48 protein-coding genes (1 of these 48 running past the window's edge) are annotated in these 57671 nt (G+C 33.7%); 35 read left to right on the plus strand and 13 right to left on the minus strand.

The genetic code is table 11. From position 1 onward, the window contains the following. Positions 1 to 83 precede the first annotated feature (83 nt). The 8 genes from OIU83_RS08310 (at position 84) to proC (ending at position 7851) form a co-directional block, all read left to right on the plus strand. On the plus strand, positions 84 to 254 hold the full coding sequence (locus tag OIU83_RS08310; protein ID WP_264205786.1) for a hypothetical protein: 171 nt from the start codon (positions 84 to 86) through the stop codon (positions 252 to 254). A 69-nt stretch (positions 255 to 323) separates the two neighbouring features. Further along, entirely contained in the window at positions 324 to 863 is a 540-nt protein-coding gene (locus OIU83_RS08315) for a DMP19 family protein (RefSeq protein WP_264205787.1), read from the plus strand. A 264-nt stretch (positions 864 to 1127) separates the two neighbouring features. After that, complete coding sequence (gene serS / locus OIU83_RS08320; RefSeq protein WP_264205788.1) at positions 1128 to 2399, plus strand: serine--tRNA ligase; 1272 nt, start codon at positions 1128 to 1130, stop codon at positions 2397 to 2399. A gap of 121 nt (positions 2400 to 2520) precedes the next feature. Beyond that, on the plus strand, positions 2521 to 4299 hold the full coding sequence (locus OIU83_RS08325) for a tetratricopeptide repeat protein (protein WP_264205789.1): 1779 nt from the start codon (positions 2521 to 2523) through the stop codon (positions 4297 to 4299). A 52-nt stretch (positions 4300 to 4351) separates the two neighbouring features. Beyond that, on the plus strand, positions 4352 to 4663 hold the full coding sequence (locus tag OIU83_RS08330) for a DUF4286 family protein (RefSeq protein WP_264205790.1): 312 nt from the start codon (positions 4352 to 4354) through the stop codon (positions 4661 to 4663). Positions 4664 to 4785: 122 nt separating this feature from the next. Next, complete coding sequence (gene rsmA, locus OIU83_RS08335; protein ID WP_264205791.1) at positions 4786 to 5565, plus strand: 16S rRNA (adenine(1518)-N(6)/adenine(1519)-N(6))-dimethyltransferase RsmA; 780 nt, start codon at positions 4786 to 4788, stop codon at positions 5563 to 5565. Then, positions 5555 to 6961 carry a magnesium transporter gene (gene mgtE / locus OIU83_RS08340; protein ID WP_264205792.1) on the plus strand — a complete coding sequence of 469 codons (1407 nt, stop codon included), beginning with the start codon at positions 5555 to 5557 and terminating at the stop codon, positions 6959 to 6961. The genes rsmA and mgtE overlap by 11 nt, the downstream gene beginning before the upstream one ends. 113 nt (positions 6962 to 7074) lie before the next feature. Beyond that, a complete protein-coding gene (gene proC / locus OIU83_RS08345) occupies positions 7075 to 7851 on the plus strand; it encodes a pyrroline-5-carboxylate reductase (protein WP_264205793.1) in 777 nt (258 codons plus the stop codon). A 60-nt stretch (positions 7852 to 7911) separates the two neighbouring features. Here the strand turns inward: proC and nhaA are convergent, their stop codons facing one another. Further along, entirely contained in the window at positions 7912 to 9060 is a 1149-nt protein-coding gene (gene nhaA / locus OIU83_RS08350) for a Na+/H+ antiporter NhaA (RefSeq protein WP_264205794.1), read from the minus strand. An 18-nt stretch (positions 9061 to 9078) separates the two neighbouring features. Further along, a complete protein-coding gene (locus tag OIU83_RS08355) occupies positions 9079 to 9771 on the minus strand; it encodes an aspartate/glutamate racemase family protein (RefSeq protein WP_264205795.1) in 693 nt (230 codons plus the stop codon). 109 nt (positions 9772 to 9880) lie between these two features. Between OIU83_RS08355 and OIU83_RS08360 the strand changes: the two genes are divergently transcribed. The 6 genes from OIU83_RS08360 (at position 9881) to OIU83_RS08385 (ending at position 13344) form a co-directional block, all read left to right on the plus strand. Then, positions 9881 to 10825 (plus strand): 2-hydroxyacid dehydrogenase, encoded by a 945-nt coding sequence (locus OIU83_RS08360; RefSeq protein WP_264205796.1) that lies wholly within the window; start codon positions 9881 to 9883, stop codon positions 10823 to 10825. 80 nt (positions 10826 to 10905) lie between these two features. Beyond that, a complete protein-coding gene (locus OIU83_RS08365) occupies positions 10906 to 11184 on the plus strand; it encodes a TM2 domain-containing protein (RefSeq protein WP_264205797.1) in 279 nt (92 codons plus the stop codon). Positions 11185 to 11361: 177 nt separating this feature from the next. Then, the gene (locus OIU83_RS08370; protein WP_264205798.1) at positions 11362 to 11700 is read left to right on the plus strand and encodes a TM2 domain-containing protein; all 339 of its coding nucleotides are present in this window, start codon (positions 11362 to 11364) and stop codon (positions 11698 to 11700) included. Positions 11701 to 11703: 3 nt separating this feature from the next. Next, positions 11704 to 12117 carry a DUF2752 domain-containing protein gene (locus tag OIU83_RS08375; protein WP_264205799.1) on the plus strand — a complete coding sequence of 138 codons (414 nt, stop codon included), beginning with the start codon at positions 11704 to 11706 and terminating at the stop codon, positions 12115 to 12117. Continuing rightward, a complete protein-coding gene (locus tag OIU83_RS08380; protein WP_264205800.1) occupies positions 12114 to 12560 on the plus strand; it encodes a hypothetical protein in 447 nt (148 codons plus the stop codon). Before OIU83_RS08375 ends, OIU83_RS08380 begins: the two co-directional genes overlap by 4 nt. Next, a complete protein-coding gene (locus tag OIU83_RS08385; RefSeq protein WP_264205801.1) occupies positions 12544 to 13344 on the plus strand; it encodes a M48 family metallopeptidase in 801 nt (266 codons plus the stop codon). Before OIU83_RS08380 ends, OIU83_RS08385 begins: the two co-directional genes overlap by 17 nt. Before the next feature lie 99 nt (positions 13345 to 13443). On the opposite strand, the gene OIU83_RS08390 is transcribed toward OIU83_RS08385, so the two are convergent. Continuing rightward, positions 13444 to 15246: a lysophospholipid acyltransferase family protein gene (locus OIU83_RS08390; RefSeq protein WP_264205802.1), complete on the minus strand. Its 1803-nt coding sequence runs from the start codon at positions 15244 to 15246 to the stop codon at positions 13444 to 13446. A gap of 117 nt (positions 15247 to 15363) precedes the next feature. On the opposite strand from OIU83_RS08390, the gene OIU83_RS08395 reads away from it, so the two are divergent. From OIU83_RS08395 to OIU83_RS08415, 5 genes are all read left to right on the plus strand, one after another. Continuing rightward, on the plus strand, positions 15364 to 16128 hold the full coding sequence (locus OIU83_RS08395) for an exodeoxyribonuclease III (protein WP_264205803.1): 765 nt from the start codon (positions 15364 to 15366) through the stop codon (positions 16126 to 16128). Between the two features lie 208 nt (positions 16129 to 16336). Then, positions 16337 to 17278, plus strand: a complete 942-nt coding sequence (locus OIU83_RS08400; RefSeq protein WP_264205804.1) for an OmpA/MotB family protein — start codon at positions 16337 to 16339, stop codon at positions 17276 to 17278. A gap of 602 nt (positions 17279 to 17880) precedes the next feature. After that, positions 17881 to 18132 (plus strand): hypothetical protein, encoded by a 252-nt coding sequence (locus OIU83_RS08405; RefSeq protein WP_264205805.1) that lies wholly within the window; start codon positions 17881 to 17883, stop codon positions 18130 to 18132. After that, positions 18125 to 18424 carry a type II toxin-antitoxin system RelE/ParE family toxin gene (locus OIU83_RS08410; protein ID WP_264205806.1) on the plus strand — a complete coding sequence of 100 codons (300 nt, stop codon included), beginning with the start codon at positions 18125 to 18127 and terminating at the stop codon, positions 18422 to 18424. Before OIU83_RS08405 ends, OIU83_RS08410 begins: the two co-directional genes overlap by 8 nt. A gap of 161 nt (positions 18425 to 18585) precedes the next feature. Then, positions 18586 to 19623 carry an NADP(H)-dependent aldo-keto reductase gene (locus tag OIU83_RS08415; protein WP_264205807.1) on the plus strand — a complete coding sequence of 346 codons (1038 nt, stop codon included), beginning with the start codon at positions 18586 to 18588 and terminating at the stop codon, positions 19621 to 19623. Between the two features lie 143 nt (positions 19624 to 19766). On the opposite strand, the gene OIU83_RS08420 is transcribed toward OIU83_RS08415, so the two are convergent. The 3 genes from OIU83_RS08420 to OIU83_RS08430 all read right to left on the minus strand — a co-directional run bounded on the left by OIU83_RS08420 (position 19767) and on the right by OIU83_RS08430 (position 23279). Continuing rightward, positions 19767 to 21401 carry a DUF4139 domain-containing protein gene (locus OIU83_RS08420; protein WP_264205808.1) on the minus strand — a complete coding sequence of 545 codons (1635 nt, stop codon included), beginning with the start codon at positions 21399 to 21401 and terminating at the stop codon, positions 19767 to 19769. Positions 21402 to 21471: 70 nt separating this feature from the next. Further along, positions 21472 to 22086 carry a murein L,D-transpeptidase catalytic domain family protein gene (locus OIU83_RS08425; RefSeq protein WP_264205809.1) on the minus strand — a complete coding sequence of 205 codons (615 nt, stop codon included), beginning with the start codon at positions 22084 to 22086 and terminating at the stop codon, positions 21472 to 21474. A 32-nt stretch (positions 22087 to 22118) separates the two neighbouring features. Next, positions 22119 to 23279, minus strand: coding sequence for a vWA domain-containing protein (locus OIU83_RS08430; RefSeq protein ID WP_264205810.1), 1161 nt, complete (start codon positions 23277 to 23279; stop codon positions 22119 to 22121). 204 nt (positions 23280 to 23483) lie between these two features. Between OIU83_RS08430 and OIU83_RS08435 the strand changes: the two genes are divergently transcribed. Both OIU83_RS08435 and OIU83_RS08440 read left to right on the plus strand, forming a co-directional pair. Next, positions 23484 to 25298, plus strand: coding sequence for a tetratricopeptide repeat-containing sensor histidine kinase (locus tag OIU83_RS08435; RefSeq protein WP_264205811.1), 1815 nt, complete (start codon positions 23484 to 23486; stop codon positions 25296 to 25298). After that, positions 25295 to 26044 (plus strand): LytR/AlgR family response regulator transcription factor, encoded by a 750-nt coding sequence (locus OIU83_RS08440; RefSeq protein ID WP_264205812.1) that lies wholly within the window; start codon positions 25295 to 25297, stop codon positions 26042 to 26044. The genes OIU83_RS08435 and OIU83_RS08440 overlap by 4 nt, the downstream gene beginning before the upstream one ends. Before the next feature lie 67 nt (positions 26045 to 26111). On the opposite strand, the gene OIU83_RS08445 is transcribed toward OIU83_RS08440, so the two are convergent. From OIU83_RS08445 to panC, 5 genes are all read right to left on the minus strand, one after another. Next, positions 26112 to 28076, minus strand: coding sequence for a transglycosylase domain-containing protein (locus tag OIU83_RS08445; RefSeq protein ID WP_264205813.1), 1965 nt, complete (start codon positions 28074 to 28076; stop codon positions 26112 to 26114). Between the two features lie 24 nt (positions 28077 to 28100). Continuing rightward, on the minus strand, positions 28101 to 29462 hold the full coding sequence (gene radA / locus OIU83_RS08450; protein ID WP_264205814.1) for a DNA repair protein RadA: 1362 nt from the start codon (positions 29460 to 29462) through the stop codon (positions 28101 to 28103). Further along, a complete protein-coding gene (locus OIU83_RS08455) occupies positions 29462 to 30613 on the minus strand; it encodes an alpha/beta hydrolase (protein ID WP_264205815.1) in 1152 nt (383 codons plus the stop codon). The genes radA and OIU83_RS08455 overlap by 1 nt, the downstream gene beginning before the upstream one ends. A gap of 194 nt (positions 30614 to 30807) precedes the next feature. Then, a complete protein-coding gene (gene panD / locus OIU83_RS08460; RefSeq protein WP_035623468.1) occupies positions 30808 to 31158 on the minus strand; it encodes an aspartate 1-decarboxylase in 351 nt (116 codons plus the stop codon). A 14-nt stretch (positions 31159 to 31172) separates the two neighbouring features. Continuing rightward, entirely contained in the window at positions 31173 to 32051 is an 879-nt protein-coding gene (panC, locus tag OIU83_RS08465; RefSeq protein ID WP_264205816.1) for a pantoate--beta-alanine ligase, read from the minus strand. 78 nt (positions 32052 to 32129) lie between these two features. Between panC and OIU83_RS08470 the strand changes: the two genes are divergently transcribed. The 13 genes from OIU83_RS08470 (at position 32130) to OIU83_RS08530 (ending at position 49518) form a co-directional block, all read left to right on the plus strand. Next, complete coding sequence (locus OIU83_RS08470; RefSeq protein WP_264205817.1) at positions 32130 to 32936, plus strand: glycogen/starch synthase; 807 nt, start codon at positions 32130 to 32132, stop codon at positions 32934 to 32936. 21 nt (positions 32937 to 32957) lie between these two features. After that, entirely contained in the window at positions 32958 to 34622 is a 1665-nt protein-coding gene (locus tag OIU83_RS08475; RefSeq protein ID WP_264205818.1) for a DUF4270 domain-containing protein, read from the plus strand. 10 nt (positions 34623 to 34632) lie between these two features. After that, entirely contained in the window at positions 34633 to 36480 is a 1848-nt protein-coding gene (glmS, locus tag OIU83_RS08480; protein ID WP_264205819.1) for a glutamine--fructose-6-phosphate transaminase (isomerizing), read from the plus strand. Positions 36481 to 36645: 165 nt separating this feature from the next. Beyond that, a complete protein-coding gene (locus OIU83_RS08485; RefSeq protein ID WP_264205820.1) occupies positions 36646 to 37428 on the plus strand; it encodes a tail fiber protein in 783 nt (260 codons plus the stop codon). A gap of 304 nt (positions 37429 to 37732) precedes the next feature. Next, entirely contained in the window at positions 37733 to 40522 is a 2790-nt protein-coding gene (locus tag OIU83_RS08490; RefSeq protein ID WP_264205821.1) for a TonB-dependent receptor, read from the plus strand. A gap of 88 nt (positions 40523 to 40610) precedes the next feature. Next, complete coding sequence (locus OIU83_RS08495) at positions 40611 to 42080, plus strand: SGNH/GDSL hydrolase family protein (RefSeq protein WP_264205822.1); 1470 nt, start codon at positions 40611 to 40613, stop codon at positions 42078 to 42080. A 235-nt stretch (positions 42081 to 42315) separates the two neighbouring features. Continuing rightward, positions 42316 to 43827, plus strand: coding sequence for a F0F1 ATP synthase subunit beta (atpD, locus tag OIU83_RS08500; protein WP_072957076.1), 1512 nt, complete (start codon positions 42316 to 42318; stop codon positions 43825 to 43827). 52 nt (positions 43828 to 43879) lie between these two features. Continuing rightward, on the plus strand, positions 43880 to 44161 hold the full coding sequence (locus tag OIU83_RS08505; RefSeq protein WP_264205823.1) for a F0F1 ATP synthase subunit epsilon: 282 nt from the start codon (positions 43880 to 43882) through the stop codon (positions 44159 to 44161). 216 nt (positions 44162 to 44377) lie between these two features. Next, positions 44378 to 45016: an NAD(P)-dependent oxidoreductase gene (locus tag OIU83_RS08510; protein ID WP_264205824.1), complete on the plus strand. Its 639-nt coding sequence runs from the start codon at positions 44378 to 44380 to the stop codon at positions 45014 to 45016. A gap of 81 nt (positions 45017 to 45097) precedes the next feature. Continuing rightward, complete coding sequence (locus OIU83_RS08515) at positions 45098 to 46276, plus strand: aminotransferase class I/II-fold pyridoxal phosphate-dependent enzyme (protein WP_264205825.1); 1179 nt, start codon at positions 45098 to 45100, stop codon at positions 46274 to 46276. A gap of 39 nt (positions 46277 to 46315) precedes the next feature. After that, a complete protein-coding gene (gene bioD, locus OIU83_RS08520; RefSeq protein ID WP_264205826.1) occupies positions 46316 to 46960 on the plus strand; it encodes a dethiobiotin synthase in 645 nt (214 codons plus the stop codon). 27 nt (positions 46961 to 46987) lie between these two features. Continuing rightward, on the plus strand, positions 46988 to 48259 hold the full coding sequence (bioA, locus tag OIU83_RS08525; protein WP_264205827.1) for an adenosylmethionine--8-amino-7-oxononanoate transaminase: 1272 nt from the start codon (positions 46988 to 46990) through the stop codon (positions 48257 to 48259). 92 nt (positions 48260 to 48351) lie between these two features. Then, the gene (locus OIU83_RS08530) at positions 48352 to 49518 is read left to right on the plus strand and encodes a beta-ketoacyl synthase N-terminal-like domain-containing protein (RefSeq protein ID WP_264205828.1); all 1167 of its coding nucleotides are present in this window, start codon (positions 48352 to 48354) and stop codon (positions 49516 to 49518) included. 41 nt (positions 49519 to 49559) lie between these two features. On the opposite strand, the gene OIU83_RS08535 is transcribed toward OIU83_RS08530, so the two are convergent. Next, a complete protein-coding gene (locus OIU83_RS08535) occupies positions 49560 to 54116 on the minus strand; it encodes a T9SS sorting signal type C domain-containing protein (protein ID WP_264205829.1) in 4557 nt (1518 codons plus the stop codon). 323 nt (positions 54117 to 54439) lie between these two features. Continuing rightward, positions 54440 to 54916, minus strand: coding sequence for a regulatory protein RecX (locus OIU83_RS08540; protein WP_264205830.1), 477 nt, complete (start codon positions 54914 to 54916; stop codon positions 54440 to 54442). 458 nt (positions 54917 to 55374) lie between these two features. Between OIU83_RS08540 and OIU83_RS08545 the strand changes: the two genes are divergently transcribed. Beyond that, positions 55375 to 57671, plus strand: partial view of a T9SS sorting signal type C domain-containing protein gene (locus tag OIU83_RS08545; protein ID WP_264205831.1) — the 5' portion only. 1429 nt of this gene lie beyond the right edge of the window; 2297 of the gene's 3726 nt are visible here — the first part of the coding sequence; it begins with the start codon at positions 55375 to 55377; its stop codon lies beyond the right edge, outside the window.

Consider the following 57671-nt stretch of genomic DNA (forward strand, 5'->3'; position numbering starts at 1 on the left):
CCGACCTGGAGGGAAACGCCCAGAAAAATATTCGCATTCAGTTTCTTATATTTGCAAACGCAATTTAAAGAAGAATATAAATTATGGCAAAAGGACCCGAAAAAAACACCAAAAACAAGGCTTTGCATACCAAATTGCTAAATCGAAAAAAGGCTAAACTTCAGGAGGAGAAAAAAGCACAAGCATTACGTTTGAAAGCTTTGGTTGCCAAAATGAATGAAAAAAAGAATACTGACGAATCAGATGTCATATAAATCAGATTGTATTTCTTTTCTGTTTTAATTTAACTGAAATTTGCACTAATAATCTAAACATAAAACAAGATGGAATTCGGTAGAATAATAGTTTCTGAAACGGCAATGAACAGTGAGAATCTTCAAGATGTAATTCACTCTAATATTTCGGTAATTAACTTAATGCGTGAAGAAGGTATTGATGATGATTTGATTCATGAGGATGCTTTGATGAGTTATTATTTAGATTATTATACCTCACAATGTACTGAAGGGAATTTTGCTCAATTTGTATATAATTCGAGTTGGAATGCTGAGTTAAACGAACTTATAGAAGAAGGTTTGGCATTACTTGGTGCCGAAAAACATTTGGAATTATTCCAACAGCAAAGCAAGAAAGTAAAATTGATGAGTAGTGTAAAACTCAATAAATTCCTGAAAGGAAAACTAGAAGGAGTGAACCCAATAAGAGACTTGCTGAACAATGATACTTTTTATGAAATAGAAGAAAATCTGGTTACGCTTAATGCTAACTTTTTAAAATCACATCCAGATTTAGAAGTTCTTTCGGTAGATGATATGTTTGCTACTTTGGAGGAATTTGTTGGGCACGAGATTAAAAGGGCTTAAAAAAAAGGCTTTTAGGTTCAGAGTAGCAAAGGTTCAGAGATTGGGTTTGTGATTAGAAAGATTCAAGATTCAAGAAGAAAGAGGATTTTGACTAAACGGTGTGATTCTTTGATTCTACTCAGGAGGGCAGACGATTGCGTAATAATTTCCTCTTAATAAGTAAGAAATTACCTTTCGCTAGAAACTTTGTCCCATTCTTAGGAAACATTTCCTTAAATTTGCTTCCTTAATATATAAAAATACAATAGTTACAAAATTTAAGCTATGTTACAAATCGCATTTATTAGAGAAAATCAGGAGAAAGTAATCAACGCTTTGGCAAAACGAAATATCGATGCCAAAAGTGCTGTTGAAGAAGTGGTGCAACTAGATGAAAAACGTCGTGCAACTCAAGTTGAGTTGGATAGCATTTTGTCTGAATCTAATAAATTATCCAAAGATATTGGCGAATTGATGAAAGCGGGTGAGAAATCTAAAGCTGCAATCTTAAAAGAGAAAACTGTTATATTAAAAGAAAAAAGTAAAGAGTTAGCCGATAAAGCCGATGTTTTGGCACAGGACTTAACTCAAAAACTATATACATTACCAAATCTTCCGGCAGATATTGTGCCTGCAGGAAAAACTCCCGAAGAGAACTTAAATGTTTTCGAAGAAGGTGAAATACCAGTTTTGCATGAAGGTGCGCAACCACATTGGGACTTGGTAAAGAAATATGACATTATCGATTTTGAGCTTGGAGTAAAAATAGCTGGTGCCGGATTTCCTGTTTATAAAGGAAAAGGAGCCAGATTACAACGTGCCTTAATCAATTATTTTTTAGATAAAAATACTGCTGCAGGATATAACGAAGTACAAGTGCCTCACTTGGTAAACGAAGCTTCTGGATATGGAACAGGACAATTGCCGGATAAAGAAGGACAAATGTATCACTCGACTATTGATGATTTATATTTAATCCCAACTGCCGAAGTTCCTGTGACGAATTTATTCCGTGACGTTATTTTAAGCGAAAGTGAATTACCGGTTTTATATACTGCCTATACCCCTTGTTTCCGTCGTGAAGCGGGTTCTTATGGAGCACATGTACGTGGATTAAACCGTTTGCACCAATTTGACAAAGTCGAAATTGTACGTGTGGAGCATCCGGATAATTCATATAAAGCGCTTGACGGAATGGTGGAGCATATTAAAAATATTTTGCAGGAACTAAAATTACCATACCGAATTTTACGTTTGTGTGGTGGTGATATGGGTTTCACAGCAGCATTGACATATGATTTTGAAGTTTTCTCTACAGCACAAGATCGTTGGTTAGAAATTAGTTCAGTTTCTAACTTCGAAACTTTTCAAGCGAATCGTTTGAAATTGCGTTTTAAAGACAAAGACGGGAAAAATCAATTGGCGCATACATTAAACGGAAGTTCATTGGCTTTGCCAAGAGTACTTGCCGGAATTCTTGAAAATTACCAAACACCAGAAGGAATCGTAATTCCAGAAGTATTACGTCCATACTGCGGGTTTGATATTATAGACTAATTTTTTTAGTAAACAGTAACAGTATTTAGTACCAGTTGCAGTTTTTAGTTTCCAGATGGTGACCGAAAACTGCGACTGAATACTGTCACTGCAACTGAAAACTACAATTAAAAAATCGAAGATGAAAAAGCTCTTTCTATTTATTACTTTATCATTCTCGCTATTTACATTTGCCCAAAATGAGCAATTAGCGCAATATTATTACGATAAAGGAGATTTTGAAAAAGCAAAAATCAGCTATCAGCAATTGTTAGATGGTAATCCTTCGAATACACAATATTTTTATCGAACTATAGATTGTTATCAGCAATTACAACAGTTTGATACAGCCGAAAAAGTTATTCAGACCCGTTTTAATAAGTTCAAACAAGGTACTGTTTTAATCGAATTGGGATATAATTTTCAGCTACAAAAAAATGATGCCAAAGCCAAAACTTACTACGATCAGGCTTTGGATAAAATCTCGGCAAATCCCAACGAAGTATTTGGTATTGCCAATTCTTTTGAGAAAAAAGTATTACTCGAATATGCTTTAAAGGCATATCAGCTGGCAACCAAAATTCAGCCTACTTTTAATTTCAATTTTCAAATAGGTTTGTTGTACGGACAAATGGGTAAAACCGATATGATGATCGAAACTTTACTGACAGAGTCATATGCCAATAAGCAAAATACAGCATTGATTCAGAGTCAATTGTCCCGTTTTATGGCCGATGAAGCCGATACAACGTTTAATGATGCATTGCGAAAATCCCTTATTTTAAGAACTCAAAAAGATCAGGATGTTTTTTGGAATCATTACTTGAGTTGGTTTTATGTGCAGCAAAAAGAATTTGGAAAAGCATTTATACAGGAAAAAGCTATTTATAAGCGTGATCCGGGATCGCTTTCGAGCATTGTAAATTTAGCCCAGTTTGCTATAGATGATGATAATACCGAGGCAGCACAGGAAATTTTAGCTTTCGTTTTGGAGAATACAAAAGACTTGGATTTGCTTGTACAGGCAAACACTTATTTGTATAAGATAAAAATCGAGAAAGCAACCGAAAAAGAATATCCTGTAATAAATACAGCACTTACAGGATTATTAACAACGTATGGGATAAGTCCATTTACTTTATCGTTGCAATTAATTCAGGCACATTTTCTAGCTTTTGACTTAAAAAAACCGGAAGAAGCCAAAGCTATTGTAAAGAACGCACTCGATTTACAACTGAATGATTATCAAGAAGCACAGACAAAAATGGAATTGGCTGATATTTTGCTTTTCGAAGGAAAATTCAATCAGGCGTTATTGTATTATTCACAAATAGAATTGGACTTAAAAAATGATGTTATTGCTCACGAAGCGAGTTTGAAAGCAGCAAAAACAAGTTACTTTAAAACTGATTTTGCATGGGCTTTGAAACAATTTAAAGAGCTTAAATCGGCTAATACACAGTTAATTGCAAATGATGCTTTGGAGTATTTTTTATTGATAAATGACAATACTGTTGCCGATTCGACACAAACAGCCTTAAAGGAATTTGCTAAAGGAGATTATCTGATATATCAAAATAGAAACCAAGATGCAATAGTCCAATTTCAAAATATATTAAAAACTTTTAAGGGACAAGAAATAGAAGCCGTAACTTTGCTGCGATTAGGACAAATTTACGAAGACCTGGGAGATTATAATTCGGCTTTAAGCCAATATCAATTGATTATCGACCAGCATAGTGACGGGATTTATATTGATGAAGCATTGTTCTTTTCGGCAGAAATTTACAATAAGAAATTGCAGGATTTTGAAAAGGCAAAACCTTTATATGAGAAAGTGATTTTTAACCATCAGGATAGTATTTATTTTGTAGATGCCAGAAAGAGATACAGGGAATTGCGAGGCGATACTAATTTATAGGTAGGTTTAATAGGTTAACCGATTAGCCGAAAAAACGATTAAACAGATAAAAATGATTATTTACAACATCACCACAAACATACATGAAAGTGTGCATGACCAATGGTTGAATTGGATGCAACAAAAACATATTCCTGAAATTTTAGCAACAGGGAAATTTTCATCAGCAAGAATTGTAAAGGTTTTAGTAGATGAAGAAATGGGCGGGATTACTTATTCTGTTCAATATGTAACCGATAGCAAGGAAACATTAGAGAGATATTACCTTGAGGATGAACCGGCTTTTAACCAGGAAGCGTTGCGATTATTTGCAGATAAGATGCTTTCTTTCCGAACAGAATTAGAATTTATTTCAGATCATTAATTATTAGGAGTATCCAGTTTTAATTATCAGTTGAAAAACTTTGATTGAAGATTTTGGATATTCAATACATAAAAAAAATAAAGCTTTTCATCTTTACGTCTTTGCGTGAAAAAATATAAAAAATGGAAAAAGTAAAAGCCAAAAAACATCTCGGACAACATTTCCTGAAAGATGAAAGCATTGCTAAGGCAATCGCAGATACGTTAAGTTTAAAAGGGTATGATGAGGTTCTGGAAATTGGACCGGGAATGGGTGTGCTGACTAAATATTTGTTGGAAAAACCAATCAATACTTATGTTATCGAAATTGATACAGAATCGGTAACGTATCTGGATGAAAATTACCCAAAATTAAAAGATAAAATTATTTCAAAAGATTTTTTGAAGTACGACATAAATGAAGTTTTCGAGAAGAAGCAGTTTGCTATAATCGGGAATTTCCCATACAATATTTCTACTCAGATTGTTTTTAAAACATTAGAATATCGCAATCAGATTCCGGAATTCTCTGGAATGTTCCAGAAAGAAGTAGCACAACGTATTTGTGAAAAGAAAGGATCAAAAGCCTACGGAATACTTTCGGTTTTGGCACAGGCTTTCTATGATACGGAGTACTTGTTTACAGTAGATGAGAATGTATTTATTCCGCCCCCCAAAGTGAAATCGGGAGTTATGAAAATGACCCGAAAAGAAGATTACAGTTTGCCTTGTGGAGAAAAGTTATTTTTTACAGTAGTGAAAACAGCTTTCCAACAACGCAGGAAAACGTTACGTAACAGTTTGAAAACATTAAATTTATCAGACAAGTTAAGAGAAGACACTATCTTTGATTTGCGTCCTGAACAACTAAACGTGGCAGAATTTATAGCATTAACTCAAAAAATAGAAGCCGATGGAGTTTAAAATCAGCAAAGGTCTAATACAGGAATTAGAGAAACTCATTCAAAGTAAAGACGACAAGCAATTGGAAGTTTTATTGAATGATATTCACCATGCTGATATTGCCGAAATTCTGGATGAACTAGATTTCGATGAAGCAACGTATATATTTAAAGTATTAGATAGCGAAAAAACCGCAGAGATTCTTCTGGAGTTAGAAGATGATTTGCGTGAGAATATATTGAGCAGGCTTTCGCCAAAAGAGATCGCCGAGGAGCTTGATGAATTAGAGACGAATGATGCTGCCGATATTATTGGTGAATTATCGAAAGATAGAAAAGCCGAAGTAATATCTGAGCTTCAGGACGTAGAACATGCCAAAGGTATTGTTGATTTATTACGTTATGCCGAGAATACTGCAGGGGGAATCATGCACAAAGAGTTGGTAAAAGTCAATGAAAATTGGAACGTACTTACTTGTGTGAAAGAAATGAGAATTCAGGCAGAGAATATTTCGAGAGTACACTCTATTTATGTAGTCGATGATGAGGATAGATTAAAGGGGCGTTTGTCTTTAAAAGATCTATTGACGACTTCTACAAAAACTCCGATTAGTGAGGTTTATATTAAAAAACTGCATTACGTAGATGTAGGAACTCCCGATGTTGAGGTAGGACGTATCATGGAAAAATACGATTTGGAAGCAATTCCTGTTGTAGATGAACTGGGGCGTTTGGTAGGTCGCATTACAATCGATGACGTTATCGATGTTATAAAAGATGAAATAGAGAAAAGAGATACAGAGGATATCCAAAAATTTGGAGGTTTGGAAGCGCTTGAATTGCCGTATGTACAAACTCGCCTTTTCGAAATGGTTAAAAAAAGAGCTACTTGGTTGGTGGTTTTATTCATTGGAGAAATGTTTACAGCATCTGCAATGGGATTTTTTGAAGGAGAAATAGAGAAAGCAGTAGTCTTGGCTTTATTTGTTCCGCTGATTATCTCGAGTGGAGGTAATTCGGGTTCACAAGCTGCAACACTTATTATTCGTGCTATGGCATTGAAAGAATTAACCCTGAAAGACTGGTGGTATGTAATGAAAAAAGAAATTGCATCAGGATTTTTACTAGGATCTATATTAGGAATAGTAGGTTTTATCAGGATTATGATATGGCAAAAATCAGGATTGTATGAATATGGAATCCATTGGTTTTTTGTAGCAATGACTGTTTCTATTTCCTTATTATTTATTGTATTGTGGGGAACACTCTCAGGCTCAATGATACCATTTTTATTGAAGAGACTTAAACTGGATCCAGCAACTTCATCGGCACCATTTGTAGCTACATTGGTGGATGTAACGGGATTGGTTATTTATTTTTCTATAGCATCCTTGTTATTAAAAGGGAAGTTATTGTAAAGATTAAGATATTCTAAATATAATTAACCACTATATTTTGTCACATTGGAGTCTTTTTTAAGATTCAAAACTATTAAACCAAAACAACCAAAAAACTATAAATTACAACTAGAATGAAAGTACACATAATAGGAGGAGGGAATCTTGGGGTTTCTATAGCCTTAGGAATTGCAAAATTTTCACAAAAAAACGAAGTTACTATTACCAGAAGGAATACTGCCAGTATTTTATATTTACAGGAATTGGGTATTACAGTATCATCAGATAATAAACATAATATACAAGAAGCAGATCTTATTATTCTAACAATAAAGCCATATCAGGTTGATACGGTTCTTGCTGAGATTCTTCCCGTAATTTCTAATAAAACTATTGCTTCGGCTGTGAGTGGTTTGGCGATAGATTCACTTCAGAATAAAACGAATCAAGAACATCATGTGGTGCGAATTATGCCAAATATTGCAGCGCAATTTGGAGAATCGGCTACGTGTATTTCATTTAGTGAAAAAGACAGAGCACAAGCTTTGCCAGTGGTAACTTTATTTGAAGATTTAGGTACTGCTCCAATTATTGACGAAAAATTAATGGATGCGGCGACTGTTTTAGGAGCTTGCGGAACTGCGTATGCATTGCGATATATTCGTGCTTCGATGCAAGCAGGAATCGAAATAGGATTTGATTCTCAAACAGCATTAGCTATAGCGGCACAAACTGTAAAAGGAGCAGCCAAAATGTTGCTGGAAGAAAAAGTACATCCAGAACAATTAATCGATCGGGTTACAACACCACAAGGTTGTACAATAGTTGGCTTGAACGAAATGGAACACAATGGTTTTAGTTCGTCATTAATTAAAGGAATCAAGACTTCTTTAAAGCAAATTAAAGGATAGTTTTAAAAAAACAAAAAAAGGACTTTCGGTTTATGAAACTGAAAGTCCTTTTTTTGTTTTTTAAGTATTCTTGATGCGTTTTTTTAAAGTGAATTTTAGCCAGATGAACCCCAGTAATCCTGCAATAAATGAAGCAAGCAAAATGGCTATTTTGGAAAAATTAATCACTTCGGGGTCTTTAAAAGCAAGTAAGGTTATAAAGATGGACATCGTGAATCCGATTCCGCCCAGCATTCCGGCACCAATAACGTAAGACCATTTTAAATCTTTTGGTAAGGTGCAGATTCCTAATGTAGCGCCTAGGAAAGCAAATAATGCTATTCCTAATGGTTTTCCAACTACCAATCCTAAAATGATTCCTAATGTATTTGGGTGACTTAATCCTTCATGCCAATCTGAGTTTATGGCAATACAGGTATTGGCAAGAGCAAATAGAGGTAGGATAAAAAACGCAACTGGTTTGTGTAAAAAGTGTTGTAGTTTATAAGAAGATGTTTTCTTGCCTCCATCTCCAAACGGAATAACAAAAGCCAATAAAACACCAGTTATAGTAGCATGAACGCCAGAATTAAGCATAAAATACCACATGATAACTCCACCAATTAAATAAACATAAAGATTGTGGACTTTCATTCTATTAAAAATAAATAATATGCCTAAAACAGCAAAAGCAAGAGCTAAATTTAAAAAGGATATAGTTGTTGTATAAAATAAAGCAATAACTACGATAGCGCCTAAATCATCGATTACGGCAAGAGCAGTAAGGAATACTTTAAGCGAGGAAGGAACTTTATTCCCTAAAAGAGATAAAATACCAATAGCAAAAGCAATGTCGGTTGCCATTGGGATTCCTGCTCCGTTTTGGGTAGCAGTTCCAAAATTTAATAATAAAAATATTCCAGCAGGAATTAACATTCCACCCAAAGCACCAAAAATGGGTAATGAGGCATTCTTTATGCTAGTTAGTTCGCCCTGATAAATTTCGCGTTCCAGTTCTAATCCTATCAAAAGGAAAAAAATAGTCATCAAACCATCATTAATCCAATGTGTTATAGAATGATGCCCAATATTGGTTTCCCAAAAAGCAATATAATCAGTTTGGAATATAGAGTTGGCAAGAAAAAGAGAAAGAATAGTTACGAAAAGTAAGATGAGACCTCCAGATTTTTCACTTTTAAAAAAGGCTTTAAACGTTTTTGTTAATTTCATTATTTGTTTTTTGTGTTATTATTCTAGAGCAAGTTCTACTGCTTTTTGGGCATGAATTGCTGCCGTATTAAATAATTTGGTTGTAGTATATTCGTTGGTTACTAATAACTCAATCTCAGTACAACCCAATATAATTCCTTCGGCTCCTTTATGAATTAAATCGGTTATTATATCTAAAAAAATGGTTCTGGAATCATCACGTATTATCCCTTTTACCAATTCTTCATATATTATTCTATGAACCTCAAGTCTTTGCTCTGGGTTAGGAATAATGGTTTCAATTTTATACTTATCTAGTAAACGACCTTTAAAGAAATCTTGCTCCATGGTAAAAGAAGTTCCTAGTAATCCTATTTTTTTAAAATTTTCAGCATTAATCTTTTCGGCGGTTGCATCGACAATATGCACTAAAGGAATTGATATGCCTTTTTCTATTTCATCAGATAGTTTATGCATAGTGTTTGTGCATAATATAATAAAATTGGCTCCGGCTTTTTCCAGTTGTTGAGCTGCATCAACCATTAATAATCCTAATTTGTCCCATTCACCTTCTTTTTGCAAAGTTGCAATTTCATTAAAATCTACAGAGTACATTATAGATTTACAAGAATGAACACCGCCTAGTTTTTCTTGAACAGTTCTGTTTATTATTTGATAATATAAAGTAGAACTTTCCCATGACATGCCTCCAAGCAGTCCAATTGTTTTCATAAAAACCGTGTTTATGCGAATTTACACAATTATTGGCGAATTATTTTGGTTAAAACCAAAACCCATATTTTTTTTGTTACTTTGTTTGTCTAATTTAAGTTATAATTTCATGTCAATTAAAGTTTTACATATCGATAGTAATAATCCAATTCTTTGGAAGCAATTAGAAGAAGCTGGGTTTGAAAATCATGCCGATTTTACTTCTACAAAAGAAGAAATAGAAGCCAAAATTCAGGATTATCAAGGAATTGTGATTAGAAGTCGCTTTAAAATTGACAAACAGTTTATAGATAAAGCAACAAATTTGCAATTTATAGCACGAGTTGGTGCAGGACTGGAAAGCATCGATTGTGATTATGCCCTTTCTAAAAATATTGAACTAATTGCTGCTCCCGAAGGAAACCGTAACGCAGTTGCGGAGCATACATTAGGAATGATTCTTTCACTTTTTAATAAATTGAATCTTGCCGATAGTGAGATTCGTTCAGGACATTGGAACAGAGAAAGTAACAGAGGATATGAACTTGATGGTAAGACAGTAGGAATTATTGGTTATGGAAATATGGGTAAAGCATTTGCAAAAAAGCTGAGAGGTTTTGATGTGGAAGTTCTGTGTTATGACATTCAGGATAATGTTGGAGACAATAATGCCAAACAAGTTTCATTACAAGAGTTGCAGGAAAAAACAGATGTTTTGAGTTTGCATATTCCGTGGACTCCAGAAACAGATAAAATGGTCGATGCTGCATTTATTAATGCATTTAAAAAGCCAATATGGATAATTAATACCTCGAGAGGAAAGAATATTGTTACTGCCGATCTGGTTGCAGCAATGCAATCGAATAAAGTATTGGGTGCTGGTTTGGATGTATTGGAATATGAGAAATTATCTTTCGAAACACTTTTTCAGGATAAAGACACTCCAGAGGCATTTCAATATTTATTAGATGGTCGAAAAGTGATTTTAACACCGCATATTGCAGGTTGGACATTTGAGAGTCATGAGCGCTTAGCGCAAGTAATCGTTGATAAAATTAAAGCATTGTATTCTTAAATAAAAAATTTAAGACTAAATTGTGAATTTTCTCAATAAAATTTCTATTTTTATTCATTATAAACTATTAATTAATAAAAATGGAAAACTCAAAACCAGAAGAGACGAACAACTCACAAATTATCAAACCGGAGAATAAAAAAGTACTTGCAGGAGTTCTTGCAATTGTATTAGGAGGTTTAGGTGTTCATAAATTTATTTTAGGATATACCAAAGAAGGAATTATTCAGCTAGTTATCGGAGTTGTAACTTGTGGTGCTGGTGGAATAATTGGACTTGTAGAAGGGATAATTTATCTTACCAAAACCGATGAAGAGTTTTATCAAACGTATCAGGTAGGAAAGAAGGGTTGGTTTTAAGATATAAAATCTCGATGTTTCGAGATTTTTTTTTGCCTTTAAAATTTGATTTTAATACTGTAAAATTAAAAATAACACAAGAAAGTTTTTTCTTATAATTTTAATATATTTGCAAAAAATGGAGGAACCGAAAATCCATAAATAGAGTAGGGACTAATCAATAATTAACATTTTATAATGGATTCACAAAAAGTTGATATGTTCATGATGATGAACGCAAAATATTTTGAAGGACATCATTTAAGTACAATCAGAGAAAAACTTTTAAGCTTAGACGAAAGTCAATGGCAAAGATTACAATTAACTCAATTTAAAGACCCAACAACAGCTTTGTTGATTTCTATTTTTGCAGGAGCTTACGGAATCGACCGTTTTTATATTGGTGATACAGGAATGGGAGTAGGAAAGTTACTTACTTGTGGAGGCTTTATGATTTGGGCTATTGTGGATTGGTTTTTAATTCAGGGAGCTACTAAAGAAAAAAATGCAACTGCATTTAATAATGCATTTTTGTAAAATATGACAAAAAACAAGCTTTATACACTAATTTTAATTGCTTGTTTTTTAGGGTATAGTTGGTTATTCTTTTTTGATTTTGTATCACATTCACATTCAGATCAAGATTTTACAGTGTGTCTTTTTAAAAGAATAACCACCATCCCTTGTCCTTCTTGTGGAACTACGCGAGCTGTTGATAGTTTTTTTAAAGGAAAAATACTCACCTCTTTATATCTAAATCCTTTTGGAATTATTGTAGCAGGAATAATGCTTATTGCTCCGGGCTGGATTGCGTTTGATTACTTCACAAAAAGACAATCTTTTTACGATTTCTACATTAAAATAGAAAAAATAATTAAGACAAAAAAAATTGCAATCCTGTTGATTATTTTAGTTATTATCAATTGGATCTGGAATATATACAAACAAATATGACCGCATTAAATAAGTTTAATTACAAACCTTATGATAGTGAGTTGGAAAGAGCATCAAATAGTTATTTGATGTCGCTTGTTGCTGTACTAGGAGGTTTGCCATTGCCAATTATGAATTTATTGGCATCAGTTTTCTTTTACCTCGGGAATAGAAAAAGTACAGCTTTTGTCAAATGGCATTGTACGCAGGCATTACTGGCACAACTCGGAATGTTTTTCTTTAATACAGTAGGTTTTTGGTGGACAATTTCGATTGTTTTTAAGGATGGACAGTTTACCAATACATATATCGCATATATGATAACGATAATAAGCTTTAATCTCGTTGAGTTTATTTTTACATTGTATTTGGCGAGCGAGACTCGAAAAGGGAATCATATCGAAATATATTTTTTCGCCGATATTACTAATTTAATTTGCAAGACCAATGAAAACACTATTTAGAGGGCTAGCCATCGTAGGAGCCTTTTTTTGTATATGGTTTTTATTAGCACAAATAGATTATATCACTTTCTTTAAAATTGATAAAGCCAAAAGCGCTACCGAAAAAAGTGTTGGTGATATGATTTGGGATCAAATTAAAAATACCGAGGATATAATAGTAAATGATTCAATTACCAATACATTGGATAAATTACTTAAACCATTATGCAAAGAAAATGGTATAGTACGCGATAGTCTTAAAGTACATATTATTAAAAAAGATGAGGTAAATGCTTTTGCTTTACCAGACGGTCATTTAGTAGTGTATTCCGGATTGATCGAAGCTTTAAAAAATGAACAGGCATTAATTGGTGTTTTAGGCCATGAAATTGCTCATATCGAGAATGATCATGTGATGAAGAAGCTGTCTAAAGAAATTGGCTTTTCTGTTTTAATGTCTATCACAACAGGAAATAATAACGGAAGCGTAATTAGAGAAGTAATGCATACGTTGTCTTCTACAGCTTATGATCGTTCTCTCGAAAAAGAAGCCGATATTACGAGTGTAAAATATATGCTTAAAGCAAAAGTAGATCCTAAACCATTTGCAGATTTCTTGTATGATATGTCTTTTGATAAAAAGATAGAAAGTGCATTGTCATGGGTAAGTTCACATCCAGAGTCTGAGGCAAGAGCCAAATATGTTTTGGAATATATAAAAGGTAAAAAACTACAAAATAAGACCATATTATCTCAAAAAGAATGGGAAGATTTCAAAGAAGAGGTAGCTGATTATAAAAAATAATATTATTCGTCTTTTATTAATTAAACAATAATTCAGGAAAACAAAAATCCCGTTTCAATTATTTTGAAACGGGATTTTTGTTTGTATAGGCTATAGAAGTTAATCTTCTTTCTCGGCTAGTTTTCTTTCTAATTCTATTTGGAATTCTTCGATAACCGGTTTCATGGTGCTTTCTGGAATATCGGCAATACGAATGTACATTAAACCGTCGATAGCATTATTAAATAAAGGGTCGACATTAAAAGCAACAACACGCGCATTTTGCTTGATGTATTTTTTAATTAAAACTGGTAAACGTAAATTTCCTGGTTCTAATTCGTCAATAATTTTGTCGAATTTATTTAAATCCGATTCGGCTTCATCAAAGATAAAATCTTTATCGGCATCTTTTAGTTTTACTTTATATGCTTTTTTAGGATGAATATATTGCGCAATATAAGGATCATAATAATTCGATTTCATAAACTCAATCATCAACGATTTTGAGAAATCAGAGAATTGATTGCTGATACTTACACCACCAAGCAAATATTTATGCTCAGGATAACGCAATGTTGTGTGGATGATTCCTTTCCATAATAAGAAAAGAGGCATAGGTTTCTGTTGGTATTCCTTAATGATAAACGCACGACCCATTTCGATCGATTTATGCATCATATCATGAAGTTCAGGTTCGAATCTAAAAAGGTCATTCAGGTAAAAACCATCCATTCCATATTTAGGATAAATCTCAGATCCTAATCCCATGCGGTAAGCACCGGATATTTTCTTGGCATCATCATCCCATAAAAACATATGGTGATAGTACTGATCGTATTTATCGATGTCGATAGGCTCATTTGTTCCTTCACCAACTTCACGGAAGGTGATTTCGCGTAAGCGTCCAATTTCATGTAGTATATTCGGAATGTTTTTCGCTTCTGCAAAAAATACTTCGTAGTTTTTACTCTGTAATAATCTACAATCTGTATTTCTTAAAATTTCAACCTCGGCATTTATCTTGTTTCCATTTGCAGGAGTAACAATTTCCTTAGGACTTCTAGGTATTTTTAAGTTGGCAGTATCTAGCAATTTATGTTCCTTCTCAAAAGGATTTGCCAGCATGTATGTTTTCTTTCTTAAGAACTCAGAGTACTCTTCAAAAGATTCAATTTCATTTTGCTCGTTAACCGAAATTGGTTTTCCAACACGTACCTTAATAACACGGTCTTTTTGAGTAAGTAATTCCGATGGTAATTTTGCTGTACGCAAAGTGTCATCTATTTTAGAAAGCCAATAGAATAATTTGCTGTTTTTTGCATGGAAATAAATAGGAACAACAGGAACTTTGGCTTTTCTGATTAATTTAATCGCGCCTTCTTCCCAAGGTTTGTCTACTACTAATTTCCCGTCTTTATAAGTCGAAACTTCTCCTGCAGGAAAAATCCCCAAAGGTTTTCCGTCGCTTAAATGACGAAATGTTTCCTTAATTCCTACCACACTCGATTTGGCATCCTTATGATTTTCAAAAGGATTTACAGGCATGATGTATTTTTTTAACGGAACAATACGATGCAACAGGAAGTTGGCAATAATTTTAAAATTAGGCTCTCTTTCAAGCATTAATTTTAATAATAATATACCATCAATACCACCAAGCGGATGGTTTGAAATCGTAATATAAGCACCGTCTTTAGGCAATCGTTTTAAATCTTCTTCAGGAATTTCGAATTTTATCTGTAAATCATCAAGAACTCCATTTAAAAAAGAAAGATCTTCTAAATGTTTATTTCTATCGTAAACCTTGTTCAAGGTCGATATTTTTAGCACCTTCATAAGGACCCAGCCAGAAAAAGTACCTAAAACCCCGTACTTGTCAACATTTATTGCCTTGGCAACTTCTTTCGCGGTAACTAAACCCATGTACAATTTGTTTTTTTAGAGCAGGAAACAAAGATAACAAAAAACTCTACTTTTCCTTATTTCTTATTCAAACTTTCCTCTTTTTTATTACATTTGAAATACATAAAACAAAATGTAATGAAAATTATTTCTTATAACGTAAATGGAATTCGTGCTGCAATTTCAAAAGGATTTATCGATTGGTTACAACATGCAAATCCGGATGTTATTTGTCTTCAGGAAATTAAAGCGACAGAAGATCAAATTCCGGTAGACGATATTGCCAAAGCAGGTTACCCATATCAGTATTATTATCCCGCTACAAAAAAAGGATATAGCGGTGTAGCAATCCTTTCAAAAATAAAACCAAATAACGTTGTGTATGGAACTGGAATTCAGCACATGGATTTCGAGGGAAGAAACCTTCGCGCAGATTTCGATGCCTGTTCCGTAATGAGTTTGTACCTTCCATCAGGGACAAATATCCAGCGATTAGACCATAAATTTATGTTCATGGATGACTTCCAGACCTATATTAATGAGCTTAAAAAAACAATTCCCAATCTTATTATTTGTGGCGATTATAACATTTGTCACGAAGCAATAGATATTCACGATCCAGTACGTAATAAAACAGTTTCAGGATTTTTACCAGCCGAACGTTCTTGGTTAGATGGTTTCATGAAAACAGGATTCATAGACAGCTTCCGTCATTTTAATAAAGAGCCACACAATTATTCTTGGTGGAGTTACCGCGCTGGAGCAAGAGGCAATAATAAAGGATGGAGAATCGATTATAACTTAGTTAGCGACACCTTACAACACAAACTAAAACGTGCCGTTATATTACCAGATGCAGTACATTCTGACCATTGCCCGGTTTTAGTCGAAATCGAAGATTAATGGTATCATTATTGTTAGATATACACAAGATTTAAGCATACTCCAGAGTAGTATTTTATTTAGGAGCTGTTTCCTGCTTTCCGCTATAATCTTTATGTTTTTAAAGAAAAAACATAAAGGATTTTCGCTATAATCAGGGCTAGAAATCGTGCTAATACCAATAATAAAAAAGAATAAGAAATCTCAAATAATAAACACCACAAACAAAATGATTAAAAAAGCTTCAATCGGATTATTGATACTTGCGCTTACAACATCGTGTGTATCCAAAAAAATATACAACGATCTGGAAACGAAATTTGCCGATTTAAAAAAAGAAAATCGTTCAATCTCCGATGAAAATGCCGAATTGCTAAAAGCAAAAAATCAATTAGAGTTAGACCGAGACGGATTAAATAAAAGTCTTAGTGCTACCAAAGCCGAATTAGAAAAACAAAAAGCCGATTATGCAGCTGCACAAAACAAATTCAAAGTTTTGCAAGACTCCTATAATGCGCTAGAAAAAAATAGTGACGAGGCTTTAAAAAGCAACATGAATAAAAATCGTGAGTTACTAGAACAACTAGAAGCCAAAGGAAAAGCATTAGCTGCAGAACAAGCACGTTTAGATAAAACATCAAAAAGATTAGACGAACTAGAATCGATGATAGCTGCTAAAGAAGCTGCTATGAAAAAGCTAAAAGAAACCTTATCAAAAGCCCTAAACGGATTTGAAGGAAAAGGATTGACAGTAGAACAAAAGAACGGAAAAGTATATGTTTCTATGGAAAACAAATTGCTTTTTAATTCAGGAAGTTGGACAGTAGGAACCGAAGGTAAAAAAGCTGTTGTAGAACTAGGGAAAGTATTAGGAGATAATCCAGATCTTTCGGTACTAATCGAAGGACATACAGATGATGATCCATATGTAGGTTCAGGAGTAATTACAAACAACTGGGATTTATCGACCAAAAGAGCAACGGCAATTGTAGCAATCTTGAGCGAAAACAGTAAGATCAATAAACAAAAATTAACCGCTGCGGGACGTGGAGAATTCTCACCATTGGCAAGCAACGCAACTCCTGAAGGAAAAGCTAAAAACCGTAGAATCGAAATCATCCTAACACCAAGATTAGATGAAATCGCCGAAATGCTAAATAGTATTAACTAGGTGAGGTGCTAAGGTTCTAAGAAACAAAGGTTCAAAGGTTACACTTTGGGCCTTTTTTCTTTTCTGGTTATCCTGTAAGGTCTTTTTTTACCTTTTATAGCGTATTTACTCAATTTTATTTTCAATCAGTGGCGAGAAAATTAACCGCAAAGAGAGCGCAAAGAGTTACGCAAGGTTCGCAAAGTTTTTGAATCTATTTAATCATTTAAATTCTATCTAACTATTTTTAAGTTACTGATAAACAAGTCCCAGAGGGACGTTATGTTTATAGAAATTTTGAATATTCACATTTCAATAAACCCCATTGGGGTGACATCTTTAGCAATCAGATAATAAACATAGATACCGCTCCGCTGGAGCTTTAACTCAATCAACGTATATAATGGCTATAAATATTACGCTCCTCTGGAGCTTTTAAAAACAAAAACAAGGATTTTCCTTTCCTATTTAAGTTAGCAACTCTTTGTCAAAGTCCCAAAACCACTTTCTTGAAATCTGTGGCAAGAAATAAAACGAACACTTTTATATTTTATCAAATAGATTAGAGCTTAGTCAATGACTTTTAGTTTTTTTGTAACTTTGTCATTATAAATACAATAATTATGGGACTTCCAGAATTAAAAGATAAAATAAGACTTCAATTAGATTTAGCCGATGAGCGAGTACTTCGTATTGTCTCTTCTGTCTTTGACAATTACTTAAATGAAATTGTTTCGTATGATTCAAAAGGAAACCCATTAGAGTTATCCGAATATCATAATAAAGTTGAAGAAGGATTGGACGATGTAAAATATGGTCGAATAATTTCACAAGAAAACTTGAATAAAGAAATGAAAAATTGGGATAATGAGTAATCCTAGTTTTGATGTTTTTTGGACTAATAAAGCAAAAGAAGACTTAAAGGATATTTATTATTCCTTAAAAGGAAAGATTTCTTTAGAATCAGCTCAAAAAATAAGAGATGAGTTGTTTGATAGTCCAAATAAAATTGTTTTTTCAGAGCAATTTCAATTAGATGAGTACAGATTAGACTGTAGAAGAATCATTGTAAGAAACTATAAATTATTATATCAGATTAAAGATAATTCTGTTTTTATAATTAGAGTTTTTAATACATTTCAAAATCCATTAAAAAGTTTGAAATAGATAAATCCGATAAAATAAGATTAACATAAAAAGGTTTAGAGTTTTTTAACTTTGAACCTTTTTCTTTTGAAATATTGCTTTGTACCTTTGAAGCTTATTCGTGAAAAGCTATTAAAAGCTTAGAATCTTAGTAACTCAGCACCTTAGAACCTTAAAGAAAAATGAAATACACTACAATTCCCAATACCGATATTAAAGTAAGTAAAATAAATCTTGGTACGATGACTTTTGGTCAACAAAACACCGAAGCCGAAGGACATGCTCAAATGGATTATGCACTGGAACGAGGCGTTAATTTTTTTGATACTGCCGAGATGTATTCTATTCCTGCAAGTAAAGAAACTTACGGAAGCACAGAAAAAATTATAGGAACATGGTTTAAAAAATCAGGAAAAAGAGAAGATGTGGTTTTGGCAACCAAAATTGCTGGGCCAAATGATAACTTTGGTTATATGCGTGAGAAAATTGATTTCTCGCCAGCAAGTTTAAAATATGCATTAGACCATAGTTTACAAAGATTACAAACCGATTACGTAGATATATACCAATTGCATTGGCCAGAACGAAAAACAAATTGTTTTGGACAACGTGGTCTTAAACTTCAGGATGACGCTTGGGAAGATAATATCCACGAAGTTCTACAAACTCTGGATGGTTTTATAAAAGAAGGTAAGATTAAACATGTAGGACTTTCTAATGAAAATCCTTGGGGTATTATGCGTTTTCTAGAAGAGAACAAATACAATAATTTACCAAGAGTTAAAACAATCCAAAATCCATATTCATTATTAAACCGCCTTTTCGAGAATGCTTCTGTTGAGGTTTGTATGCGAGAAAATGTTGGATTATTAGCGTATTCGCCAATGGCATTTGGGGTATTATCTGGTAAATTCTTATCAGGAGAAAAACATCCAAACTCAAGACTTAATTTGTTCCCACAATATACAAGATATAGTAGTGAGCAAAGTACTAAAGCAGCGCGTATGTATCAGGAAATTGCTAATAAACATGGTTTAAATTTTGCACAAATGTCGTTGGCTTTTGTTAATCAGCAACCATTTGTAACAAGTACTATTATAGGAGCCACTACAATGGAACAATTAAAAGAAAATATAGATTCTATTAATATCACATTATCAGACGAAGTTATTGCCGATATCAATGCAGTTCATGCTATAATCCCGGATCCGGCACCTTAGTTAGGCTCAGTTTACAGTTTCAGTTTACAGTTTCAATAGCTGTAAACATTGCGAACTTTGCAGTTAATTTTCTACCACAGACAATAAAAACAAAAATCCCGATACATTTAAACACGTATCGGGATTTGTTTTTTAGAAGGTTTTTATAAATTTAATACCTGATCTTTAGGATATCTTACTTTATAACTAATTCTGAATTTCTTCACTTCATTAGGCTTCATTTGTAATTGCCAAGTCAGGATTCCAGTTTCGGCGTTTACTTTGGCGCCATCACTTTGTAACAATTCCACTTCGATTTCTTTATTGGTAGTCAAAGGATATTGGTCTTTTAACAGAAGTTCAACAGCTTCTTTTTTGTTGTTTCTTACTGTGATATCATAAGTAAAAGTTTGTTCTTTTTTTGAAGATAAAAACTTAGTTCCCGATTTGTCGGCTACTTTTTCACGTTTTATAGATACTTTCTTATCACGACCCATACTTAAGTTTAGTGTATCACTAGTTTGGTTTGGCTCAATAAAAGTTTTCCCTACGTACATGCCTTCAAAAATAATATTGGCCTCACCTCTCAATAAATTGTATTTGCTATAATCTGCAATTTCAGCAAGAAGGAAAGCTTCGTTTTCTACTCTTGGCGCAGCATAATATTTATATGATGACGGTAATTTTATTTCTTTTAGAGAAACACTATGTACTTTTCCGTTAGATAAAATATCATAAGGAATATCAATATCAAAAGAAACATTAAGTTGGTTTTCTGCCACAGTAGTATAGTCAGAAATGGATGATTTTTTCATTGCTCTTGGGGCTTGAACTACAACTTCTTGTAATGTATTATCCTCAGCAACTCTTCCTTGCAGCTGATTCATTACACTTTTTTGTTGGTAGCCATATACCGTTTGAACAATATTATTGTTTCTCAAAAACCAAGAACTTAGTATCGGCGCTTGATTATTCTGGTTAGGATAACCACTAGATAAAGTAAGTTTTACTTTTTTCCAATCAATGCCCGTATTCTGGATTACTTGAGCTTTGTACATCATGTTAATAGGCGAGGTAACACTTTCGGCACGTAGGTCATAGAACGGAGTCCAGGTAGCATTATTTGTTAAGTACGAAATATCCAATGGCACAGCTCCAGCAACTTCATTCATAACCTGAACAATTAATTTTCCTGATGAGGTTTTCTCTTCTTTGCTAGTATCAACTTCGAGTTTGTTATTTAGTTTTTGAAGCGTTTCATTAAGCTTTTGTTGTTTCTCAGAAAGAGCATTAATGGTATTGGCAATTTCTAGTTGTTTGTTCTTATAGTAATCGACCATTTTCATTAATTCAGTTACATTCAAACCTGAATTCACACCAGAAATTTGTTGATTTTTATCTAAAAGCTGAATCGTTTTTGTTTCAGAATTTATCGTGTTATTTACTTTTTGGAGTTCTTTCTGAACTAAAACAATACTATCTCTTACTCTTTTTAGCGCAGGAGATTTAGTGTCTATTTCATATTCTGAAATATAATTATTGGTAAACTGAACCGAAAGCACCGTTACTGTCGATGGAGTTCCTATTTGTATAGAATTCTCGTTTAAGTCTACGGCAACATTTTTTATTACAATTTCGCTTGTTCCTAACGGAAGAGTAGCGCTTGCAGTTTGCGAAATTTCGGCAGCATTAAAGTATACCGTTGCAGCTTTTACTTTTGCGGTTGTAAAGATTGGCTTTTGCGCAAATGCAATTGTACCAATCAATAATAAAGCGGATGTTACTATTTTTTTTATCATGAGTTTAATATTTTAAATTGTTTGTTTAGGGGGAATAGGGATTACAAATAACGAAAATTTGAATGGGTTTTTAATAGTAGATAACGAGAATGATTTTCTTTTTAGAGTTATCAATTATGTCTTCAACTACACCAAAAAACTTTTCATTTACCATCGGACATCCATAACTGTTGCAAATAGGATTTATTTGTTCTTCAAAAGGGACATCTTTATATTTATGCAAAACCACATTTCTATCAAAAGCATTATCGTTGGTCTTGTCCAACCCGTATAACTTGTATGCTTTCCCAAAAGTGCCATTATACGAATACCCAATCGAGTATTTTCCTAACGAGGTAGAAAGTGAATTTTTTACGTTGCTAAATTTTAGCTTTCCAGGTATTCCAGTTTCTGAGCCAGAACCATGACCAACCAATCCTTTGTTAATTAGTTTATCGTTTTTTAAATCATATATAAAAAAGCGTTTCTTACCAGATGCAATTCCCATATCGATAAAAAAGCCAACTTCGGTATTGTATTTTGAAGATGCATTTACAAACTTTTTAACCTCGTTTATCTGGTTTGTCAGTTTTTCTTTCGATGAAGATTTAGAACTAGGTAATTTGATGTTTTCTTCTTTATGTATGCATTTAAAACTAACACAAAAAACTCCTATAAAAATCAAAAAGAAGATACTCTTTTTCATGTTTTTAAATAATTGATTCTTTATCACTGTATTTATTTTTCAACAGTATATCCTTTAACTTTTGCAAAAGCAACAATCGATGTGTTTATGGCATTACCCAAATCATCTTGTTTCTTTGTTTTTTTTGCTTCAGTATCTATATATTCTTGACGTTTTTTGGCAAGTTCGCCAATTTCCTTTTGAATATTTTCTCTTTCTTTGGTTTTTTGTGCAACAATTACGTTTAATTCGGCAGTAGATTTATTCTGAAGTTCAGCAGGTAATTCTTCCTTTTTTATTTTCGAAATAGCCGTAGCATCATCTTTTACTTTATCGACCAAATCCCAACTATCGTTTTTATAAACCGCTTTGGATTTACTCACAGCGCGTTCGGCATAATTTGATGCAGAAACTTTTTGAGCATTTTTATCCTGCATTTCCTGATTCATTTTTTTCTCAGAACCTTTTGAGCCATAACCAATGTAGGTTTTGTTGATTTTTTCGTTGCATTTTGTAATTTCAACATCATACGGAGTTACGATATAACGTACCGATTGGTTAGAATCGATATTAAAATATTTCCCTTTTCCATAATCAGCACCATCTTTCCATAATTCATTTATGCCTTGAGTTTTATCGCCACAATAAATAGTATTTACATAAATGTCATTTTTTAAGGCATTACTAATAGCTTCCTTATAATTAATTCCGCCTTGATTAAATTCTTCGTTTCCTGCAATATAAATTAGTTTCATATTGTTGTTGTCCTTTGCCCATTTTAATTGTTTGGTTGCATCCTGAATCACCGCACCGCAGTATTCATTACCGCCATTGGTGCTTAGAGAAAACAGTTTTTCAGAAATCAAATCTAAATCTGTCGAAAGTGGCGCTATTTGTCGGATATAATTAGATTGTTTAGACAAACCATCATTACCATATTCATACAAAGCAATCTCGATATCGGGATTCTGCCCTTTGTATTTTAAAGTTGTTAAAGTGTTTACAATATTCCAAAGCCTAGATTTTGCCTGATCAATTAAACCATCCATACTACTAGAAGTATCTAATAATAATGCAACTTGTATTTTGGTCTTTTCCGCTGTTATCGGTTTTTCAATTTCAGTATTCTTTTTAATATTTACATTAGTATGATTGCTATTTGCAAAAGTGAATGTAGTTGCTAAAAGCGCTGAGATAAGCATTGATGTTTTCATGATTTCCTATGTTTTAGATTGTGATTATAGACCAAACTTATAAACTTTAAGAATTCGTTTTTTGGACAAATGGTGAAACGGTATTTTCACTTGGTGAAACGAGTTGTAAACGGAATATAAAATACTTTACTTTACAGTATTGTTTTTAAAGGTTCTGAGTTGCCTATAAATTAAGGTGCTAAGATTTAAAAAAGGATATAATATATGAGACGTTTATTAGCTGTTTTTTCTTTATTTCTAATGTTGTTACTTCCTTTTGGAGTAATGGCACAGGATTCTCTTGCTAAGAAAAAAGCAGTCCCAATTTCTAAAATGAGCAAAGTATCTAAAGAGTTACAAAAATCATTGGATATAAATGACGAGACACAAATAGGTCAGAATTATGAACGCCTTGCCAACGAATTCCTTAATAAAGGAGATAATGCAAAAGCCGAAGAATATTATAAAAGAGCATTAGCAAGTTATACCAAACAAAATCTTGCCGAAGATAAAATACGGGTGACAAGAAGTATTGCTAAAGTACAAGAGAATCAAAAAAAGTTTGACTCAGCAATAAAGAACTATGAGATTGCTGGTGCTATTGCAGAAGATAAAAATGAAGAAAAAATAAACCAAAATGATGCTAACCGATTGCGTACGCAGGCAAGTCCGGTTACACAAGCAGGATATGTAAATTCGAATATAGAGTTACTTAAAAGAGATAATAAAATTGATGAGGTTGCAGCAGCTTACGTTCAAAAAGCAGAAAACTCTTTACAGCAAAAAAACAAAATAGTTGCAATCGAGAGTTACAATAATGCGCTCGCTTACGCAAAAGATAAACCAGAAGAGGTTATTAAAATTAAAAATGAAATTGCCAAAGTATATGCTTCAGATAGTCAGTTTGAGAAAGCAATTGGTATAAACGAAAGACTTTTGGCGGAAGCCAAAACCAAACAAGACTTTACTACCCAAATAAAGCAATTACAATCTTTGGCAAAGCTTTATTTTAAAAAAGAAGAACCCAAAAAAGCAGTTGTGTCGCTTAAAGAAGCGTATGATCTAGCATCTAAAAATGGAAATTCTACCGAAGCCAAAAAAAGTTTATCAGCTTTAATTGAGTATTATAAAACAAAAGGAGACGATAAAGAAAGTATCGCATTGTACGAACAATTTTTTAAGAACTTTGATGAATTGATTCAATCAGATACTACGCTTATTGATGCTAAAACATTTCAGGTAACTGAAGATAAAATCCGTCAGTTAGAAAAAGAAAAAACATTGAAAGACGAATTGATTACAAAGAAAAACACCTTTAATTATTTTCTTTTAGGTTCAATTTTATTGCTCTTGCTTTTATTTCTATTTATTGTAAAAGCCTTGTATTCGATAAAAACTAAAAATAAAGAGATTGCATTACAATCGTTGAGACGAGAAATGAATCCGCATTTTATCTTTAATAGCTTAAATAGCGTGAATCAGTTTATTTCGGAAAATAAAGAATTAGAAGCCAATAAATATCTGACCTCTTATTCTAACCTGATGCGAAATATGATGGAAAATTCAAATAAAGATTTCATCACATTAGATAAAGAAATTGAACAATTAAAAAAATACCTGGACTTAGAACATTTGCGTTTTCAGGATAAATTTGATTTTAAGATTAATGTCGATGAAGCTTTGGATGCCGAAACGATTTTGGTTCCTAATATGATTATTCAGCCACATCTAGAAAATGCAATTTGGCACGGATTACGCTACCTTGATAAAAAGGGATTTCTTAATCTTAATTTTGAGTTTGTAGATGGAAAAGTGATGGTGGTTATAGAAGATAATGGTATTGGTTTAACCAAAAGTCGCGAACTAAAAACAAGCAATCAAAAAGCACATGAATCCCGTGGATTAAGTAATACTAAGGAACGTATTGGTTTGCTGAACGAATTGTATAAAAAGAATATTTCTTTTGAAATTACCGAAAAAGAAATGCCAGAAACAGGAACGATTGTCCGAATTGTTTTTCCGTTAATAGATAAGATATGATGACTTTTCAAAAAATAAGAAGTGTAATTGTCGAAGACGAACTTGCTGCACGAGAAGTACTCAAGAATTATTTGAGTAAATATTGTCCTCAGGTTGAGGTTATTGGCGAAGCGCAAAATATAAAAGAAGCGGTTCCGTTGTTACACGAACTACAACCACAATTGGTTTTTCTGGATGTAGAGATGCCTTTTGGAAATGCTTTTGATGTTTTGGAAGCATGCAAAGATTTACATTTTGAAACGATTTTTGTTACCGCTTTTTCCGAATATTCATTGAAGGCTTTAAACCAAAGTGCCGCTTATTATCTTTTAAAACCTATAAGTATCGAAGAATTGATCGTTGCAGTAAACAAAGTGCATCATCAGGTTATGAACCATGAAATCTTTAACAGAAACAAAATTATCGTTGAGAATTTTCATGAAACCAAACCCGAAAAGCAACAAGTAATCTTACCAACTTTAGAAGGTTTTGAAGTGGTTAAAATGGAAGAAATCGTCCGGTTAAAAGGTAATGGAAACTTCACGGATTTATACCTAAATAACGGAAATAAGAAAATGGTTTGTCGATTCTTAAAACACTTTTCAGAGATTTTGCCCTTACCATTTATTCGAGTTCATAAATCGCATATTATTAATATGAATTGTGTAAAATCATATAATAAAGGTGGAATCATAACGCTAAATGATGGTGCCGAAATTGAAGTTTCTCCAACGTATAAAGAAGATTTTCTAAAGAATTTTAAGTAAACAGTTGGTGTTATAATTATACCTACAAGGTTTCGAAAACCTTGCAGGATTGAGTACTAGAAAAGATTTAAAGATCAAACTCATCATCTATAGACATAGAATCTACAGGAACTGCTGTAGAATCGGGTGCTTTTATTCGCAATAACGAGCGAGCATTCCCAGAAATATAAACTGGCGACCTACTAATAGTATCTTCAGGAGTTAATACACCACGACGTAACATAATATTGCTAAGGAATTTTTGGTTCCTGATAGCGTAATCTTTCAAGTTTCCTTGGTCATTAAATTGATAGGTGAATTTTCGTGGACTCGGAATAATTGTAGCCAGAAACAAACATTCGTTAAGACTTAAATCGGAAGGGCTTTTCTGGAAATAAAAACGGCTTGCTTCGCCAATTCCATATACATTTGGCCCCCATTCGATGATATTAAAATATACTTCGAGCATACGTTGCTTGCTTACCACACGATTGTTTTCGAGAATATAAACGAGTAAAATCTCTTCGAGTTTGCGCGATAAAGTTTTTTCTCTGGTTAAGAAAACATTCTTGATTAGCTGCATACTAATTGTACTTGCACCACGAGAAAATTTCTTAGTTCGTATATTTTTTAATATCGATTGTTTAAAAGCCTCATTAATAAACCCTCGGTGAGAGAAGAATGATGGATCTTCGGTGGTTAAAACACATTTTTGAAGATACGGAGAAATTTGCTCTATAGGAGTATAGTTTGGATTTCCGGCGCCTACTAAAACTGGTCGTTGCAATACATTTTTTATAATGGCACGATATACAAACTCACCATTTAATTTGGTAAGGTTTGCTTCGCCATATTTGGTGATAACAAGGTTTTCTTTGTTTAATTTACTATCAAAAACTAAACTGTTTGGTTTGTTTTTGTTGAATTTAAAATCAAGTTTATAATCAAAGTTTCCTGTAGCTTCCATGCCCTGAAAATGGGTAAACAAACCGTCTGGCAATGAAACAATAAAATCTTGCGCTTTCATTTTAGGAATAGCAACTTTTAGCGTATAGATTGTATCTGATTTGGTATTATAAGATACATAAGGATGGAACTTTATTTTGTTTAACTGAACGGTCGAAGTGCTATCTATCGAAATAAAATCAGAACCCAGTAAGAAGCGATAATCGAAACGGGCATTTTTTATAACAACATCTTTGCTAGCAATTCTTGCATGGTTAATTTTTAAATTTGTGATAGACGAATAACCATCAATATGAAGTTCGCTTCCGTCTTTTTTAATATTTTCAATATTCAGTCGGATAGAGTCAAAACTAGCCAGTATATTAAAGCGGTCATCGATGTAGGGCACTCGAATTGCTCCTGTATCAAGATTAAAAAATCGAATATCGGCTTTCTTATTTCTTGGGTCAGCAAATCCTTTTATATTCCAACGTTGGTCGAATGTGTTGGTTTGAACATGTAAGTTGGTTTCAAGTTCTTTGTCGACTAAGACTAACTTACTTATTGCAATTTGTGCTTTCTTACCATTGTCATCAATCTTAAAAATTAAATTTTCAAGCTTCATATCAGTAGGAACAAGATTTAATAATTTAGATATTATTCTATAGGCATACGTTGCATATTCTCTTTTTTCGTTTTTGGAAGTATTAGTACTGTCTTTTTTTAAGAATGCATCAAAGTTTTTGATGTTTCCTTTTTTTACCAATTGTATGTAGCCTTTGTCAATTTTTAAAGTTCCAATTTGGATATCTCCGACCAATAGATGCGATAGACTTATGCTAGTTTCTATATTATGTATGTTGCAAAGTGTATCTGCATTTTTTGGAACTAAGATTACGTTGGTTAGTTTTATTCCCGAGAGACCATCAAAAGAAGCAGTTTTTACCGAAAACGTACTGTTATATTCATTACTCATTTTGTCTGAAACTTTTGCAATAGCTTTATGCAAAAGAGCATCTCTAAAGAAATAAGCACCAATTATTACTACAATAAATAGTAAGACTACAATTTTGAGAGCCAATACTATTTTTTGTTTTTTTGTTTTCATAAAAATTCTTTGATATATTTTAAATTACCCAAAAAGAATACTGGCTACATCTTCGATTTTGGCAACAAGTTCAATTTTGATTCCTGTATTCTTTAACGCAATTTTATTGTATTTTGACACAAAAATAGTTGAAAAACCTAATTTTTCAGCTTCTTGTATGCGTTGATCTACTCGGTTTACGGGGCGAATTTCGCCGGATAAACCAACTTCTCCTGCAAAGCAAAACCCTTTGGTTACAGGAATATCTTCATTTGATGATAAAATTGCAGCTACAACGGCAAGATCAATCGCAGGATCATCTACAGAAATTCCTCCAGTTACATTCAGGAATACATCTTTTGCTCCTAAGCGAAATCCTGCTCTTTTTTCTAAAACGGCCAAAATCATGTTTAATCTTTTGGCATTATATCCTGTTGTACTTCGTTGAGGTGTTCCGTAAACGGCAGTACTTACCAATGATTGTATCTCTATCATTAACGGACGCATTCCTTCGAGTGTAGAGGCGATTGCAGTTCCTGATAATTCTTCGTCTTTGTGAGAAATTAATATTTCAGACGGATTACTTACTTCTCTTAAACCACTACCTAACATTTCGTAAATTCCTAACTCGGCAGTCGACCCAAAACGGTTTTTAAGTGATCGTAGAATACGATATACGTGATTTCTATCTCCTTCAAACTGTAAAACGGTATCAACCATGTGTTCCAAAATTTTTGGTCCTGCGATGTTTCCGTCTTTGGTAATATGACCAATTAGGATTACTGGGATATTGGTTTCTTTGGCAAACTTGATTAGCTCGGCAGTAGTTTCTCGAATTTGAGAAATACTTCCGGCAGTCGATTCGATATAATCGGTATGAAGTGTTTGGATAGAATCGATGATTACTATTTCGGGCTGAATGGCTTCAATTTGTTTGAAGATATTCTGGGTTTTGGTTTCGGTAAGAATATAACAATTGTCACCATTTGGCGTGATTCTTTCGGCACGCATTTTTATTTGTTTCTGGCTTTCTTCGCCCGAAACATAAAGGGTTTTATATGGTAATTGTAAAGAAACCTGAAGTAAAAGCGTACTTTTTCCAATCCCGGGTTCTCCACCCAAAAGTGTTAATGAGCCTGGAACAATACCACCACCAAGAACTCGATTTAATTCTCCATCGGTTGTGTCCATACGAACTTCCTGAGTCGAGTCTATTTCGTTTATTCTTAAAGGGCGAGGTGCTTTACCATTAGATGTAGGCTCACTTTTCCATGCAACTTTTTCTTGTTTCTGGATTATTTCTTCAGCAATTGTATTCCACTCTTTGCATGAATTACATTGTCCCTGCCATTTGGAATATTGAGCGCCACAATTTTGGCAAAAAAAAGTTGTTTTAATCTTCGTCATTATTTCTTTTTAAAAAGACTATTCATTTCATCTATCTTGTCATACATCAAGTCTTTGTTCAGGCTACCAATAGGTTCCATTTGCGAAGCATTTTGGTATTTTTTAGAAGCTCTTTTGGCATCGCCCATTTTCTCATACATTAATCCCAATTCATATTCGCCTAACATAGCTTTAGGGTAGCTTGTATTTGCTATTTCGGCTAATATTCCTAATTCGTCGTAAGCATTATTTTTTAAAATAGCAGTTTCTACTGCTAGATAATCATTCATTCGAACTGGCATATCAACACCTAATTTTTTTGTAATCATGTCGTATTTATCTCTTAGATAATCAACGTAACCAGATTTAAGGATTACAATTTTATCATTGTATTCAGCTAAATTTATTGGTTTGTAAGCGTCGAATATTTGATTCAAAGCATTTGGAATTGCATATAAAACAGCTGAATAATAAGTAGTATTTTTAAATAAATCGTATTTGTAGTTTATTAATGGATTGTTGGCAATCTTAATATTTTGATCTAGTTTTTGGATAGGTTCTTTAACTTTTTTAGTATCTCCATCGGCTGCCGATAAATAATAGAATAGAGGTGTTTTTAGTTTAGCGAATTTTTCAGGAACACGCACTTCCATTTGTGTTGCCAGTTCAGGACTTATAGAAATATAGGCGTTAAACATAGGAACTTCTTTGTATAAGAAAAAATTCAAATAGCCAGCAGTTACTCCATGACCGGCAATTATTCGGAATGGTGCAGTACGGTATTTTTTTTCAATTTGTGGAATTAACTCACCAGCAACGAATTCAAAAAACTTAGCTCCTTTTTCAAATGGTAGCCCGTCGATTCCGTCATAAGTAGAGTCATCATTACGTTCGTCGTCTTTGTTTTGATGAATAGCTACAATAATAGTTTCTGGTAAATCATCCCAATATGCACCATATTTTAAAGCTCCGCTAAATGGGTCTAGAAGATATTCTCCATCAAATAAATAAAGAACTGGGTATTTTCGGGTTTTATTGTTTTCGTAAGAAGAAGGTAATTCGACTGTTATGGTTCGTGCTTCTCCTAATGAAGTAGAGTTAATGGTTTCTGTTTTTCTTTGCGAAAAAACGGTAATTGAAATGAAGAGTAATAATAGGTAAGCTTTTTTCATGATTTGGGATATTTCTGAAATTTTAAGATTATCAAAATAGAGTAGCAATATAGTACTTTATTTTTTTTATTTAATGGTTGTAATCGTAAAATGGTAAAGCTATCCCAATAGGCTGACTTATATAAATGACAATTCGCTTTTTACAAAAATAAATTTTGAAAAAGTGAATTGTCTAGATTTTTTTGAAATGAATTTTATGTTAACGAGTTGTCGTTTTCATTTGGAAAAACAATCCATGGTTTGAAGGTTTTGGCTTCTTCAAATTCTAATGTTGCATAAGAAATGATAATGATGATATCATCTTTCTGTACTTTTCTTGCTGCAGGTCCATTAAGGGTTATTTCCCCCGAATTTCTTTCTCCTTTAATAGCATACGTTTCAAAACGCTCGCCATTATTAATGTTAACAATTGCTACTTTTTCACCTTCAATAATATTTGAGGCGTCGAGTAAGGCTTCGTCAATAGTAATGCTGCCAATATAATTAAGATCGGCTCCAGTTACTTTTACACGGTGTATTTTTGATTTTACTACTTGAATTTGCATCCTACAAAAGTAAATTAATTTAATGAAATAGTGTCAATCAACCTAATAGAATTAACAAATACTGCTATAAATGCGCGGTATTTTTTATCTTTATTTTTGTGGTCGATAGGTAATAATGTAGATTCATCAGCAATTACGAAATATTCTAACTCAAACTTGTCATTGTCTTTGAAGGAATTTTCTACAAATTCAATTGTTTCTTCCGGGCTTTTTGTTTGGAATATTTCTTTTGCTTCTGTTAGAGTTTTATAAATTATAGCTGCTTCTTGGCGTTCTTCCGGAGTTAAACGTTCGTTTCTTGAACTCATGGCCAATTGGTTTGGTTCTCTAAAAATAGGACAACCGACAACATTTACAGGTAAATGGTTTTTCTCAACCATCTTTTTTACAATTTGTAGTTGTTGGAAGTCTTTTTCTCCAAAATAAGCATTTGTTGGAGTGATAATTTCGAACAAGCGTTTTACTATTGTACCTACGCCATTAAAATGTCCAGGTCTAAACTTGCCTTCCATTTGGTTTTCTAATCCGTCAAAATCGAAAGATTGAGATATAGTATGACCTTCGTAAATATCTTCGACAGTTGGAGCGTATAGAATAATTTTGTCACTTAAAACGCGCATTTTTTTTACGTCTTCGTCTAAAGTTCTTGGGTATTTTGCTAAATCTTCCTGATTGTTAAACTGTGTTGGATTCACAAAAATACTTACAACTGTCTCGTCATTTTCTTTCAATGATCGTTGCATTAATGCCAAGTGACCTTGGTGTAAAGCACCCATGGTTGGTACAAAACCAACACTTGAATTTTCAGTTTTAATAGTTTTTAAATAAGCTATTAAAGCGACTTTACCGTAGAAAATATGCATGGTGGTATTATTAAAATTTACTGCAAACATAATATATTAGTTAATAACTGCATAAAATTTTGTAAATTTGCATCGTTTTTATTACCAAAAATTAAGCAAATTACTATTATGAAAGATAAGAGGATATTGTATGTATCATCTGAAGTCGTGCCTTATTTGGCTGAAAATGAGGTTTCTTTAATGTCTTATGATGTGCCGAAAATGATTAACGATCAAGGCGGACAAATAAGAATTTTCATGCCTAGGTATGGGAATATCAATGAAAGAAGACACCAATTACACGAAGTAATCAGGCTTTCAGGCATGAATTTGGTAGTGAATGACTTAGATATGCCATTGATTATTAAGGTAGCTTCTATTCCAAAGGAAAGGATTCAGGTTTATTTTATAGATAATGACGAGTATTTTAAAAGGAAAGCAACCTTTACAGATGAAGAAGGGGTAATGTATCCAGATAATGATGAGCGGGCAATTTTCTTTGCAAAAGGAGTTGTAGAAACTGTTAAGAAATTAAACTGGGTTCCGGATATAATTCATGTTCATGGATGGATGGCAGCAATGTTGCCAATTTATATGAAACATTATTATAAACACGAAGCATTATTTTCTGAAACTAAAATTGTGACTTCTGTTTACACGCAATCGTTTGACGAGACATTGGATCCTGAAATGATTAAAAAGGTAAAATTTGATGGAATTCCACATGAAGCCGTTTCGGATTTAGAAATTCCAAATTATGAAAACATCTTAAAAGCTAGTATTCTTCATTCAGATGCAGTGATAATAGCTTCAAATAACCTCTCGCCAAGTTTAACAAAATTTATAGAATCTTCGGGAAAACCTTTTTTACCTTTCGCTCCAAAAGATGCATTTGCTGAGGCTTATACAAATTTTTACAAAAACGAGGTTCTTTAAAATTTAACTTTTTTATTACACATGTACAATACTTCTTTTTTTAAGAAAATACTTTTAGTAGCAAGCGTTGTTTTTTTATATTCTTGCGATAAGGATTTTAATGTCATTGGAGATGATTTAATTGGAGATAATCATTTTGATTTAGCTACATACACATCACCTGTGGTTGCTTATAATCAACAAATAACTCCGATACAATCTAATAATTTAGCAGTAAATCAATTGGGGATTTATGATAATCCTGCATTTGGTACTACAACAGCTAATTTTGTAAGCCAGTTAACTTTGGCAACGATTGCTCCCGAAATTGGCGCGAATCCTGTTGCTGATAGTATTGTGCTTAGTGTGCCTTATTTTAGTCATGTGAAATCGTCAAATAACGATGGAACTACTACGTTTATATTGGATTCTATCTATGGACCTGATAAGTCTAAGTTGAAATTAAGTGTTTATGAGTCGGGTTATTATATGGCTGATATAGATCCTAGTAATAATTTTCAAAATGCGCAGCTTTTTTATACAAATCAAAACTCAACTTTTTATACAGCTAAACTTGGAACTCCTTTAAATAATGATGCTGATAAGACACAGAATACCGATTTTGTTTTTAATCCAAATGAAATTGTAGAGAAAATTACAGATGCAAGTACTCAAAAAGTAACCCTTAGCAGAACTGCTCCGGCAATGAGATTGAGACTAGACTTGCCTTATTTTCAAGCTAAAATTTTAGGTGCTTCTGCATCTAACTTAGCTACAAATGATGTTTTTAAGAATTATTTTAGAGGATTGTATTTTGGTGTTGAAAAAACAGGAAGTGATCCTAGTAGTATGGCAATGCTTGATTTTAAGAAGGGTAAAATAACAATATATTATAAAGCTGATACTGAGATTACGACAGATCCCGAAGGGACAAAAGAGCCTAAAACTCTTGTTCTTAATTTAACAGGTAATACAGTAAACTTATTAGATCAAAGTAATACGGATCCTACATATAATACTGCGGTAACTACTCCAAAGGCTACAGGCGATGATAAGTTATATTTAAAAGGAGGAGAGGGTTCAATGGCAATTTTGGAACTTTTTGGTACTACGGATGTGATTGGATTTGATAAAAATGGAGTAATGACTCAAGGTCCAAATGGTGTTCCGGATGAATTGGATAATTTAAGATATCCTGCTAATGGCAAAAAGATGTTGGTTAATGAAGCTAATTTAATTTTCCATATTGATTCAGATGCTATGAAAAGCTCATATGAGCCAAACAGAATTTATTTATATGATGTAAATAATAATCGTCCAATTACAGATTATTACACTGATGGTAGTACAAGTTCTTCGACCGATATAAAAAGATCAAAACAGATTTTTGATGGTATTATAAATGTTGATGCAGCTACTAAAAGGGGTACGACTTATAAAATTAGAATTACGAATCAAATAAGAGGATTGATTAAAAATATTGATTCAACCAATGTGAGATTAGGAATTGTAGTTACGGAAGATATAAATACGATTGCTTCTAATAAATTAAGAGCACCAGGGACAACAGTAAAAGCTATTCCTTTCACTGCGGCTCCAAGAGCATCGGTTATGAACCCATTGGGGACAATATTATATGGAGGGACTTCTGCAGTAGCAGATGATAAAAGATTAAAGCTTCAGATTTACTACACGAAACCAAATTAATTAAATATATATGTGTGGAATAGTTGGATATATTGGATATAGAGAGGCGTATCCTATTGTAATCAAAGGACTAAAACGACTCGAATACAGAGGATATGATAGTGCTGGCGTTATGTTATATGACGGTGAAGCAATCAAACTTTGTAAAACAAAAGGTAAAGTTTCAGATCTTGAAGCTAAAGCAAAAGATAATTTTACTACTAATGGAACTATAGGAATAGGACATACGCGTTGGGCGACACATGGTGTTCCTAATGATGTGAATTCGCATCCACACTTGTCTAATTCAGGAGACTTGGCGATAATACACAATGGTATTATCGAAAATTATGCTCCACTTAAAGAAGAATTGAAGAAAAGAGGATATATTTTTCATTCAGATACCGATACTGAGGTATTAGTAAATCTAATAGAAGAAGTTCAAAAGCAAGAGAATCTTAAATTGGGTAAAGCTGTTCAGGTAGCTTTAAATCAAGTTGTAGGAGCTTATGCTATTGCTGTGTTTGATAAGAAGAATCCAAATGAAATTGTAGCTGCTCGATTAGGTAGTCCATTAGCAATTGGTGTGGGAGAAGGGGAGTATTTTATAGCATCAGATGCTTCTCCTTTTATTGAGTACACTTCAAATGCAATTTATTTGGAAGATGGCGAAATGGCAAACATTAGATTGCATAAGCCGCTTAAAATCAGAAAAATTAAAGATGATTCTTTGGTTGATCCTTATATTCAAGAACTTCAAATGAATTTGGAGCAAATTGAAAAAGGAGGATACGATCATTTCATGCTTAAAGAGATATATGAGCAGCCTAGTGTTATAAAAGATACATATAGAGGAAGACTTCATGCAAATGAAGGAATTGTTCAGCTAGCTGGTGTTGAAGATAATTTGGAAAAATTTCTTAATGCCGACAGAATTATTATTGTTGCTTGTGGTACTTCATGGCACGCAGGTTTAGTTGCAGAATACATCTTTGAGGAATTTGCCCGAATTCCTGTAGAGGTTGAATATGCATCTGAGTTTAGATACCGTAATCCTATCATTAATAAAACAGATGTAGTTATTGCAATCTCTCAATCGGGAGAAACTGCCGATACTATGGCTGCTATTAAATTAGCAAAAGAGCATGGAGCATTTGTGTTTGGTGTTTGTAATGTTGTAGGTTCATCTATTTCAAGAGAGACTCACGCAGGGGCTTATACTCATGCAGGTCCAGAGATTGGAGTGGCTTCTACAAAAGCATTTACAACTCAAATCACCGTATTGACAATGATTGCTTTGCGTTTAGCAAAAGCAAAAGGAACGTTGTCAAGTCCAGATTTTCATAGATATTTACAAGAACTGGAATTGATTCCGGATAAGGTAAAGGAGGCTTTGGAAACAAATGATGTTGCTAAAGAGATTGCAGCTGTTTTTAAAGATGCACCAAACTGCTTGTATTTAGGAAGAGGATATAACTTTCCTGTTGCGCTTGAGGGAGCTTTAAAGCTTAAAGAGATATCATATATCCATGCTGAAGGGTATCCTGCGGCAGAAATGAAGCACGGTCCAATTGCTCTTATTGATGAGCATATGCCGGTGATTGTAATTGCTCCTAAGCAGGGGCACTATGATAAAATTGTAAGTAATATTCAGGAAATAAAATCCAGAAGCGGAAAAATCATTGCTGTAGTAACCAAAGGAGATACGCAAGTACGTGAATTGGCAGACTATGTGATTGAGATTCCGGAAACTTCAGATGCTTTATCACCATTGATTACAACAATACCTTTACAGCTTTTATCTTATCATATAGCTGTTATGAGAGGTTGTAATGTTGACCAACCAAGAAATTTGGCTAAGTCGGTTACTGTAGAATAAAAATAATAAAAACATAAGTATTTGAAAAAGCGAGATTTATATCTCGCTTTTTTTGTGACTTTTTTTTTGTTTTAACATATGTTTTGTATGGCTGTTTTATAAGTATATATTTGCAATAATTGTCTAAAAATTAAATATTCAGAAGACTTTATAAAATAAAAAATCATGAAAAAATATTTGTTAATATTTATGTTTTTTGTTTGGCAAATTAATTTTGCACAAAACAATCTTTCGCCTACGGAAAACGTAGGTATAGGAACACTTGATCCTTTGAGCAAATTAACTGTTGCGGGTTCAATAACAATCAACGGAGGATTGAATAATACTTTGTCAAGACCTGTAGTTTTAGAGGGGACTTTAGGATATGGAGAAATCAGGGCATATAGTATGCATGGAAATGCAAAGGATGACGGTTTTTTAAGATTATCTGCTGGAGGAGGAACAACACCTTGGGCTAAAACATATATTGATATATCGGGATATTCTGTAGTTCCAGATATGGATCGAAATATTGTTTTTGCAACTTCGAGTGCTGAACGTATGCGTATTAATCAAGCTGGTAATATAGGGATCGGCACATCAAATCCAGATTCAAAACTTACTGTAGCGGGAAATATTCATGCAAGAGAAGTAAAAGTAACCGTTAATGCAGGTGTAGTTCCTGATTATGTTTTTGCAAATGATTACAAATTGAAACCATTAAAAGAAGTGGAAGAATATATTAAAGAAAACAGTCATTTGCCTGAAATCCCATCTGCACAAGAAATTGAAGATAAAGGGTTAATGCTTGCAGAAATGAATTTGAGTTTGCTTAAAAAAATGGAAGAAATGACTCTTTACATGATAGAGCAAGATAAAGAAATGAAAAACTTGAAAAAAGAAAATGAAATTCTTAAGTCATTTTCAGAAAGACTATCCAAAGTAGAAAAGGAATTATCAATTAGATAATATTAGGAGGTAGTTAGTAAAACATAAGTGTTTGAAAAAGCGAGATTTATATCTCGCTTTTTTTATAACAAAATTTTAAGAATTGATTTTTATTGAATATTCAGTTTTTTCTTTAAAATAATATGTATGCATAGTATATTTCAATGAGTTAGGTGTAATGGCTGTCAAAAGTTTAAAAAACAGCAATATGGAATATGTATTTTTGTTAACAAAAAGATAGTAAAAATTAATTTTTTTTAACCTTTTTTTAGTAATATCAAAAATATTTGTATTTTGGTAGCATAAACCATTTAAATCTAACCAAATGAGAGTGTATTTACTTATTTTATCATTGTTCTTCTGTGGGGTTTCCTTTGCGCAGAGTACAATTTCAGGTTCCGTTACCGATGCTAAGAAAGAATCGATTCCGGGAGCTAATATTAATGTTGTTGGGGAATCGAGTGGGGCTTCTACTGATTTTGACGGATCATTTACTTTAAAATCATCCAGAAATCTGCCCTTGACAATAAAAATTACAGCGGTTGGTTATGAGACGAAAACAATTAATGTTACTTCGGCTTCTCAAAAAATCAATGTATCATTAGCAGAAGAAAGAACAATGCTAAATGAAATTGTTGTTTCGGCATCAAGAACTCCGGAAAGAGTTATTGAGTCTCCTGTTACAATAGAGAGAATGGGAATTCAAGATGTAAAAAATACAACAGCTCCTTCTTTTTATGAAGGATTGGAGAATCTTAAAGAGGTTGTTTTTAATACTAGTAGTATATCGTTTAAATCGGTAAATACGAGAGGTTTTGCAACTGTAGCAAATACTCGTTTTATGCAGTTGGTTGATGGGATGGATAATTCATCTCCTGCATTGAACTTTGTACTAGGAAATTTAATTGGTCTGAATGATTTGGATGTTGCAAGTGTGGAGCTTTTGCCTGGAGCATCATCTGCACTTTATGGTGCCAATGCTTTTAACGGTATTTTGTTTATGAATAGCAAGAGCCCGTTTACATATCAAGGAATTAGTACTTATTTTAAATATGGACAAACAACTCAGGATGTTGCTGGGACAAATGATTACGTAGACTTTGGATTTAGAGGTGCTACGGCGTTTGGGAAGCATTTTGCTTTAAAAGCAAACTTTAATTTTGTTCGTGCAACAGAATGGATTGCTGATGATTTGAGAAGTTTGACAGGTGGTTCTATTGGACATGAACACAATCAAAATTATGATGGATTAAATACTTATGGAGATGAAGTAACAACTTTTATTCCGAATGTGGGACAAGTAAGTAGAACTGGATATCATGAAAAAGATCTGAATAATAATAAAGCAGAAAGTGTAAAAGCTGATTTTGCAATGCATTTTAAGCCATGGGATAACGAAACTGAAATTATATTTCAATATAAATTAGGAATTGGAAGTACTATCTACCAAGGGGCAAATAGGTATTCTTTGAAAAACTTTTTTATGGATCAAACCAAAATAGAGGTGAAAGGGAAGAACTTTTTTGCGCGAGTTTATATGACGACAGAGGATGCTGGAGATTCTTATGATATGCGTTTTGCGGGTTGGAATATAAATAGAGCTGCAAAATCGGATACAGAGTGGTTTACAAATTATGCTACCGCATATCAATATGCTGGAGCAGTTATGGGTACAAATGCCGATCAATCGGCTAATATTGCTAGAAGTTTTGCAGATTATAATGTTTTGCCTGCAGCAATATCTTTTATTCCTAAGCCAACAGGATTGCCAAGGTTCGAGCCTGGTACTCCACAATTTAATACGGCATTTGCTAATGTAACAAGTAACCCAAATCTTACCGAAGGTGCTAAATTTATAGATCATTCAAAATTATATCATTCAGATGTAAACTATAATTTTAAAGATCTTATCAAATTTGCCGAAATTCAAGTTGGAGGTTCTTGGAGAGAATATGTGATGAATTCTGAGGGAACAATCTTTACCGATTATGATGGGCCTTTAAATTATAAAGAATATGGAGCATATACTCAACTTGCTAAAAAATTCATGGATGATAGGTTGAAGTTTACAGGATCTATTCGTTATGATAAGAGTCAGAATTTTAAGGGGAATGTATCTCCAAGAGTATCGTTTGTTTATTCTGCGGGTGAATCAAAAGTTCATAATTTTAGAGTTTCTTATCAAACAGGTTTTAGAAATCCAACTACACAAGATCAGTACATTGGTCTTGACTTAGGTCCATTTGCATTAATTGGTTCTGCACCAGAAAATCTAGATCGCTTTACGGAGGTTAGAAATGTGAGCCCTGCAGGTCAGGCGGCAGGTAATCCAGCGACAGTAGAGATGTCTGGGCAAAATGCATACCATAATGCATATACCGTAGCTTCTGTTCAGGCATTTGCGGCCTCTTCTAATCCGAAAGATCTTGTAGTGGCAAATATTGGATTGGTGAAGCCAGAAGAAGTTCAGGCTTTTGAGGTTGGATATCGTTCGGTAGTAAGAGATTTTTCAATTGATTTGAATGCTTATTATAATATCTATAATAATTTCATGAATACGGCTCGAGTAATTAGTCCGTATTATGGAAAAGTAGGAACAGATGTTACTAATCCGGATGTATTACAAAGTTATCAGGCATTAGCGTTTGGAGATAGAAGAGTTTATCAGGTTTATACTAATACAAGTGCTCAGATTACCTCTTTTGGTGTTGGGGCAGGTTTGTCTAAAAAAGTATATAAAGATTTTGAAGTAGGTGTTAGTTATAATTATTCTCAATTTAATTTCGATCAATCAAAAGATCCAGGATTTGTAGCTGGTTTTAATACTCCAAAACATAGAATAAAAGGTTCATTTGGAAATTCAAAATTATTTAAAAATTTTGGGTTTAATATGAATGTAAGGTGGAATACTGCTTATTTATGGGAGGCATCTTTTGCAGATGGAATTGTTCCGGAAAATACAGTGTTTGATGCTCAGGTAAATTATGGAATTCCTAAATTGAAATCGGTTATCAAGGTTGGAGCTACAAATATTTTTGGAAAAGATTATATTCAGGTAATAGGGGCAGGTTTAATAGGGCAACAATGGTTTGCTTCATGGACAATTAACCCGTAATTAAATTATTGGAATATATAATTTAATACTCCTTTTTTGATTTAAGGGGTTTGGGAAAATGAATATTAATAAAAAAAAATAACAGATCATGATAAAAAATTTTAAATGGCTATTATTGGTTTCTTTAGCCTTTGTAGCATGTAATAACGATGATGATAATGACACGCCAGCTGAAATTCCAGTAACGCCAGGTACGGCAGTTTTTACAAAATATGTTGCTCTGGGAGATTCTTTTGCAGCAGGATATAGTGATGGAGCGCTTTTTATAAAGGGACAGAGTAATGCATATTCAAATATATTATCGCAACAATTTGTAGCGGCAGGCGGTGGTACTTTTACTACGCCGTTAATGAATGATAATATAGGAGGATTGTTATTTGCAGGGAATGTGGTTGCAGGACCCCGCTTATATTTTAACGGAGTAGGACCAGTTCCGGTAACGGGTACTCCTACAACCGAAGTAACGACACATCTGGCAGGGCCATTTAATAATTTAGGGGTTCCTGGGGCGAAAAGTTTTCATCTTATGGCAGCTGGTTATGGTAATGTTGCTGGTGTTCCATCTGGAGCGTCAAATCCATATTTTGCTCGTTTTGCAAGCTCATCAACAACTACAGTTTTAGCTGATGCAGTGGCTCAGGCTCCTACTTTTTTCTCTTTGTTTATTGGAGGAAATGATATTTTAAGTTATGCAACATCTGGGGGTGTTGGAAAAGATCAAACGGGGAATCCAAACCCTGCAACCTATGGTAGTAACGATATTACAGATCCCACAGTATTTGCAAATGTGTATACAGCTTTAATTACGGGTTTAACTGCAAATGGAGCAAAAGGAGTAGTTGCAAATTTACCTTATGTAAGTGCCTTGCCTTATTTTACAACCGTGCCTTATAATCCTGCACCATTGACAGCCACATTAGCGACACAGTTAAATGCGGGATATGCTGTTTATAATGGAGGTTTGCAAATGATGGTTACTAATGGATTGTTAACAGCTGCAGAAGCAACTCGAAGAACAGTAAAATTTGCAGCAGGGAATAATGCAGTTGTTATTGTGGATAGCTATTTGACTAATCTTGCTGCGTATGGGCTTCCTTCTTATAGGCAAGCTACAAAAGAAGATTTTTTGGTGTTGACTTCCCGAACATTTATAGGAACTTTGGTTGGTGGAGATCCTACGAAAGTAAATGGTTTGTCGGTTCCATTGGCAGATAATTGGGTGTTGTCAATAGATGAAGCCAAAGAAGTGAGAACAGCGACTGATGCTTATAATCTTACAATTAAAGCTGTTGCTGATGCAAAAGGGTTAGCATTTGTAGATACCAGATCGGTTATGTCTCAATTATCTAATGGAGGAGTTACTTTTGGAAATTATAATATGACTGCTACTTATGTTACTGGTGGTGCTTTTTCGCTTGACGGAATACATCCAAGTCCAAGAGGATATGGTTTAATAGCTAATATTTTTATTGATGCTATTAATGCTAAATATAGTTCTACATTGCGACATGTTGATTTGGGAGTATACCCAATTCAGTATCCTGCAATAATACAATAAAGCCAATTTTTTTTTAGTAGGAAAGCCACCCGTTATTGTAATGTGGTGGTTTTTTTTATTCATTGTCAGGATAGACTTTTAAGCAATCGATGTACTTATTTTTACTAACTAATAAAAATATGGTATTTTTTCTAAAAAAAGTTATTGATTTTATATTTTAAAAATTATCTTTGCGCACTGAAAAAAGAGGTATTTTCGTTAAACCTAAATAGCTATTTAATAAACACATACAGTAATGTCAAAAGTAATAGGAAAAGTTGCCCAAATCATTGGACCAGTAGTTGATGTCGTTTTCAACGGTAAAGATGTTGAACTTCCAAAAATTTATGATTCATTAGAAATCACTAAAAAAGACGGAACATTGTTAGTTCTTGAAGTACAATCTCATATCGGAGAAAATACAGTTCGTACAATATCAATGGACTCAACAGATGGTTTGAGTCGTGGATATGAAGTAGTTGGAACTGGAAATCCAATCCAAATGCCAATCGGTCCAGATGTATATGGTCGATTATTCAATGTAATTGGAGATGCAATTGATGGTTTAGGGAACTTGCCAAAAACAGGAGAAAATGGATTGTCTATTCACAGACAAGCACCAAGATTCGAAGATTTATCAACTTCTTCTGAAGTTTTATTCACAGGTATTAAAGTAATCGATTTGATTGAGCCTTATTCAAAAGGGGGTAAAATTGGATTGTTTGGTGGTGCAGGTGTTGGTAAAACAGTATTGATCCAAGAGTTGATTAACAATATCGCAAAAGGTCACGGTGGACTTTCTGTATTCGCAGGAGTAGGAGAAAGAACACGTGAAGGAAATGACTTACTTCGTGAGATGTTGGAGTCTGGAATTATAAAATATGGTGATGATTTCATGCACTCTATGGAAAATGGAGGATGGGATTTATCTAAAGTTGATATGCCAGGAATGAGAGAGTCTAAAGCTACTTTCGTTTTCGGACAAATGAATGAGCCTCCTGGAGCTCGTGCTCGTGTAGCACTTTCAGGATTATCTATTGCTGAGTATTTCCGTGATGGAGCAGGAACTGATCAAGGTAAAGACGTATTGTTTTTCGTTGATAACATCTTCCGTTTTACACAAGCAGGTTCAGAGGTTTCGGCTCTTTTAGGTCGTATGCCATCTGCGGTAGGGTATCAACCAACATTAGCAACAGAAATGGGTGCGATGCAGGAACGTATTACATCTACAAACAAAGGTTCTATTACATCTGTACAAGCGGTTTACGTACCTGCGGATGATTTAACTGACCCGGCGCCAGCAACAACGTTTGCTCACTTAGATGCAACAACTGTATTGTCTCGTAAAATTGCTGAGTTAGGTATTTATCCAGCGGTTGACCCATTGGATTCTACTTCAAGAATTTTGACTCCTCAAATTTTAGGAAATGAGCATTATGATTGTGCACAAAGAGTAAAAGAAATTCTTCAAAAATACAAACAATTGCAAGATATTATCGCGATTCTAGGTATGGAAGAATTATCTGAAGAAGATAAATTATCTGTATCAAGAGCACGTCGTGTACAACGTTTCTTATCTCAACCTTTCCACGTAGCGGAGCAATTTACAGGTATTCCTGGAGTTTTGGTTGACATTAAAGATACTATCAAAGGATTTAATATGATTATTGATGGTGAGTTAGATCATCTTCCAGAAGCAGCTTTTAACCTTAAAGGTTCTATTCAAGATGCTATCGAAGCTGGAGAAAAAATGTTGGCAGAAGCGTAATTCAATTGATAATTATCAATTGAGAATTATCAATTATCAATTATAACGAATTATGATTTTAGAAATAGTATCACCAGAAGTAAAATTATTTTCAGGAGAAGTTACTTCGATTACCCTTCCGGGAGTTGATGGAAGTTTCCAGATCTTAAATAATCATGCACCAATTGTTTCTTTATTAAAAAAGGGGATTGTGAAAATTGAAGGAACAAGTTTCAATTTCTCTAAAGAAGCAACAAGTAAATTCACGAAAGTAAATGATCAAACCTATACATTGGCAATTGAATCAGGAACAATCGAAATGAAAGACAATAAAGCAATTATTTTAGCAGACTAAAATAATTCAAGATAAAGTTGAAAAAGCCAGACATAATTTGTCTGGCTTTTTTTATGCTAATGTTTTTTGTAAAGTTTATTCTTTATCTTTGGAGTATTAACATCTCTTTATAAAATATCGATTCTAGTATGAAAGCATTGTAATGCTTTTGTTTGCTTCGTTTTATCAAACCGATAAAGCAAAGATTATCTATGTCAAATTTTATAAAGAAAACAAATGAAAAATATAATAAAAGTAGCTGTTTTAGGCGGCGGTGGGCGAACTGGAAAATATGTTGTTGACCAGTTATTAAGCCAAGGATTTAATGTAAAACTTCTTCTGAGAAATCCTGAAAATTTTCTAAATACAAATCCATTAATCGAAATTATAAAAGGCGATGCTATCGATCCTAAGTCTATAGAGTTCCTACTTAAAGGATGTCAGGCTGTGATAAACACAATAGGACAAAGGCAAGGCGAACCACTTGTAGCGAGTAAAGCAACAATGAATATTCTAAAAGCAATGAGTCATTTTGGTATTCAGCGGTATGTTTTATTGGCTGGTCTTAATATCGATACACCATTTGATAAAAAAGGAGAGAAAACTACTCTGGCGACAGAATGGATGAAAGCGAATTTTCCTGTGATTCAGGAAGACCGACAAAAAACGTATGATCTTTTGGTTGAGAGTACTATTAATTGGACTCTCGTTAGGGTTCCGTTTATTGAATTTACAGATGCTAGTGCAGAAATTGCAGTAAGTATTGAAGACTGTTTAGGCGATAAAATAAATGCTACAGATATAGCACGTTTTATGATTAGTGAGATCTCTGATGACAAATTCATTAAACAGTCTCCTTTTATAGCCAATATTTAAAATCTAAAAACTATAAACAGCGAGTCATTTCAGGCTCGCTGTTTATTTAATAATGATAATCAATTTCATAACTTTGTATTTATGAAATTACCAGAAAATCTTACTCAAAAGTTAGCTGTTAGAAAGCAAAATAATGCGCTGAGACAATTGACTGATATTAATGCGTTAATCGATTTTACTTCCAATGACTATATTGGGTTTTCAAAATCTGCAGCGATTTTTAATAAAACGCATCAATATTTACTTGATACCCAAAAGATACAAAATGGAGCAACTGGTTCAAGATTGATTTCTGGAAATCATTCTCTTTATCAAATTACTGAAACTTTTATAGCACAATTTCATGAGTCAGAAGCGGCTTTAATCTTTAATTCGGGTTATGATGCCAATGTTGGTTTTTTTGGTTCTGTGCCGCAGCGTAATGATGTTATTTTATATGATGAGTTAAGTCACGCTTCTATTCGTGATGGGATTTTAATGTCGAATGCCAAATCATATAAATTTAATCATAATGATTTTGAAGATTTAGAACGACTTATCTTAAAATATCAAAGAGCTGTCATCCCGAGCGGAGTCGAAGGAGAAGCGGCTATTTTAAATTCTATTTATATAGTTACTGAAAGTGTTTTTTCTATGGATGGTGATTGTCCCAATTTAGAGGAATTAGTAGTATTATCCGAAAAATATAATTGTTACCTCGTTATTGATGAAGCTCATGCATTAGGAGTTTTTGGCGAAAAAGGGGAGGGATTAGTACAATTTTTAGGATTGCATAATCGGATTTTTGCCAGAGTTATGACTTTTGGTAAAGGCTTAGGATGTCATGGGGCGGCTGTTCTTGGTTCGGAAGAATTAAAAGAATACCTCGTTAATTTTGCAAGAAGTTTTATTTATACAACGGGATTATCTCCACATTCGGTTGCGACTATTTTTATCGCTTACCAACAATTGGTAGTCGAGAAAGAGATCATCGAAAAATTACGTGGGAATATTGTTTGTTTTAATCAGGAGAAAAAACTTTTAGGATTACAGCCTATGTTTGTTAGGAGTAAATCGGCTATTCAATCGGCAATAATTCCGGGTAATGAGAATGCAAAGGCTGTTGCCGAAAAAATGCAGGAAAAAGGATTTGATGTAAAAGCAATACTTTCGCCAACAGTTCCGGAGGGACAAGAGCGATTGCGCTTTTGTATTCATAGTTATAATACTCATGAAGAAATAACTGGAGTGTTGACTTTGTTGAGTAGCTTTGTCTTTTAAAAATAACGATTACACAAAGATTTTCGAAACAAAAAATATATGAAACTATTTATAACAGGAATATCCACCGATGTAGGCAAAACTATTACTTCTGCTATAATCGTTGAAGCATTGGAGGCTGATTATTGGAAACCAATTCAAGCTGGAGATTTGGAGAATTCGGATGCTGCAAAAGTTCAGTCGAAAATCTCAAATACTAAATCTCAATTTCACAACAATTCTTATGCTTTAAATACACCTGCAAGTCCACATTTGGCTGCAGAAATTGATGGAATTACCATTGATTTGAATAAAATAACGGAACCTGAAACTAACAATCATTTGGTTATCGAGGGAGCGGGCGGGCTATTTGTTCCATTAAATGATAAAGAATTTGTTATTGATTTAATTCGGCATGATTATAAAGTAATTGTGGTTTCCAGACATTATTTAGGAAGTATTAATCACACCTTGCTTACTATTGAAGCTTTGCAAAATCGAAAATTAAATATTGCAGGAATTATTTTTAGCGGAAGCGAAAACAAATCTTCCGAAACAATTATTCTTAATAGTATGGGAATAAAATGCATTGGAAGAATTGACGAAGAACCTTATTTCGATCAAAATGTAATTCGCGAATATGCTGATTTGTTTAAAGATAATTTGTTGTCATTAGGGGAATCTATCCCGAGGCTTCAGGACTAAAATTAAAAATCTACAATATTATATCAGATGACATTATCAGAGAAAGACAGCCAATATCTTTGGCATCCTTATACACAACATAAAACTGCAGCTGTTCCTATTGCTATTTCTAGAGGAGAAGGGGCGTTGCTTTGGGACGAAAATAATAAAGAATATATAGATGCAATTGCCTCTTGGTGGGTTAACCCTTTTGGGCATAGTAATCGTTTTATTGCTGATGCTATTTATAAACAATTAACGACTTTGGAGCATGTTTTGTTTGGTGGATTTACTCATGAACCAGCGATTGTGCTTGCCGAAAGACTTATTGAGATTTTACCTAAAAACCAACAGAAAATATTTTTCTCGGATAATGGTTCAACGGCTGTAGAAGTCGCTATAAAGGTGGCTTTGCAATATTTCTTTAACAAAGGAGAAAAACGTACTACGATTATTGCTTTTGAAAATGCTTTTCATGGAGATACATTTGCAGCAATGGCAGCGAGCGGAATTTCATTTTATACGCAAGCTTTTCAAGGTATGTTTATAGATGTGGTTCGAATTCCAGTTCCAGTAAAAGGTCATGAACAAGAGAGTTTTGATGCTTTAAAAGAAGTAATCAAAGACAAGAATTGTGCAGGGTTTATTTTTGAACCATTAGTACAAGGTGCAGCGGGAATGGTTATGTATGAGCCAGAAGCACTGGGGACTTTAATCCAGATTTGTGCAGCAAATAATGTCCTTACTATTGCCGATGAAGTCATGACGGGTTTTGGTAAAACAGGAAAAACATTTGCAATGGATTATCTGGATGAAATGCCAGATATGATGTGTCTTTCAAAAGCATTAACAGGAGGAACAATTCCTATGGCAATTACTACTTTTACACAAGAAGTTTTTGATGCTTTTTATGACGATGATATTAATAAAGCATTGTTTCACGGGCATACTTTTACTGCTAATCCTACAGGATGTGCGGCGGCTTTGGCAAGTATTGATTTGTTGCAAACTCTGGAAATGCAGGTCAATATTGAACGTATAAATAAAAGCCATTTGAATTTTCAGAATAAAATAAAAAATCACCCAAAAGTTGTTACAACCAGAGTTTTAGGAGTTATTTTTGCATTGGAAATAAAATCTGATTCAGAAGAAAGTTATTATGGCTCGATGAGAAATAAGCTCTATAATTTTTTTATCGATAAAGGAGTTATTCTAAGACCTGTTGGGAATATAGTTTACATCTTGCCGCCATACATTATTAGCAATAAGCAACTTGAAAAAGTGTACTCGATCATTGAAGAAGCTATAGAGATGGTTTGATTAGATATCTTGGATTATTAGATTTCTTAGATTTTTTGGGTTTAGTTTAGTATTAAAACCTTCCGAACTTTTAGTTAAATAAATTATTGACATTGAATAAAAAAATTGCCATAACTGCCTTTTCTTCTATTTCACCTTTAGGAAATAATCCAAAAGATATTTGGGAGAATTATTTAAGTAATAAGCACTGTTTTACTTTACAACGGCTAGATAAACAGGAAACTCCTGTTGCAACTCTTAATGCTGATTCTAAAGAAATTGTAGATCAGGTTCGTAATTCGGATATTAAATATAAATTTCTTGACAATAGTGTTTTGTTTGCTTTAGCAGCATCTCGGCAAGCGATAAAAAAATCAGGATGGAATTCAGAGGCTGTTTTCGGGATTAATATTGGGTCTTCTCGTGGAGCTACGGATTTATTCGAAAAACATTTTCAGGAATATTTAGAAACGGGAAAAGCACAAACACTAGCTTCTCCAACAACAACTTTGGGTAATATTTCTTCTTGGATTGCACATGATTTACAAAGTTCAGGTCCCGAAATTTCGCATTCGATTACTTGTTCAACAGCCTTACACGCCTTACTAAATGGGGTGGCTTGGCTAAGAGCAGGAATGGTCGATAAATTTTTGGTTGGAGGAAGTGAAGCTCCATTGACAGATTTTACGATTGCACAAATGCGAGCATTGAAGATTTATTCACGTATAGATTTAAATATGGATAAATGGCCAAATCTAGCATTCGATTTAGATAAAACTCAAAACACAATGGTTTTGGGCGAAGGTGCGGCAGTTTGTTGTCTTGAATCTGGAGAGAAAGAAAACGCGATTGCATACGTTACAGGGGTAGGGTATGCTACAGAGGTTTTGGAGCATAATATATCTATTTCGGCAGAAGCTACTTGTTTTCAAAAATCAATGAAAATGGCTTTGGAAGGAATAAATCCCAATGATGTAGATGTAATTGTAATGCATGCTCCTGGCACTATAAAAGGAGATTTGACGGAGTATAAAGCAATCCAGAAAGTATTTGGCTCTGTGCTTCCTTTACTTACTACCAATAAATGGAAGATCGGGCATACCTTTGGAGCTTCGGGAATATTAAGTGTAGAAATGGCAATTTTAATGATCCAACATAATACATTTATTGGTGTCCCTTTTGCAGAAGCACAAAAGCAAACGAATCCTATCAAAAGGGTATTAATAAATGCAGTGGGCTTTGGTGGAAATGCAGTGAGTATTTTACTTGAAAAAGCATAAAAGCAAAGCGGGCTATCATTATGATAGCCCGCTTTGTTTTATTACAAAATTATCTTTTTTGTAATTATTAAATTGTTTTCAGTTTTAACTTTAACAATTACGACTTGATTCGGGAACTTTATTTCTCCTGTACTAAATGTGATATTATTTATAGTATCTTTTTTATATATAGTCTTACCTAATATGTCATAAATAACAACAGACTCAATATTTTGCTCATCGGATGATATCTGAACCTGATGATTTTTATTAAAGATTACAATTCCGTTTTGAGCTAATTCAGGAGTGTCTATTCCTAACGTTTTTTGAGAAAAGCTCAATGTAAAACGATCATTGAAAGTGCCTGGTTCTGATTTAAAAGAATAACGGGTATTTTTTAAGTTGGTTGTAGTATTTGTTGTTTTATCGGTTAAAAATACTCTTTGATTTTGAAAAAAGCCATCTAAGCTTTCAATCCCGATAGTATAATCACCAGCAGTACTCGTGATGATTCCAAGAGGAATGATTTCGGTTTCGTCAAATGGTAAAGCACGCCCTTGAATTACTAAGTTTTCATTATCTAAAACGGAATAGATTGCTGTTCCAGAAGCATATGAGCTACCGTCATAAGCATCATCTTTGTCATTTGTGGCTCCTGTTATATATCCTAAAAGCATTTCGTTATATTGACCTTCATCATTTTTTAGGTTTAACCAAACTCTGTTTTTTTCTATAGTTGCTGTGGCTTGTTTTTGTGATTTAGAAGGTTTTGAAAATTCACTATTATTCGCCAATGTTTTAACTCTCATGGCATTGTTGTAAGTTAAACTTCCAGAAACCTTGGCTTCTACAAAAAAACCTTGACCCGAAGCAATGCTTCCTGTTGCTTTTGTACTACCACAAGTTGTACAGTTGGTGATATCGCCAGTACCCGTTGAACCAGTGGCATTGTATGAAATGTAATCGGCTGCACTATAGTTGTAAATTCCATTTGCATCTGGAGTAGAACTTATTCTTGTATTATGAGTCCAGAAATAAAAAGTCCCTTTTATTAAAGTACTGTTTTGTGCATAGAATAAGTCTGCACTTAATGCAGATGGATATGGGTTTCCAATTAAATTGGCTGTTGGGTATGTTCCTACAGTAGTTACATTTAGTGAATTTATTCCGTTGTTTGGTCTACCTATAAAATTGGCAGTATATAATGTTTTAACCGATGGATCTCTTGAGAAATCTTGTGGAGCTCTTACAAGGTATCCTTTTCCAGGAATCATAACCTCAGTACCATTATCATTTGTAACATATCCAGTAGTAGGGTTATAATAATAATATTTATCCCAAAGCGTATTCGGGGATAGCTTTTTTAAGGTAAAACCCGAATCTATTGTAAGTGGAGATGACCAATATGTGAAGTCAAAAAGATATACGGGTTTTGTTATTCTCTCCATTTCAAATGAATCTGCCGCTCCTGTATAAGTTGCGTTATCATTTGTTTGTACTAAAGAGCCATTGTTTTTTATAATTAATTTACCACCTGTACCTACAGTAATATTTTCATTAACTACTAATAGTTTATCCGAGTTTACAGTGAATTTTTTTCCAGCTGCTATAGTACATGAGCATACTTCTATGTTTGAGTCTAATGCTAAATTATCATTAACTATTATTGAGCCACCACTAGGAGGAGTTGATCCGTTATAAACATAAGGAACATCTATAAAATTAATTACCAACAGAGCATCGCCTGCATTTTCTTTTAATCGTACTTCTACTTCCGAATTTTTGTCCAATTGATAATAAGCACTGGTATTAATTAGTGTAGGGGCATTGATATTACCTCCTGCAGTATATATTTTCGTACCATTTAAGTAAATTTCGGCATCATCATCACAATTTGCAACTTGTATATTATATCTTCCACAAGGGAATCCTTTTCGTTTATGTGATGTTGTAAAATTGTCTATTGGGACCGGAGCTCCTTGCCAGCTAGTTGCAGCGGAAGGGGATGCGGCTTTATTCCAGAAATTCGTTGTATCTATATTAAGGTTTGTATCTAGATAAGTACCTGCAAAACTGGATGCTGGTAATGCAAAATTAGGAGTTGTATAGCCGTAAACATTCCATACTTTATCACCATAAGGTTGATTAAGAGTCATGTTGGTGTTTATTTGTCCATAAGAGAAAGAAATTCGACTTGAGCCAGCATTTTCATAGTATTCTAAAATAAATTCATGAACACCAGCAGTCAGTGTTTGCTGAACGGCATATGAAGTATAAGCATGGTCATTCCATTGGTTGAGTCCTGAAACGAGTACTCCGTCTATATATAATCTAGCACCATCATCACTTCCTATGGTAATGTTGTATGTACCTGCGACAGTAGTAGTTTTCATTTTATAGCGAACAAAAAACTTGTCGGAAGGCGGAGTGCCACATATAAATCGTGTTGTACCATTTACTTGACCATCGCCAATATTTCTATCAAAAAGGGTAGGTTCGGTTACGTATCCAATGTAGTCTGTTGCAGCAGGTGATCCAGTCCAATTGTATACATATCCGATCCATGAATTATTACCAAATGTGTTTTGATCTCCTTGCGAACAGCTTACTAATTCATGTGCTCCCATATAAGGTTTAGTTCTTGTAACGCCATCAATGTCTGTTGTTACTGCTGCTAAGGAAGTACCAACTAATAATTTATTTGTAGTATTGTTTGCGTTTAAGTATAGCCCAGATAAAAATGTTGGCTGAAGATTTAAAGAATGTGAGTCTTGATTACCAGTAGCAGTTTGCCAATTTGCAAGGCTAGTAGAATCTGTAAATCCAAATCGTCCAATTTTAGCATTTGCAGAAGTATAATAATAATCGTTATAATCGATAGTTGTAAATGCCGAATTACCTTCATTTAAGATCAGGTATTGAGTTCCTTGGGTTTGGATATTATAAAGAATATTATCTACAACGCTTAAAGTATTACCGCTTTTAATATAAATACAAGACGAGCGTCCTCCTGTATTTGTTGCATTCATGTATATGGTGTTATGGTATATTTTGTTATTGTTGTTCTCAATATAAATACCATGTCCTTTTGTATTGTAGTTATAAGTATCATCGTTTATGGCAGATGTTCTTATATTGCTAATCATATTGTTGTATACAATATTGTTTGTACTATTGATATAAATTCCTGCACAATAGGTGTAATCTCCTGTTGCATTGTAGACGTCTCGAATTATATTTTTATATATTAATCCATTACTTTTCCCATTGATTATTATTCCAGAATGTAATGTACCTGCTGCATTAGTACTATTTTTTAGAAGCCCATCGATGGTGTTGCCAGAAACATCATAATCTTTTGCATTATTCAATGCTATACCTGCAAATGGTTTGTCTGCATCTGTTGTTCCGCCAATTATATTATTTTGGATTTTCCAATCACTTGAAAGAGAAGTGTTGTTTCCATTTAAGTAAATGGCTTGTCCTACTTTTGTAAAGGTAACATTCTTTATTGTGTTGTAGGAATTTGCAGCTTCAGCAGCACTTGAGACACTACTGTTTCCACCGGAAAATACACCAACAGATAAATCATCGTCCTTGTAATATTGCTTTAAAATTAAGTTTTTAATTTCATTATTATTTGCACCATTTGCATTGTTTTCACTTGTAATCCAAATAACTGCTTTTTTTTGGTTAAGAGGGTTGTTATTGTATATAGTTAAGTCTTTACTGGAGGTATTGTTATTACTGCCATCAAAGATTATATTATCCGTACCGTTAAGTTTAAAAACGGTTGGTGTAGAACTTGAAGTTGGAAAATTTGTAGATTCTATAGTTACTGTTTTTCCTATATTAGGTTTAAAAGTTACTTTATAAGAAGTATTTCCTGTATAAGAGTTGATATTTATGGGAAAAATTTCATTTGTACCTCTATTATAATTAGTATTGTCAAGCAGAAAAATAACGTTTCCAGAAATGCCAACTTCATTTAATGCATTTACAGCAGAAGTAATTGTTGGAAAATTAGCCGATGTATTATTTCCTATTACATAGCTTCCACTCATAGGAGAAGGAACTTTATTTATTGTACCCGATACTTTTAATAAGTTAGCGTTCATTAATTTCCAATCGCCTCCACCATTATAAGCATAGAATCGGATATATATGTTTTCACCGCCATCAACAGGGATGTTAAGTCCGGTAAGATTTCCATTAACAGGTGTGTTATTTATAGAAGCATTGGTTACTATGCCTAAATTGATAGGATTTGAAAAGTCGGCTTGCTTTGAGTACATGACTTGATAAGAACTACTATTGCCCTTATAAGTGAATTGAATTTGATTAATAGTAGCCTTTCCATCTAAAATTTGGCCGACTACAATTTGAAAATATTTTGAAGTGTCAATAACATTTGCTTTTGGCCATCCTGTTCCGATAATCCCATCATACGAAGCTGTCGGGCCAGTCGCTAGACCTGAACCAGTGACATTAGTCGCAATAATATAATTGTTAATTATTGTTGGAGTTAAATCTGTTGATCCAGTCCATTGAACAAAATCAACAATTTGTGTAAATCCCAAAGCGGGTAGAAATAAAAGTAAAAATAAAATTCTTTTCATAAAGTAGTATTAAATACGTGGTATTTTTGCTGTGCTTTTTTTATTTAACGCGCAAAAATACATCTACTTACGAAGTAAATTTGTTAATGGATTTTTATTTTTTTAAGTTTTCGATGAAATGTTAAAAAAACCGATAAAATACAATTTATAATTATTTTATGAGGTTTTTACTTATTATTTAACCTTGATTTTTATTGTTTTGGGAAAGTATTTATTAAAAGAATAATTACTTGTCAAAAAGAGTTTGATTTACTCGTTTAAAAAAGTTATTTGGAAGTAGTATCTGTTTATAAAGATGTAAAGATCTTTTTTTTCGATATAATTTATTTTGTAATTGCTTCAAGTTCCTTTACTTTTTCATATACCATGTTACTTTCATAGCCTCGACGTAGTATATAATCACAAAACTTCTTACGTTTTTTAAGCTGATTGTTTTCTTGTATGCTATCCCAGCATTTTTGGGCTAGTTGTTCAAAAGTATCTAGGTATTCTTCGGTACTGATTCCCGCAAGTGCAAGAGTAATATTGGTGGAAGTAATATTACGCATTTTGAGTTCGTTTACAATTCTAATTTTTCCCCATTTTTTTATTCGGTGTTTGCCTTGAGCAAAACTACAGGCAAAACGAGTCTCATTAAGAAAATTATCTGTAATGAGTTGTACCACAATAGTGTCTATTTCATCAGGAGTCATTTTTAAGCTATATAGTTTTGATACAACTTCGTCATGACAACGTTCTTGATAGGCACAAAAATGTTCTAATTTTTGCAAAGCTTCTTTAGGAGTACAAACTGATTTCATTATTTTTTGATGATCTTATTATATAATAAACAAATGTAAAGCTTTAATTTTTTTTAAAACCCCTTTGATTTTGTACGGTGATATAATAAATAATTGATTATTTAAATCTTCTATATGAATGAAATTATGTACAAACTTCATATTGTTGAAAAAATGAAGATTATAACTTATTGGAATATAATGTGTTAAATATGTGCAGGTAATGTAATTTTTAACGTTGTACTGCATAATAATATGAATAATATTACATACTCTTCCCGATTTTTTTGATTATATTTATGGGAATGTTCTCAAGTAGCTTAAATTCAGTTAGTTGGAGCCTTTAACTTCTTTTGAGAAAAAGAACATATTATAGATTAATCTTCAGTCTAGCCATGTTATCTTTTTCAATACCACTCATATAATGCACAGAGAATTAATTGATGGATTTTTTTTATTATCATTAAAACCTATTTATTATGAGACTAAAATTATCATTGTTATTCGTTTTTATTAGTTTTTATTCATGGTCACAAACTACAACTCCATTTGCAGCTAGTGGTACATTCAATGTGCCCGCGGGTGTGACTAGTATCACTGCTCAGGCTTGGGGTGGGGGTGGATCTGGTGGTGGCGCTGGTGGCGCCGGTTTACTTTTAGGTCGTGGAGCAGCAGGTGGAGGTGGTGGCGCTTATGTAAGTGCTGCACTTACAGTTACTCCTGGAGCGGCTTTGAGCGTGGTTGTTGCAGGTGCTACTCCTGGAACTATTATAGCAAATGGTACTGCCGGAGGTAGTTCTACCATTACGGGTTTCGAAGCTTCATTTTTAGCAGTTGGAGGATCAGGAGGAGGAGCTAATGTAGGAACTACTCCTGGGGCTGCTGCTGGCGGTACAGTTGCTGCTTCAGCTGGAACGACTAAGACCGCTGGAGGAAATGGAGGGGCTGGTGCTTCGACACTATTATCGTTAGTTCTTAGTTCTGGAGCTGGTGGTGCGGGAGGAAATTCTGGCGGCGCAGGAGGTGTTGGTATTTCAAGCTTACTTTTAGGAAATGGACCAGGAAATGCTGGTGCAGCCCCGGGTGGTGGTGGTGGTGGTGCTATAAATTCGGCATTAGGTTCAGACCAAGTTGGAGGTACTGGTGCAGCAGGTCAAGTGTTAATTACTTATACCTGTCCAACATATAATATCACTGGAACAGCTGCAACAAATATATGTTCTTCAACTGGTAGTACATCTACAGTAACATTAACTTCAAGTGCTGTATTATTGCCAGTTGGTAATTATGTTGTAACTTATAATAGGAGTAGTCCAAGTGCTACTGGATTAACTGCAAACATGACAGTTAGTACTGCGGGAACAGGGACTTTTACAGCTGTAGGGTTAACTACTGTAGGCTCTAGTACGATAACAATTACAACGCTTGCTTCAGGAGCTTGTTCCTCTAGCATAAGCGCCACCAATACGGCTACAATTGTAGTTTCTCCTGCAACAGTTGGAGGAACGATAAGTGGAGGAACTTCAATTTGTATAGGAAATACAAGTGGTTTGTTAACATTGTCTGGTAACACGGGATCGGTTGTTAAATGGCAATCTTCGGTAAGTCCATTTTCGACATGGTCGGATATAAGTAATACAAATACAACATATACTTCAGGGGCGCTATCAGTGACAACTCAATTTAGAGCTGTTATTCAAAGCGGAGTTTGTGTTCAAGTTGATTCTTCGCCAATAACTGTTACAGTAAATCCTTTACCAACTATAACGCTATCTGCAACTGCAACAACTGTTTGTTTTAGTTCCAGTACACAAAATACAACATTAAGTTATAGCGGGACTACTGGAACTCCAACAACTTATAGCATTGTTTGGAATTCATCTCCTGCAAATAGTTTTGCAGCGGTTACTAATGTGACTCTGCCTGTAAGTCCGATTACGATTGCTATACCTGCAGGGACTAGTGCAGGAACTTATACAGGTACACTAACGGTTACTAATGCTAATGGTTGTATTAGTAGTCCTGGTTCTGTTTTTACTATAACGATAAACCCATTGTCGGCAGTTGTAGCATCGGCGTCAACGGTAAATGTTTGTTCTAGTGCTAGTGCACAAAATACTACATTGAGTTATAGTGGGGCTACAGCAAGTCCAACAACTTATAGTATAGTCTGGAATTCATCTCCGACGAATAGTTTTGTAGCAGTTACCAATGCTGCTTTGTCGGCAAGTCCCATCACAATTGCTGTTCCTGCTGGAGCCACTTCAGGCACATATACAGGAACGCTAACAGTGAGTAATGCAAATAGTTGTGTAAGTAGCCCAGGGTCAGTCTTTACTGTAAATATAAATACTACTCCAACTGCTCCGGCAATAGGAACGATTACATTACTAACTTGTGCAATCCCAACAGGTAGTATTGCCTTAAGTGGGCTTCCATCGGGAGGGGTATTAACTCAATATCCGGGAGGAGCCAATGTGTCTTACACAGGTACTACAACTACAGTTTCCGGTCTTACTCCTAATACTTATACTTTTACGACAGGGAATGGAAATTGTACTTCTGCAGTTTCGGCCAATGCTGTTGTTCCTGGTTTGGTAACGAATACATATACTACTGCTTGGTCAAATGGTACTCCGACTGTTGATCAGAATATTATTTTTGCGGGAAATTATTCTTCTTCAGGCGATGTAATAGGGTGTTCTTGTCAGGTAAATTCAGGGATTAGTGTCACAATAAATTCAGGCCATACGCTTACAATAGAAAATGGAGTTAC

It is taken from the genome of Flavobacterium shii (genome assembly GCF_025847235.1).
Lineage (GTDB): Bacteria > Bacteroidota > Bacteroidia > Flavobacteriales > Flavobacteriaceae > Flavobacterium > Flavobacterium shii.

Excerpts from the sequence above, each read along its gene's own strand:
- OIU83_RS08310 (WP_264205786.1), top strand. The coding sequence starts at position 84 with ATGGCAAAAGGACCCGAAAAAAACACCAAAAACAAGGCTTTGCATACC.
- OIU83_RS08315 (WP_264205787.1), top strand. The coding sequence starts at position 324 with ATGGAATTCGGTAGAATAATAGTTTCTGAAACGGCAATGAACAGTGAG.
- serS (WP_264205788.1), top strand. The coding sequence starts at position 1,128 with ATGTTACAAATCGCATTTATTAGAGAAAATCAGGAGAAAGTAATCAAC.
- OIU83_RS08325 (WP_264205789.1), top strand. The coding sequence starts at position 2,521 with ATGAAAAAGCTCTTTCTATTTATTACTTTATCATTCTCGCTATTTACA.
- OIU83_RS08330 (WP_264205790.1), top strand. The coding sequence starts at position 4,352 with ATGATTATTTACAACATCACCACAAACATACATGAAAGTGTGCATGAC.
- rsmA (WP_264205791.1), top strand. The coding sequence starts at position 4,786 with ATGGAAAAAGTAAAAGCCAAAAAACATCTCGGACAACATTTCCTGAAA.
- mgtE (WP_264205792.1), top strand. The coding sequence starts at position 5,555 with ATGGAGTTTAAAATCAGCAAAGGTCTAATACAGGAATTAGAGAAACTC.
- proC (WP_264205793.1), top strand. The coding sequence starts at position 7,075 with ATGAAAGTACACATAATAGGAGGAGGGAATCTTGGGGTTTCTATAGCC.
- nhaA (WP_264205794.1), bottom strand. The coding sequence starts at position 9,060 with ATGAAATTAACAAAAACGTTTAAAGCCTTTTTTAAAAGTGAAAAATCT.
- OIU83_RS08355 (WP_264205795.1), bottom strand. The coding sequence starts at position 9,771 with ATGAAAACAATTGGACTGCTTGGAGGCATGTCATGGGAAAGTTCTACT.
- OIU83_RS08360 (WP_264205796.1), top strand. The coding sequence starts at position 9,881 with ATGTCAATTAAAGTTTTACATATCGATAGTAATAATCCAATTCTTTGG.
- OIU83_RS08365 (WP_264205797.1), top strand. The coding sequence starts at position 10,906 with ATGGAAAACTCAAAACCAGAAGAGACGAACAACTCACAAATTATCAAA.
- OIU83_RS08370 (WP_264205798.1), top strand. The coding sequence starts at position 11,362 with ATGGATTCACAAAAAGTTGATATGTTCATGATGATGAACGCAAAATAT.
- OIU83_RS08375 (WP_264205799.1), top strand. The coding sequence starts at position 11,704 with ATGACAAAAAACAAGCTTTATACACTAATTTTAATTGCTTGTTTTTTA.
- OIU83_RS08380 (WP_264205800.1), top strand. The coding sequence starts at position 12,114 with ATGACCGCATTAAATAAGTTTAATTACAAACCTTATGATAGTGAGTTG.
- OIU83_RS08385 (WP_264205801.1), top strand. The coding sequence starts at position 12,544 with ATGAAAACACTATTTAGAGGGCTAGCCATCGTAGGAGCCTTTTTTTGT.
- OIU83_RS08390 (WP_264205802.1), bottom strand. The coding sequence starts at position 15,246 with ATGGGTTTAGTTACCGCGAAAGAAGTTGCCAAGGCAATAAATGTTGAC.
- OIU83_RS08395 (WP_264205803.1), top strand. The coding sequence starts at position 15,364 with ATGAAAATTATTTCTTATAACGTAAATGGAATTCGTGCTGCAATTTCA.
- OIU83_RS08400 (WP_264205804.1), top strand. The coding sequence starts at position 16,337 with ATGATTAAAAAAGCTTCAATCGGATTATTGATACTTGCGCTTACAACA.
- OIU83_RS08405 (WP_264205805.1), top strand. The coding sequence starts at position 17,881 with ATGGGACTTCCAGAATTAAAAGATAAAATAAGACTTCAATTAGATTTA.
- OIU83_RS08410 (WP_264205806.1), top strand. The coding sequence starts at position 18,125 with ATGAGTAATCCTAGTTTTGATGTTTTTTGGACTAATAAAGCAAAAGAA.
- OIU83_RS08415 (WP_264205807.1), top strand. The coding sequence starts at position 18,586 with ATGAAATACACTACAATTCCCAATACCGATATTAAAGTAAGTAAAATA.
- OIU83_RS08420 (WP_264205808.1), bottom strand. The coding sequence starts at position 21,401 with ATGATAAAAAAAATAGTAACATCCGCTTTATTATTGATTGGTACAATT.
- OIU83_RS08425 (WP_264205809.1), bottom strand. The coding sequence starts at position 22,086 with ATGAAAAAGAGTATCTTCTTTTTGATTTTTATAGGAGTTTTTTGTGTT.
- OIU83_RS08430 (WP_264205810.1), bottom strand. The coding sequence starts at position 23,279 with ATGAAAACATCAATGCTTATCTCAGCGCTTTTAGCAACTACATTCACT.
- OIU83_RS08435 (WP_264205811.1), top strand. The coding sequence starts at position 23,484 with ATGAGACGTTTATTAGCTGTTTTTTCTTTATTTCTAATGTTGTTACTT.
- OIU83_RS08440 (WP_264205812.1), top strand. The coding sequence starts at position 25,295 with ATGATGACTTTTCAAAAAATAAGAAGTGTAATTGTCGAAGACGAACTT.
- OIU83_RS08445 (WP_264205813.1), bottom strand. The coding sequence starts at position 28,076 with ATGAAAACAAAAAAACAAAAAATAGTATTGGCTCTCAAAATTGTAGTC.
- radA (WP_264205814.1), bottom strand. The coding sequence starts at position 29,462 with ATGACGAAGATTAAAACAACTTTTTTTTGCCAAAATTGTGGCGCTCAA.
- OIU83_RS08455 (WP_264205815.1), bottom strand. The coding sequence starts at position 30,613 with ATGAAAAAAGCTTACCTATTATTACTCTTCATTTCAATTACCGTTTTT.
- panD (WP_035623468.1), bottom strand. The coding sequence starts at position 31,158 with ATGCAAATTCAAGTAGTAAAATCAAAAATACACCGTGTAAAAGTAACT.
- panC (WP_264205816.1), bottom strand. The coding sequence starts at position 32,051 with ATGTTTGCAGTAAATTTTAATAATACCACCATGCATATTTTCTACGGT.
- OIU83_RS08470 (WP_264205817.1), top strand. The coding sequence starts at position 32,130 with ATGAAAGATAAGAGGATATTGTATGTATCATCTGAAGTCGTGCCTTAT.
- OIU83_RS08475 (WP_264205818.1), top strand. The coding sequence starts at position 32,958 with ATGTACAATACTTCTTTTTTTAAGAAAATACTTTTAGTAGCAAGCGTT.
- glmS (WP_264205819.1), top strand. The coding sequence starts at position 34,633 with ATGTGTGGAATAGTTGGATATATTGGATATAGAGAGGCGTATCCTATT.
- OIU83_RS08485 (WP_264205820.1), top strand. The coding sequence starts at position 36,646 with ATGAAAAAATATTTGTTAATATTTATGTTTTTTGTTTGGCAAATTAAT.
- OIU83_RS08490 (WP_264205821.1), top strand. The coding sequence starts at position 37,733 with ATGAGAGTGTATTTACTTATTTTATCATTGTTCTTCTGTGGGGTTTCC.
- OIU83_RS08495 (WP_264205822.1), top strand. The coding sequence starts at position 40,611 with ATGATAAAAAATTTTAAATGGCTATTATTGGTTTCTTTAGCCTTTGTA.
- atpD (WP_072957076.1), top strand. The coding sequence starts at position 42,316 with ATGTCAAAAGTAATAGGAAAAGTTGCCCAAATCATTGGACCAGTAGTT.
- OIU83_RS08505 (WP_264205823.1), top strand. The coding sequence starts at position 43,880 with ATGATTTTAGAAATAGTATCACCAGAAGTAAAATTATTTTCAGGAGAA.
- OIU83_RS08510 (WP_264205824.1), top strand. The coding sequence starts at position 44,378 with ATGAAAAATATAATAAAAGTAGCTGTTTTAGGCGGCGGTGGGCGAACT.
- OIU83_RS08515 (WP_264205825.1), top strand. The coding sequence starts at position 45,098 with ATGAAATTACCAGAAAATCTTACTCAAAAGTTAGCTGTTAGAAAGCAA.
- bioD (WP_264205826.1), top strand. The coding sequence starts at position 46,316 with ATGAAACTATTTATAACAGGAATATCCACCGATGTAGGCAAAACTATT.
- bioA (WP_264205827.1), top strand. The coding sequence starts at position 46,988 with ATGACATTATCAGAGAAAGACAGCCAATATCTTTGGCATCCTTATACA.
- OIU83_RS08535 (WP_264205829.1), bottom strand. The coding sequence starts at position 54,116 with ATGAAAAGAATTTTATTTTTACTTTTATTTCTACCCGCTTTGGGATTT.
- OIU83_RS08540 (WP_264205830.1), bottom strand. The coding sequence starts at position 54,916 with ATGAAATCAGTTTGTACTCCTAAAGAAGCTTTGCAAAAATTAGAACAT.